This window comes from Maridesulfovibrio spiralis (SeqCode), from assembly GCF_048571135.1.
Taxonomy (GTDB): domain Bacteria; phylum Desulfobacterota; class Desulfovibrionia; order Desulfovibrionales; family Desulfovibrionaceae; genus Maridesulfovibrio; species Maridesulfovibrio spiralis.
Genome location: NZ_CP182344.1, coordinates 800861 through 858531, shown reverse-complemented (window position 1 = coordinate 858531; position 57671 = coordinate 800861). Strand labels below are relative to the sequence as shown.

Annotated in this window: 41 protein-coding genes and 2 tRNA genes (2 of these 43 running past the window's edge); 23 read left to right on the top strand and 20 right to left on the bottom strand. The window is 50.2% G+C overall.

The window, feature by feature from the left end:
- The 4 genes from ACNI29_RS03865 to mraZ all read right to left on the bottom strand — a co-directional run.
- A protein-coding gene (locus ACNI29_RS03865; RefSeq protein ID WP_419780873.1) for a penicillin-binding transpeptidase domain-containing protein crosses the window boundary here: on the bottom strand, positions 1-819 show its 5' portion. Its footprint begins 1128 nt before the window's first position; only the first 819 of its 1947 coding nucleotides appear in the window; its start codon is at positions 817-819; the stop codon falls past the left edge of the window.
- Positions 820-841: 22 nt separating this feature from the next.
- Entirely contained in the window at positions 842-1132 is a 291-nt protein-coding gene (locus ACNI29_RS03860; RefSeq protein WP_419780872.1) for a hypothetical protein, read from the bottom strand.
- A 6-nt stretch (positions 1133-1138) separates the two neighbouring features.
- A complete protein-coding gene (rsmH, locus tag ACNI29_RS03855) occupies positions 1139-2113 on the bottom strand; it encodes a 16S rRNA (cytosine(1402)-N(4))-methyltransferase RsmH (RefSeq protein WP_419782079.1) in 975 nt (324 codons plus the stop codon).
- A 137-nt stretch (positions 2114-2250) separates the two neighbouring features.
- On the bottom strand, positions 2251-2700 hold the full coding sequence (gene mraZ / locus ACNI29_RS03850) for a division/cell wall cluster transcriptional repressor MraZ (protein WP_419780871.1): 450 nt from the start codon (positions 2698-2700) through the stop codon (positions 2251-2253).
- Positions 2701-3131: 431 nt separating this feature from the next.
- Here mraZ and ACNI29_RS03845 point away from each other — a divergent pair, with 431 nt between their 5' ends.
- Positions 3132-4145, top strand: a complete 1014-nt coding sequence (locus ACNI29_RS03845) for an HD-GYP domain-containing protein (protein WP_419780870.1) — start codon at positions 3132-3134, stop codon at positions 4143-4145.
- A gap of 97 nt (positions 4146-4242) precedes the next feature.
- On the opposite strand, the gene ACNI29_RS03840 is transcribed toward ACNI29_RS03845, so the two are convergent.
- From ACNI29_RS03840 to rlmD, 4 genes are all read right to left on the bottom strand, one after another.
- The gene (locus ACNI29_RS03840) at positions 4243-4728 is read right to left on the bottom strand and encodes a CBS domain-containing protein (protein ID WP_419780869.1); all 486 of its coding nucleotides are present in this window, start codon (positions 4726-4728) and stop codon (positions 4243-4245) included.
- Positions 4729-4832: 104 nt separating this feature from the next.
- On the bottom strand, positions 4833-6077 hold the full coding sequence (locus ACNI29_RS03835) for an HD domain-containing protein (RefSeq protein ID WP_419780868.1): 1245 nt from the start codon (positions 6075-6077) through the stop codon (positions 4833-4835).
- 52 nt (positions 6078-6129) lie between these two features.
- Positions 6130-10062, bottom strand: coding sequence for a class I adenylate cyclase domain-containing protein (locus ACNI29_RS03830; RefSeq protein WP_419780867.1), 3933 nt, complete (start codon positions 10060-10062; stop codon positions 6130-6132).
- Positions 10063-10079: 17 nt separating this feature from the next.
- Complete coding sequence (gene rlmD, locus ACNI29_RS03825; protein WP_419780866.1) at positions 10080-11477, bottom strand: 23S rRNA (uracil(1939)-C(5))-methyltransferase RlmD; 1398 nt, start codon at positions 11475-11477, stop codon at positions 10080-10082.
- A gap of 39 nt (positions 11478-11516) precedes the next feature.
- Between rlmD and ACNI29_RS03820 the strand changes: the two genes are divergently transcribed.
- Entirely contained in the window at positions 11517-11825 is a 309-nt protein-coding gene (locus ACNI29_RS03820) for a hypothetical protein (protein ID WP_419780865.1), read from the top strand.
- 94 nt (positions 11826-11919) lie between these two features.
- Positions 11920-12651 carry a septal ring lytic transglycosylase RlpA family protein gene (locus tag ACNI29_RS03815; protein ID WP_419780864.1) on the top strand — a complete coding sequence of 244 codons (732 nt, stop codon included), beginning with the start codon at positions 11920-11922 and terminating at the stop codon, positions 12649-12651.
- 86 nt (positions 12652-12737) lie between these two features.
- Here the strand turns inward: ACNI29_RS03815 and ACNI29_RS03810 are convergent, their stop codons facing one another.
- Together ACNI29_RS03810 and ACNI29_RS03805 are read right to left on the bottom strand one after the other, a co-directional pair.
- Positions 12738-13238: an FxsA family protein gene (locus tag ACNI29_RS03810; RefSeq protein ID WP_419780863.1), complete on the bottom strand. Its 501-nt coding sequence runs from the start codon at positions 13236-13238 to the stop codon at positions 12738-12740.
- Between the two features lie 26 nt (positions 13239-13264).
- Positions 13265-13987: a sulfite exporter TauE/SafE family protein gene (locus tag ACNI29_RS03805; RefSeq protein ID WP_419780862.1), complete on the bottom strand. Its 723-nt coding sequence runs from the start codon at positions 13985-13987 to the stop codon at positions 13265-13267.
- Positions 13988-14017: 30 nt separating this feature from the next.
- Between ACNI29_RS03805 and ACNI29_RS03800 the strand changes: the two genes are divergently transcribed.
- The gene (locus ACNI29_RS03800; RefSeq protein WP_419780861.1) at positions 14018-14308 is read left to right on the top strand and encodes a hypothetical protein; all 291 of its coding nucleotides are present in this window, start codon (positions 14018-14020) and stop codon (positions 14306-14308) included.
- A gap of 5 nt (positions 14309-14313) precedes the next feature.
- Here the strand turns inward: ACNI29_RS03800 and ACNI29_RS03795 are convergent, their stop codons facing one another.
- The 3 genes from ACNI29_RS03795 to ACNI29_RS03785 form a co-directional block, all read right to left on the bottom strand.
- Positions 14314-15819 (bottom strand): 30S ribosomal protein S1, encoded by a 1506-nt coding sequence (locus ACNI29_RS03795; protein WP_419780860.1) that lies wholly within the window; start codon positions 15817-15819, stop codon positions 14314-14316.
- A 308-nt stretch (positions 15820-16127) separates the two neighbouring features.
- On the bottom strand, positions 16128-17258 hold the full coding sequence (locus tag ACNI29_RS03790) for a double-cubane-cluster-containing anaerobic reductase (RefSeq protein ID WP_419780859.1): 1131 nt from the start codon (positions 17256-17258) through the stop codon (positions 16128-16130).
- Between the two features lie 35 nt (positions 17259-17293).
- A complete protein-coding gene (locus tag ACNI29_RS03785) occupies positions 17294-18121 on the bottom strand; it encodes an acyl-CoA dehydratase activase (protein WP_419780858.1) in 828 nt (275 codons plus the stop codon).
- A 182-nt stretch (positions 18122-18303) separates the two neighbouring features.
- On the opposite strand from ACNI29_RS03785, the gene ACNI29_RS03780 reads away from it, so the two are divergent.
- Positions 18304-19875, top strand: a complete 1572-nt coding sequence (locus ACNI29_RS03780) for a SidJ-related pseudokinase (RefSeq protein WP_419780857.1) — start codon at positions 18304-18306, stop codon at positions 19873-19875.
- Here the strand turns inward: ACNI29_RS03780 and pbpC are convergent.
- Together pbpC and ACNI29_RS03770 are read right to left on the bottom strand one after the other, a co-directional pair.
- A complete protein-coding gene (gene pbpC, locus ACNI29_RS03775; protein WP_419780856.1) occupies positions 19872-22145 on the bottom strand; it encodes a penicillin-binding protein 1C in 2274 nt (757 codons plus the stop codon). The two genes, ACNI29_RS03780 and pbpC, sit on opposite strands and share 4 nt — an antisense overlap.
- A 149-nt stretch (positions 22146-22294) precedes the next feature.
- Positions 22295-27694 (bottom strand): alpha-2-macroglobulin family protein, encoded by a 5400-nt coding sequence (locus tag ACNI29_RS03770; RefSeq protein ID WP_419780855.1) that lies wholly within the window; start codon positions 27692-27694, stop codon positions 22295-22297.
- A 226-nt stretch (positions 27695-27920) separates the two neighbouring features.
- Here ACNI29_RS03770 and ACNI29_RS03765 point away from each other — a divergent pair, with 226 nt between their 5' ends.
- Positions 27921-28328 carry a Gfo/Idh/MocA family oxidoreductase gene (locus ACNI29_RS03765; RefSeq protein ID WP_419780854.1) on the top strand — a complete coding sequence of 136 codons (408 nt, stop codon included), beginning with the start codon at positions 27921-27923 and terminating at the stop codon, positions 28326-28328.
- Between the two features lie 10 nt (positions 28329-28338).
- Here the strand turns inward: ACNI29_RS03765 and ACNI29_RS03760 are convergent, their stop codons facing one another.
- The 5 genes from ACNI29_RS03760 to ACNI29_RS03740 all read right to left on the bottom strand — a co-directional run bounded on the left by ACNI29_RS03760 (position 28339) and on the right by ACNI29_RS03740 (position 34183).
- Positions 28339-30756, bottom strand: coding sequence for a cache domain-containing protein (locus ACNI29_RS03760; protein ID WP_419780853.1), 2418 nt, complete (start codon positions 30754-30756; stop codon positions 28339-28341).
- Between the two features lie 189 nt (positions 30757-30945).
- Positions 30946-31022: transfer RNA gene (locus ACNI29_RS03755), tRNA-Arg, on the bottom strand.
- 246 nt (positions 31023-31268) lie between these two features.
- Positions 31269-31345 (bottom strand) — tRNA-Arg (locus tag ACNI29_RS03750).
- A gap of 127 nt (positions 31346-31472) precedes the next feature.
- Positions 31473-33647, bottom strand: a complete 2175-nt coding sequence (locus ACNI29_RS03745) for an MFS transporter (protein ID WP_419780852.1) — start codon at positions 33645-33647, stop codon at positions 31473-31475.
- On the bottom strand, positions 33611-34183 hold the full coding sequence (locus ACNI29_RS03740; RefSeq protein ID WP_419780851.1) for a TetR/AcrR family transcriptional regulator: 573 nt from the start codon (positions 34181-34183) through the stop codon (positions 33611-33613). The genes ACNI29_RS03745 and ACNI29_RS03740 overlap by 37 nt, the downstream gene beginning before the upstream one ends.
- 1081 nt (positions 34184-35264) lie before the next feature.
- Between ACNI29_RS03740 and ACNI29_RS03735 the strand changes: the two genes are divergently transcribed.
- From ACNI29_RS03735 to ACNI29_RS03655, 17 genes are all read left to right on the top strand, one after another.
- Positions 35265-35912, top strand: a complete 648-nt coding sequence (locus tag ACNI29_RS03735; RefSeq protein WP_419780850.1) for a succinate dehydrogenase/fumarate reductase transmembrane subunit — start codon at positions 35265-35267, stop codon at positions 35910-35912.
- Positions 35913-35925: 13 nt separating this feature from the next.
- Complete coding sequence (locus tag ACNI29_RS03730; protein ID WP_419780849.1) at positions 35926-37779, top strand: fumarate reductase flavoprotein subunit; 1854 nt, start codon at positions 35926-35928, stop codon at positions 37777-37779.
- 20 nt (positions 37780-37799) lie between these two features.
- Positions 37800-38537: a fumarate reductase iron-sulfur subunit gene (locus ACNI29_RS03725; protein WP_419780848.1), complete on the top strand. Its 738-nt coding sequence runs from the start codon at positions 37800-37802 to the stop codon at positions 38535-38537.
- Positions 38538-38540: 3 nt separating this feature from the next.
- On the top strand, positions 38541-39380 hold the full coding sequence (locus tag ACNI29_RS03720) for a fumarate hydratase (protein ID WP_419780847.1): 840 nt from the start codon (positions 38541-38543) through the stop codon (positions 39378-39380).
- Positions 39380-39937 carry a Fe-S-containing hydro-lyase gene (locus tag ACNI29_RS03715; protein ID WP_419780846.1) on the top strand — a complete coding sequence of 186 codons (558 nt, stop codon included), beginning with the start codon at positions 39380-39382 and terminating at the stop codon, positions 39935-39937. The genes ACNI29_RS03720 and ACNI29_RS03715 overlap by 1 nt, the downstream gene beginning before the upstream one ends.
- Positions 39938-39976: 39 nt before the next feature.
- Positions 39977-41296 carry a malic enzyme-like NAD(P)-binding protein gene (locus ACNI29_RS03710; RefSeq protein ID WP_419780845.1) on the top strand — a complete coding sequence of 440 codons (1320 nt, stop codon included), beginning with the start codon at positions 39977-39979 and terminating at the stop codon, positions 41294-41296.
- 293 nt (positions 41297-41589) lie between these two features.
- On the top strand, positions 41590-43128 hold the full coding sequence (locus tag ACNI29_RS03705; RefSeq protein WP_419780844.1) for an SLC13 family permease: 1539 nt from the start codon (positions 41590-41592) through the stop codon (positions 43126-43128).
- 413 nt (positions 43129-43541) lie between these two features.
- Positions 43542-45656, top strand: a complete 2115-nt coding sequence (gene pta, locus ACNI29_RS03700; RefSeq protein WP_419780843.1) for a phosphate acetyltransferase — start codon at positions 43542-43544, stop codon at positions 45654-45656.
- A 246-nt stretch (positions 45657-45902) separates the two neighbouring features.
- Positions 45903-49427, top strand: coding sequence for a pyruvate:ferredoxin (flavodoxin) oxidoreductase (gene nifJ / locus ACNI29_RS03695; RefSeq protein WP_419780842.1), 3525 nt, complete (start codon positions 45903-45905; stop codon positions 49425-49427).
- Between the two features lie 154 nt (positions 49428-49581).
- The gene (locus tag ACNI29_RS03690; protein WP_419780841.1) at positions 49582-50286 is read left to right on the top strand and encodes a phosphoadenosine phosphosulfate reductase family protein; all 705 of its coding nucleotides are present in this window, start codon (positions 49582-49584) and stop codon (positions 50284-50286) included.
- A 148-nt stretch (positions 50287-50434) separates the two neighbouring features.
- Positions 50435-51145 carry a uracil-DNA glycosylase gene (locus tag ACNI29_RS03685; protein ID WP_419780840.1) on the top strand — a complete coding sequence of 237 codons (711 nt, stop codon included), beginning with the start codon at positions 50435-50437 and terminating at the stop codon, positions 51143-51145.
- A gap of 231 nt (positions 51146-51376) precedes the next feature.
- Entirely contained in the window at positions 51377-52453 is a 1077-nt protein-coding gene (gene ispG, locus ACNI29_RS03680; protein WP_419780839.1) for a flavodoxin-dependent (E)-4-hydroxy-3-methylbut-2-enyl-diphosphate synthase, read from the top strand.
- Complete coding sequence (locus ACNI29_RS03675; RefSeq protein ID WP_419780838.1) at positions 52454-54193, top strand: proline--tRNA ligase; 1740 nt, start codon at positions 52454-52456, stop codon at positions 54191-54193.
- Positions 54194-54375: 182 nt separating this feature from the next.
- Positions 54376-55755: an exodeoxyribonuclease VII large subunit gene (gene xseA, locus ACNI29_RS03670; RefSeq protein ID WP_419780837.1), complete on the top strand. Its 1380-nt coding sequence runs from the start codon at positions 54376-54378 to the stop codon at positions 55753-55755.
- 19 nt (positions 55756-55774) lie between these two features.
- Positions 55775-56674 (top strand): M23 family metallopeptidase, encoded by a 900-nt coding sequence (locus ACNI29_RS03665; protein WP_419780836.1) that lies wholly within the window; start codon positions 55775-55777, stop codon positions 56672-56674.
- A gap of 9 nt (positions 56675-56683) precedes the next feature.
- Positions 56684-56923 (top strand): exodeoxyribonuclease VII small subunit, encoded by a 240-nt coding sequence (locus ACNI29_RS03660; RefSeq protein ID WP_419780835.1) that lies wholly within the window; start codon positions 56684-56686, stop codon positions 56921-56923.
- On the top strand, positions 56913-57671 hold the 5' portion of the coding sequence (locus tag ACNI29_RS03655; protein ID WP_419780834.1) for a polyprenyl synthetase family protein. The gene runs 132 nt beyond the window's last position; only the first 759 of its 891 coding nucleotides appear in the window; the start codon lies at positions 56913-56915; the stop codon falls past the right edge of the window. The genes ACNI29_RS03660 and ACNI29_RS03655 overlap by 11 nt, the downstream gene beginning before the upstream one ends.

The following is a 57671-nucleotide window of genomic DNA, read 5'->3' as shown; positions in this document are numbered from 1 at the left end:
GAAAATATTGGGGTTGAAGCGCGGGCAGTTGGCAATTGCCAGAATATCTCCGCTGGCTACTTCAACAACTATGGCAGACCCCCACTTGCCGTTGTATTTCTTCACTGCTTCAGCCAGAGCGTTCTCTGTTACTGACTGCAGGTGTGAGTCAATAGTCAGGTGGATGTCTTTACCGCGCACGTCCATCTCACGGCCCATGGCGTCAAGGTAGAGCCTGCGTCCGGAAGCGTCGCGCTGCACAACGAACTGTGCCTTGCGGCCTGCAAGGCGGTCGTTAAATTTCTTTTCAAGTCCTTCAAGCCCTTTACCGTCAATACCGGAAAAGCCCAGCAACTGCCCCGCAAGGTAGTTGTTGGGATAGAGTCTGACGTATTCTGTGGTCAGGTATACGCCGGGTAGTTTGGCCTGCTTTATCTTTTGGGCAATGCGGTCATTAATCTGCCGCTTGATCCAGATAAAGTTGGACTTTTTCGAAAGTTTCTTTCTCAGCTTTGCCTGTGAAATGCCGAGAATCTTTGAAAGTTTATACGCTGTGCCACCCACATCGGTGACTTTAACGGGGCGGATGTACACGGAAGAAGCTTCGACACTGGTTGCCAGCAGGTTGCCTTTGCGGTCGAAGATGGAGCCGCGTTCTCCGCGTTCCAGTTCTGCCGCAAGGTGCTGCCGGGAGACCATGCGTGAAAGGTCGGCACCCTTGAACAGCTGCAGCCATGCCGCTCTACCCAAAAGGCCTGTCCAGACAAGGGCGAAAAGGACCATGACGAAGAGCAGCTTTGTTCTGCTCGCCTTCAGGCTTTCTTTTTTCCTTTTAGCCATTGTTTGGGCTCCCTGTTTACAACTATGGTTTCGCCTTGTTCGCGGGCCGTCTAATCTGTCCTTGCGAAGTAGGACCGAAACCGTATTTTTTTGCCAGCTCCCTCAACCTAATAGGTGAGAGGAGATTGTTTCTTTCAACTTCCAGTTTTGCAGCCAGAGCTTCCTGTTCATCGAGCCTTTTTTCCATGCGCCGCAAGTCGTATGCTTTGTCGACTCGCTCGATGTTCAGCCAGACCGAGACCAGCCCCAGTATCAGTGCTGATCCCATAGTCAGGGCCAGGGCCATGGCTATTCCCTTGGAATCACCTTTCATGGCCTTTTACCTGTCCTCCCCGGTCCTTTCGGCTACGCGGAGTTTTGCGCTTCGGCTGCGGGGGTTGACCTTCATTTCCTCCTCGGTGGGGAGGACCGGTTTTCTGGTCAGCACATGCATCCGTTTGACCTTTCCGCAGGTGCACATGGGCTGCATGGGCGGGCAGTCACAGCTTTGTGACTGGGATTTGAAGGTCTTTTTCACGATGCGGTCTTCCAAAGAGTGGAAGGAAATGATCGCGACCCTTGCGCCGGGGCTGAGCCGTTCCGGAATCCGGTCAAGGAAGTTTTTCAGTTCTTCCAGTTCCGAGTTCACGGCAATGCGCAGTCCCTGAAAGGTTTTTGTCGCCGGATGGGTCCGGGACAAGGCCCTGCGTTTGGCCGGGTAAGCTTTCTCGACAATGGAGGCCAGCTGCAGGGTGGTGGTGATTTTTTCTTCTTCCCGGGCTGCAATGATCGCCTTGGTGATCTTGGAAGCCAGCGGTTCTTCGCCGTACAGTTTTAAAATCCTGTTCAGATCGGAATAAGAACCCTTGTTAACAATGGAAGAAGCCGGAGGCATTCCGCCTGCCGGGTCCATGCGCATATCAAGCGGTCCATCCTTGATGAAACTGAATCCGCGCTCGGCATGATCCAGATGCAGGGAAGAAACACCGAGGTCCAGAACAACGCCGTCCACGGTATCCCAGCCCAGTTCATTCAGAGCCGCCTCAAACTTACTGAAAGCAAGGTGAAACCTATGGGCTTTATCGCCAAAAGGGGCCAGCCGTTCGCCTGCCAGTTCAAGAGCCTGTTCATCGCGGTCAAGACCGGCCAGTTCGGCTCCTTCGCCTGCTGCTTTGAGAATTGCGCTGGAGTGTCCGGCCATGCCGAGAGTCCCGTCAAGGTAGCGGCCACCGGGTTTGGGAGCCAGCCATTCAATGACTTCGTTCAGCAGGACGGAAGTGTGGACCTGTTCAGGTATTAATTTCTTGCTTTCCATAATTTCCTGATTCAAAACGTTTTGTCGGTTTTAGAGCCGTACTCGGGGGGGAGTCGGTGTAAACCGTGGCGGTTTTGAAAATCAAGTTTTAAAAATCTAAAAATGCGTGTGTCTGTGGGACGGAAAAGCGAAATCGGCTAGAAGGGGAGTTCAACTCCGCATTCAGCCAATTCGTCTGATACATCATCAAAATCCTGTTCAAGCAGTGCTTCGTATTCACGCTTGTCCCAGATCTCGAATCTGTCGCCGACTCCGGCAAGGACTACGTCCTTGTCCAGCTTGCCGCTTTTCCGCAGATAGGAAGGAATGGTGATTCGACCTTGTTTATCAAGGTGAACTTCTTCGGAACCTGAAATGATTATTCGGATGAAATTTCTGAGTTTCCGGCTGGGGCTCTTGATGCTGGTGAGCTTTTCTTCAAGTACGTCCCAATCCGGTGGTGTGAATCCGACTATGTTTCCTTCGAAAATAGTCAGCGTCACGCAGCCTTCCGGGGAATCAGAATAGACTTGATCCCGGTACTCCGGCGTAAGCATCAGTCTGCCTTTGGCATCCATGCTTCTATGTGCGTGACCTCTAAACTTCATTTTTCTACCACTCAATCACACAGATTTACCACCAATTCCCCCCGTCTCACCACCTGTGTGTGAAAATGGTGAAAAAGTCAAGACCCCTCAACAAAATAAAAGGGTCGAAAACAGGCTGTTTTCAATGCCTGAAGCCGATTTTGACTCCTCTAAAAGCTTATATATACAGCCCTTAGAAAGAATTAATAAAACGGGGAAAAAAGTTTATATTTTTTTTAAAAATAATAGATAAAAATCGTAACGTGTCAGACACAGGCTTCACGAACAGGGCTATGAATGCTATAGGGCAAGTGAAATCCATGATTCGCATCTATTTTCGCAGGCGAAATCCCTACTGCGCGGTTTTGAGGTGGGAAAATTTTAAATGCGGATATGTTTTATTAAACACAAGTAATTTCAGCTGTTTATAAGTTGTGGGGTAAGGTTGAGATATGCATGCAAAAGGTAGAATGGATGTTCCAGATGGCTTGAACGAGGAATATTACCAGATCAGTCCAGATATTCTCCTGAGTTTCAATAAGTTCAGACCACCATTGGATATTTTCATGTTCAAGGAAGATGTTGCCCGCATCTCTGCTTTTTATAAAGTGGGTGGGAGACTGAGCAAGGAGCAGATAGAACAGTTGGCCGGGATGGTTAAAGAGGGGCTGATCTTCGTTTCCCGCAAGGACCATCCGGTATATGTAAAGCATATTGCCTACCAGCTAGATCTTGTCCTTATCGACCGTAACCTTAAAGAGAGCGAAATAGCTGATATTTTTATTGAAGCGCTGACCATGCGTATGAGTGAATTTCTTGATCAGCCCGTGGCTGCAGTTATGGATAAACTGTGGGCCGATCTGATGGTACTGACAGAATACCTTTGGAACGATCCCTTTCGTATCAAAGCCCTCACCAAGAGGTTGCACAAGGAACATACCCTCGGGCAACATAGTGTAAACTGTGGTGTGCTGGGCCTTATGATGTATATTCGCATGAAAGGGGATGGGATTGCCAAAGGGGACATTACCAGAACCCATTTCAACAGGCTTGCCGCCGGTTTTTTTCTACACGATCTGGGTATGAGTAAAATTCCTTTGTTCATTCGTGAGAAGCCCAAGCCGTTGACTACAGATGAGCGGCAGAAGATTGATAAGCACTCCATGCTCGGCTATGAAATGCTTACCAAGCTTGACCTTAGATACAAGGAAATAGAGGCTTGTGTAGTTGAGCACCACGAAAGGTTGAACGGCAAGGGATATCCTCAGAAAAAATCCGGACGGGATATATCCCAACTGGGCCGGATCATGGCTGCAGTTGATTCCTACTGTGCCATGATCACCAAGCGTCCCTTTGCCGAAGCCATTGACCCGCTCAAAGCAGCTGCGGCAATTTCTCAGGATAAGGGCTACGACCCGGAAGTGACCAAGAACATCCAAGCCTGGGCTTTGACCTTGAAGAAATAGCATTTACCCATAGCAAAATTAAACAGCCCTGTTTCCGGGAAAGGAAACAGGGCTGTTTTTATATGACAGCGAAATAAAGTGGCGAAGCCTTCACATATTAAAACTGCTGAACCAGATCGCGGGTAACTTCACGGTAAACCTCGTTCAAGAGAACAACGCCGATGATGTTCCCGCCTTCCTGAACCAGTGCCCAGGTGCGTTTCTTTTTGCGGAAAATTTCCAGAACTACGAGCATGGGGTCGGTAGGTTTGAGGATGGCTACATCCTCTTCGATATACTCATCAAGAGCTTCGGAAACGCAGGCAGTTCCGGCGCGTTTAAAGGCCCGGTCCCAATCGGCTTCTTCGGTCAGGCTCAGGTCTTCATCCTTGAGTACCAATTCTTCCACCGCCTTGAGCATGGTCCAGATGGAAACAACCCCGCGGAGGGAGCCGTTTTTCTTTTTCACTACCACAACGTGGTTGTCCGGGGTTTCCTTCATGCTGTCGCGCAGTGTGCGTACTGCTTCGGCAAGGCTTGCGGAATCCTCAATGGTGGAAAAATCTTCATTCATTATATCCCATGCACGTTTTCTCAGCAGCATCGAAATCTCCTTCTGGACTTATCTGTGGTTAGCGGTTGAACAAGTTCAGCTTGTAATCGTTCACATTGTTTAAACCATATTTCGCGTTTTCACGCAAAGGTGGATTATTCAAAGTCAGCCAGCAGCGGCCCTACATGAATTCCGGCGACCATCGGATTCTCCATGTAACTCTGGCTGATCCGCCAGTATGCCTGATGCAGATGCGGTGAGGTTATACCGTTCTGCATGGCGTTGTAGGCTTCCATAAAAGCGGCCAGATGGTCGCAAAGTTTGAGCAGTTCTCCATCTTTTGGGTCATAGGAATCATCATTGTAGCGGGCATCAAGTTCGTCAGTGGTAATCTTTTTGGCAAATCCTCCGACAAGGGCGGCGGCGTCGAATTCAGATCCGGTATCCACACCGAGAAAATATCCCAGCCGATCAGCTATCTTTCCGTATCCGTTTTTTTTGAGTGGATCCATGATCCTTCTCTCCATTTCCTGTTCTTCATATTCGCGGATAAGTTCGCCGATGGTGGGATCTGATTTTTTGACCGGGGAAATGATGTCGCGGGTCAGGAGTTCAGGGATGTCGTGAAAGAGTCCGGAGAAAAAGTTGTTTTGTCTTCGGGCTGGGCAGGCCCCTTTTTCAAGGCTGAAAAACCATGCAAATGTTGCGACAATGAAGACGTGTCCGAGTACTGACGTTTCGGGAACGCGCGGGGTCTGGGACCAGCGGGTCTGGAACCGTAGACGTCCGCATAAATCTGCAAAACGTCCGAGCGCGGTTGATTCGGAATGAAGCAGTTCGTTTACCCCGGAAAGGTTGGAATAGCTTTCCAGACGGTCGATGAAACTCTGTTCGATCCCGGCAAGTTCTTCGTCCATCTGGTTGAGGTGCTTGAGGAGCTTGAACTCGGAGTAGCTGGCGTACATATGCGAGGCATCAAGCAGTTGCCGCGCGAGTGACGTTTCGTCGGGATTGAGGTGGTATTCTGTCAGCCGTTCCCAGAAATCCCTGCCTAGCGGCATGAGTCTGGGGCGTAATTGTTTAAGAACCCATTTGGATAGTTTGCGGTAATGTTCGGGATTTTCTTTAATTCGGTAGAAAACAGGCGGTTTGATGTCGGTAATGACCATACGGAACAGGTATTCGAAGATACCGCCCTCAACAATTTCGTCTCCCAGTCTGATTCGTTCGCGTTGGTCCAGCTGATCCTGATTGAGAACAAAGAGAATCCAAGTGGCGATCATTTTATGGGCCTGCTTGTCTACCTCCACCATTTCCATGGGCCGGAGTTTGTCATTCCACCTTTTCATGAACGAACCGGAAAAAATTAATTGCAGCAGGCTTTTTCTAATAATCGGCATTTCAGTCCATCCTCTTTGGCGGGAATATAAATCCGGTTATGGTTGAACGTGCTTAATGACCAAATCCGACCGGAATCTTTAGGAAAGGGCATTCGGCATGCAAGGGCAGGAACTGGCCTAATACTACTTCTCCTTCGTAAAGCGATTCCATGTCATCTTTCAGGTATTGCTCCGGGGTCTCAATCAGCTTGCGGTTAACTTTCAGCGGTTTGCAGAAAACTTCACCCCAGTTTGTGCTGTATACAAAGTGCACTTCCTGAACTTTTTTGGTTTCCGGCGGGACACAGAGATTAACGATGAAGAACCCTTTTATAATGCGTTCCGCGTTGAGTGTTTCTTCGATGCGTACATTAAAAGTTTCTTTCTGCGGAAAGAAAATCATCAGGTCCTGAATTAGTTTTTTCACTTCCCGTTCACGCAAGGGGCCGGAATTGATGTCCGTCTTGACCTGCATTTCCTGACCATACAGTCCGTTCAGGGCCAGCCAGACCAGCATGAAATTGAGGTCTTTTCCCGACTCGATTTTTGTCACGATATTTCTGGCCCCGGATTCGTCCGGGTATTCGCCTTGAATCTGCCATAAGTTTCCTGCTTCAGAGCGGGAAATGATTATGGTTTTGAAAAAATGTGTTCTGGGTCCGGGCAGGGAAAGACGTAATATCTTGGCCTTACGCTTGGCAAAAGCCGCAAAGATAACCCTGCCGAGACGGGTCAGGTCCTCGGGGGTGATTGCCACTCCGGGGAATTTATCCTGTTCTCCGCGTACTTTCATGTAGGTGTTGATCATGAACTGGTTGATCTGTCTTCCCAACTCTGCCACGGAACTGAAGTCGGTGAGACTGCTGAAATCTTTGACCATGTCTTGCGGGGTATTTTCGGAAAGACTGGAATTAAATTCCATCAGTTCAATATCTTCAGTCCTGGATATATGATCCCCAGCAGCTTTTTCGCCCACCAGCCCGCATTTCAGGCGTAGGGCCATGGCTGTCAGCCAAGAGTGATCTGCCTGATCGCGTTTGGCATAAAAAACAGCCAGCTCTTGATATAGAAGCATGTATGGGTCTGTGCGGAGGATTGAACGGGTTCCGTGCTGGACGTTCTTTTTAAATTTTTCGCAGAGCAGAGAATATTTGCTGTCTGAGGTGTAAAGCTCCAGTAATCCGAATTTCATGATCGCTTTGAACGGGCTTTTGATCCCTTTAACAATCTGCCAGAGGGAGGCTCCGAAAAATTCTTCCATCGGAATACTCGGCACATTGCCGAGATCAACGCAGAATCCTTTTCCTTTGAGCAGCATTACTCTTTTTTTGCAGGTCTCGTAGGCTTTGGTTTCAGCTTCCGGAGGTGTGAACCACCACAATGGAGGTTTTCCGGCCAGCAGAAGGGCGGTACGATAAAATTCTTCTTTAAGAATTGCACTCTGGGCAGAACCGGAACTTTCTTCGTCACTTAATCCAAATTGGTTGTTGCGTACCTCTCGGACATCCATGGTGAAGAAATGGACTTCCAGACCGAACTCACCGAGAGCCCACTCTTCGATTTTTTGCAGTTTTCCAATCAGGTTTTCCCGTCTATCAGGAGCTGTTCCCCTGAAATCACAACAGACCCAGCAGTCAAGGTCTGAGTCTGGGGTCTGGGCAATCGTTCCCGTGCTGCCGATGGACATGAATGCTTCAATGGGGATGGCCCCTATTCCGCTCTCTTCATATTTTAATTCAGGAAAAAATTCATCCAGAAGGTCAGCGGTCTGCGGGGTTATTTCATAGCTGCTGATTCTTGATCCGGTGCTGACGCTATCCATGCCTGTTTTAATTTCAAAAACATTTGTATGCAGCAAGGCGGGGAGTATCTGTAAGAATTTTCGTCCGCGCTCATTGATTTTTGCCGCAGCCCAATCCAGCCTGCGCTTGTTGTTTTCAGTGAACTGGGCTTGATTGTGCTCAATGTCTTTGAGTACAAACCAGCGTTTGATTGCCTTATAAAGTACTCCCCGTCCATATTCATCAATCTTACCGAACCCGGCAGAACGTTTTTTAAGGTTCTCCCTTTTTTGCAACCGTGAAGTAAAAGATCGGCTCATGGCTTTGAGCAATTCCGGCGAGTCGGTTCTCACATTCATTGCTTCACAATATCTGGTGCTGCAGTCATCAAAGTTTGAGCCGGTTACGAGAGAGTCTTTAAATAGGCTGGTATTGAAGTTAGATAAGCAGAAGTCAGAGCCTTTGATTGTTCCCTTGTAGAAATATGTTTCACGGAAATCACAGATTTCGAACAGGCTGGTCAAAAATCTGGTGCGGCAAAAATATGCACCGGGAGTAGCAACAGCCTTGAAACGGCAGTTCTTGAAATCACTCAGGAAAGTGATTGCGGAGTCAAAGTGGGAGTTCTGGAATTTGCAGTCTTTTAAAGTGCAATCGTAGAAATTGCTTCCATTCAGGGAGCAGTTTTTGAAAGTGCAGTTCGTGAATTTGCTTTCCAGAAAAACAGCATCAGCAAGTGAACAGGCATTGAAAGTACATCCTTTAAAGGAGCATTCTTCCATGAAAGAATCCCGCAGTTCACAGGCTTCAAAGGTACAATTCTGAAATGTCAGCCCCTGTGAAATGCTCTTCCATTTGTTGAGTTTGTGCAGTCTTTGATTAGTGATCTGCCCGTCAGTAAAGATGTCAGGCAGGCCGTCGGATTGGATTTCCTGTTTACCGAAAATTCTTTTGAATCCTGTGCTCTCGGGTTCCTTCTTCTCGATGTTCAGGACAATCGGGCCGCCGGATTTAATGAAATCAACACCGGGAACATTTTTGCCTTCAACTATTTCCGGTCTTGGGGGTTCATTAAATGCTTCGGTTTCTATTATTTGAGCCAGCATCGGCTTTAGACTGCCAGTTTTGTTGCTGCGCGACTGTTTAAGCACGTTGCTGAGGATGTTTCCAAAGCATTGCGGATCTTCTTCGCTGATGGTGGAGAAGAGGACAGAAAGTACCGGAATATGGAATGTTTCGGAAATGCCTTTCATGAATTTGGCAAAGCCGTCACTGCTGAGTAGAGGGACCCTGTTTATCAACTCGGCCCTTAATTTAGGAGCTTCATTGAAAAGCTGGATGAATATGCGTGCGCGTTTACTGCCCCCGAATTTGGCCACGATATCCATACCCGCCTTTGCCAACGGCAGGGAAGGAGATTTGGCTAGCGGCAGGATCTCTTTAAGCAGCTCATCATCGATTTCATCAGCAAGTCTTTCAACTGCCCGCAGGACCTTCTCCATAATGATCGGGTCCATTGTTTTCAGATGGAAAGAAATATCATTGATGATTTCTTTGTCCGGGTAGGGAGGCATTGTTTCTGTGCAGAATGATATTTCTTCAAGGCTTTCCGGGCTGTGTAGTTTTTTTCGGCAGTTTTTGCCGAAGTTCCCGGTCATAAACTTTTCCAGCGATTGCAGGGACAGCTCACCCTTACGGGTTCCGTTGCTGCGGAAGAAATCCATTGACTCGCTCATACTCAGATCAGAAATCCTATCCAGCTGCGATTGTGCATACTTGATCCGTTCAGGAATCTCTCCGGGATTCACTGCCAGCATGCGGTCGGCGATAGCGATGGCGGTCTTGTCTTGCTGCGCGGCAAACCACTCCTTGACCCGTGAAAAGGGTAGGGAACGGTGGCACAGGATGAGGGCGGCCAGATTTCGGCCGCATATCCCCATCATAGCCAGATAGTCGAGACAGATGGCAGCTGTGCTGTCAGATTCATCCTGTTTATAGGAACTTATGCTGCTGTCATCGGCTTCTTTCGCAATAGCTTTTACAGCCATAGCATGAAGAAGTACTCCGTATTTTACAGCTTCAAGTCCTTGTGGGGAATTCTCTGGCCTGCTGAATTTACCCTCCAGTTTATAGCGCAACTCAGCCAGTTGGCGTTCTTCCGGAGGGTAGATGGTCAACCTGCGCAATTCCTCAAGCAGGGTATCATGTTTTTCTGTCTCAGCCATGTAATATTCTGACCTGTTTAGACTGTTTTCGTCAACAGAGCGACGGATTCCACGTGCGACGTATGTGGGAACATATCCACTGCAGCAAAGCGTTCCAGTTTGTAAGTTCCATCCATTTTTGCAACATCACGGGCAAGAGTCGATGGGTTGCAGGAAATGTAGAGAATTTTGGACGGTGCAAGTTCAATGAGCTTCTGCAGGGACGGATCGGGAACCCCGGAGCGGGGTGGGTCAACTATGACCATGTCCGGGCGGGGCAGATTGTCGGGCAGACCCTTTGCCGAGGCAAGGTTACCGACGATGTAGCTGGTGTTTTCCAGTCCGTTAAGTTCGGCGTTTTCCTTTGCGGAGCGTACAGATTCTTCGGAAACTTCGATTCCGATCATCTTGTCCACATCCTTTGCCATGAACATGCCGATACCGCCGGAGCCGCAGAAAAGGTCCCAGACGACATCATCAGCTTTGGGGTCGGCAAGCTCCACGCTTTTGCGGTAGAGCACTTCCGCGCCCTTGGAGTTGGTCTGGAAAAAAGCATTGGGAGTGATCCGGTATTTGACTTCTGCACCGTCGGCACGGGTCAGAGTCTCGGTAATATATTTCTGTCCGGTCAGCGAGATAAGGCGCTCTCCGGTTGCAATATCAGCACGCCCTTTGCGGGTGGAGTGCGCAAAACTTTTCAGCTGAGGAAGGTGATTGGAAAGAAGCTCTGCCAGTCCCTTGATGGTGTGGTGGGATTTGGCCGGTTCTGTGAGCAGGTGAATCATCATTTCGCCGCTGTTGTGGGAGTAGCGGACCACCAGTTTGCGCCAGTAACCGCCCCGGTTGTGGCGGTAGCTTCCGATTCCGGTACGGGCGCAGTAGTCGCGGACCAGAGCCGGAATGTCTGCACACTGTTCCGGGAGTAGGGGACAGCTATGGATATTCAACACATCGGTTTCCGAACCGCGCCGCTTAAAGCCCAGTTTTAGTGAGTCGCCAATGCCGTGAAAGGAAAATTCCATCTTGTTTCGGTATCCGTATTCCAAAGGAGAAGGCTGGGCTTCAGTGCCCATGCCCGGAGTCTCTTCGGCAATTTTGCCAATCCGCTGTAGGGTTTCAGATACCTGACGCCCTTTCCAATAGGCTTGGGCTTCATATTTGATGTCCTGATGCAGACAGCCGCCGCAGGATCCAAAATATTTACAGGCGGGAGTCTGTTCGTCTTCCACGTGGTCGACAATCTCGGTACGTCTGGCTTCGGCAAAACGCTTTTTGAGCTTGGTAATTTCACAGCGCACAGTCTGTCCCGGTACAACTCCTTCAACAAAAAGGGTCAGCCCTTCATAGCGGCCGATACCTTTCCCTCCGAAGGCCAGTGATTCGATTTTAGTTTCAACTATATCGCCCTTGTTGATGGGCTTGTTTTCATTAGGCATGTTTGACAGTTCTCCTTTGGCCGCTGTACGCTCAGTTTTATGATTGATAAAGCTACAGCACTTGAATCGGTTTTGAGGAAGTTAAAAAAGCTTCCCGTGGGGCATTGCATAGACCTGCGCACTTACAAACGCAACCGTTCCCTGCTAATTTTGCACGATCAGGAGCAGGAATACATTATTTACGAAGACGGTTATGAAACAATAGAGCATCGGGCCGCCCTGAAAGGGATGAAGAAGCTTTTGAAGACTCTCTTCAAGAGGGAGTTTCCCCGTAGCAACAAAATTCGCATGTACGAGCTTGGCGAATATAATGAGGAAAAGCATCGTCGCGAAATGAAAAAGCTGTAAAGGCTCTCTTTATATGAATGTCGAAAAGCTTGCCACCACCCCGAAATCTGCATAAAGGTAACATGCATTGTACTAAATTAGGCAGGAGAGATAAATGATCAAAAATATTTTCTTAATGCAGCTTTTGCTGCTGGTTTTTACTGCTCCATCCTTTGCTCAGAACGGGACTCAGGATAAGACTGAAGAAGCGGTTGCTGCACAAGAGACAATTGTTATTCCTGCGGATTACCGTGAAGAAGGCATTGCTTCATGGTACGGTGAAAAATTTCAGGGCAAGCTTACCGCCAGCGGTGAGCCTTATGACATGGAAAAAATGACAGCTGCCCACAATTACCTGCCGCTGGGGGTGAAAGTCTCAGTCACCAATCTCAGCAATAAAAAAAGAGTTGCCGTAATCATTAATGATCGTGGCCCCTTTGTTCCTGACCGTATTCTTGATCTCTCCCGTGCCGCAGCGCAGGAGTTGGACTTCATTGATTCCGGCAAGACCAAGGTACTCATAGAACCCTATCGCCCTGAACCTGAGCCGGAACCGGAACCAGCAGCCGTTCCCGCCCCTGTTACAGCGCATAAAAAACTCTACGGTGCTTTTTATATTCAGGCTGGCGCATACAAGGTTAAAGACAATGCGGACCGGCTGATCGAAAGGTTGAACAAGGCCGGGTTCCATAACACCCGCATTGTTCGGGTTGTTACTGACAGTGCCCAGATTTTCAAGGTCCAGTTGGGCATGTATAAGACCTTAGCCAATGCCCGCAAAGCGCATATGTCTCTTGGCAAAGGTTTCCCGGGGACTTTTGTTCTGGCAGATGTGATTCAGGATTAGTATCTAATTAGACATCTAAAGAATGAAGAAAGCCCCGTAGCATGCACATGTCATGCTGCGGGGCTCTTTTTTATTGATATCCGCAGTTACTGCAGCGGCTTGTCGTCTTTCTTATCTTCTACTTCAACATCAATGATATCATGGTCGATGCGCCTTTTGGGCTGCTCCTGATTGGTCCAGGCTGTGAATTCAGAGTTGTGATGGACCACGTGGATGTTGGGGTTGTTTTTCATGTTTTCAAACTGGGTTCTGAGCATGCGTTTGAAGTAACCTCTGGTGACAGGAAAAAGGATAAGCAGACCGAAAAAATCGGTCATGAATCCGGGGGTCAGCAGGACAAGTCCGGCAAGAAAAATCAATACCGCATCGAGGATGTCCTCGGCGGGCATGATGCCTTTGTTCAAGTTCTCCTGAACCTTTTGCATGGTTGCAACACCTTGTGATTTGGCAAGTGCAGCTCCGGCAAAGGCGGTCAACAGGCAAAGGACGATGGCATTGAGGGTCCCGATTTTGGAACCGATCTGTACCAGAATGTAGAGATCGATCAGGGGAATAAGGACAAAACCCAGAAAAATCTTAGCGAACATTTAATCTCCCGTGCTTATTTTCATAGTTAGACGTTCTGAAATATAAGCATCAATCCCATGATGACAAGCAGTACCATTACGATTCTGCGGTAGAAATCTTCAGACAGCAGCCCGGAAATCATTCCGCCCGCTAAAGTTCCCATGACAATGGGCAGAGTTGAGGCCATAAACAGTTTGAAAATATATATGGTGGTCAGTCCGCTTAAGAGATGTCCTGCGGCTGCCATTATGCCCGAAGCCATAAAGAAGGCTACCAGTGTTGCTTTGAAGCTGTCTTTGTCCCAGCCGCGAAGGGAGGAGTAAATAATAGTGGGCGGGCCGCCTGCACTGACTGCTGCGTGAATTGCTCCGGTGAGGAAGCCGGACAGATAACCCCATCGGTCGCTTATGTGCAGCTTGATTGGTCTGGCAAGCAGGGAATATGCTGCAAAACCGCTAATAAGCACTCCCAACAGTAAGCGAATGTAGTCCCCGTTTACTTCTTTCAGTACAACTGTACCGAAAATTGAACCGGGCACACTCCCGATCAACAGCGGAAGTATTTTGGCTTTGTCCAGACTTTTGCGCAATTTGTAGGTCATATTCAGGTTGATGAACATGGCGCAGAGTGTACATACAGGTACGGCGATTTTGATATCTACAACGTAGGTCAGAAGGGGCATGGCTATTAGGGCACAGCCGAATCCGGTTAAGCCCTGCATGAGTCCGGCGATAAAGAAAATTGCGGGTACTAGAACAAACGGAGACATTATGAACCTTTTTACTGCCAGATGTGCAGGATGTTGAAGGAAAAATCAGATTTTGCGCAGTGTCAGCAGAGTTATGTTGTCGGGGAGGAGTTCTTCGGCAATTGTTTCAGCTTTTCTGACTCTGCAAATGATATCGATATTGGATCGCTGGTCAGTCCGGACTTCCACTTTAACAGTCTTACCGGATTGGAGAGTCTGAAGGTGGAAACTCACCTTCTTGAAACCGGATCAGCAATCCTGCCAGCATTTGATAGCGTTGTTGTTATTCATAGTGCAACGAAAAAAGGGCCGGATATTCCTAGAAGAATATCCGGCCCTTAAAGTAATTACTTTTTGTTTTTCATGGCTTCCTGCAGCTTGTCGCCAAGCAGGCCGCCGAAACCGCCGGAGCCACCGGAAGTGGTGGTTTTGGGAGCGGATCTGCGGGGAGCAGACTTTTTAGGAGCGGACTTGGTGTATTCTTTCCAGTCGCTGTCTCCGTCAGCTTTCTTTGCGTCGCCTGCAGTGAGAGTAACCTTGCGGTCTGAGGTGTTGATCTCTTCGATGGAGATGGTCACCTTGTCGCCGGGCTTGAGAGCTTCCAGTTCGGCCTGTTTGCCGGAACGGGTGATGCGGGACATGGGCAGCAGCCCGGTGATGCCGGGAGCGAGGTTGATGAAGATACCGAATTCTGCACGGTTCTCCACGGTTCCTTCAACTTCCTGACCGACTTTGAAGGTGTCTTCCATTTCCACCCAGGGATCACCGGCAGCGTCTTTCATGGACAGACCGATACGGCGTTTAACCGGATCAATGTCTTTAACCATGACAGCAACTTCCTGACCGGGGGAAACTTCGTCTTCCGGCTTGTGAACGCGCTTGGTGTAGCTCATTTCGGACACGTGAACCAGACCTTCGATGCCGGGTGCGATTTCAACGAAAGCACCGAAGTCGGCACAGCGGACTACAGTACCGGTGATTTTGTCTCCGGCTTTGAACTGATCGCCAATTTCATCCCAGGGATCAGCCTGAAGCTGCTTGAGGGAAAGCCCGATCTTGAGGCCTTTACCGTCTTTGCGCGGCTCCATGGAAAGGATGCGGACGGTTACTTCATCACCGGGCTGGACGATATCTTCCGGCTTAGCGGAACGTGACCAGCTAAGTTCGGACACGTGAACCATGCCTTCTACGCCGGGGGTGAGTTCTACAAATGCTCCGAAAGGCATAAGTTTGGTAACTTTACCTTCGAGAACAGCGTCGGGCTGTACATCCTGCATAAACTGTTCGCGGGCTTTTTCCTGTTCCTGTTCGAGAAGAACTCTTCTGGAAACAACGATGTTGCGACCGTTTTCTTCGAACTTGATGACCTGAAAATTGTGGGTACTGCCAACGAAAGCTTCAGCATCTTCAACAAAGGAAGTGTCGATCTGGCTTACCGGACAGAATACTTTGCGGTGCATCATTTTAACTCTGAAGCCGCCTTTGCAGGTCTCTGCAACCTTGCCTTCAACCGGGACTTTGTTCTCGTATGCTTCACGCAGCATATTGAGACCGCCCGCGCCGGACATGGCTTTGGAAAGGACGATTTCATTGTTGTTCATGGAGATTACGTAGAGTTCTACAGTATCTCCGTCCTTGACGGTCAGCTCGCCTTCTTCGGTCAGCTCATCACGGTCGACAACTCCGTCCACTTTGGACCCGGTGTCAACAAAGACGGAATCTTTGGTGATGGAAATGACAGTTCCTTTGACCAGATCCCCAACCTGAAGGTTGTCGTTGGATTCGGACTGGAAGGCTTCAAACAGTTCGGCAAAGTTTTCTTCGCCATTGGTTTCCAAGTTTTTCTCGGACATGCTCTGATTTCTCCTGAAAGGGCAAATTGATCCCGGCAAGGTAGGTTTTTTATAGTGCCGTGGACAATGGGAACCTAACGGGAAAAGGCATAATTTTCAAACGATTTATTCATATATTTTTTATTGCACCATTCAGTGGATGGCAGCGCCCGGTGCTTCTGCTAAATCCGGCTCTTCAGGAATAGTGGGTTCCATGTCGGCTGCATCTTTTAAAAAGCTGACAATATATGGGGTAGTTATCGAGTGATCTAAAAAAAGGTGGTTGGAGTTACTTCCAACCACCCTGTCCCTTTGATGCGTTTTTTGGGCTAGCCGACCATTTCCAGGAATGCTTCAATGCGAACACGCAACTGCTCAGTATCAGCGTCGGAATAGTCGGTTTCGATGTGCAGGTAAGGCAATTTTTTGTCGTCCTGTACAAATTTACGGATATTCTCCGCCTCAACGTTATATGTGTGGCAAGCCTGCCATGTAAGATCTACTAAGGCATCTGCGGCGAAATCATTAATCATGGTGTTCAGGAGATCAATTCGGCCGGGGTTGGGAGACATGATTGAGCATGGTGTGGCAAGATATTTTTCTGCTAAAGCTGTGATAGGAGCCTTGTCAGTAGCCACCTGCATGGTCTTTTTATAGCCGGTACAATTTTCAAAGGCCACGACAACTCCGCCTGCCTCTTCAATAAGCTGGCAAACCTTGTGAGATCCCAGCCCCATAGGAACACCGGAAATGATGACGCGGGGGCCTTGTCTGGTTTCTTCCTTCGGTGCGTTGCTTACTTCATCGACGATTGCTTCAAGGTGTTCAACAGATTCTTCTTTGGAGGCAAAGAAGCCTGATTTGAAAACAATTTCAAGCATCTTCATGCCGGAAATAGGTGCAGGAGACTGCTGGTTCAGGTCCATCAATCCTTTGAGAGCGGCAGCTTCCCTGTTGGTGAGCTGAATGGCTTCGCTAAGCATGTCATCAGTTATTTTGATTCCGCACTCCTGCTCGACCCGTTCCTTGAAACGTACTACCTCACCTTCCCAGAATGGTCCGGTCACATCCAATTTTTGATTGTGCGGCAGATACATCAGGTGCAGCGGTTTAATTTCGGCCATCTGTTCAAACATCTTCTTTTTGCCATCGCATGTTGAGTCTGCAACAATGAGGTCAGCCGCTTTGAAATAAGGACAGGTGTCTTCGACGGCGAAGCCGAAGCTTGATTTAATCAGAGGACAGAGGTTGCGAGGCAGCGTTTTCTCAGCAGCGGGAATGGGGTCATTTCGGGTTCCGCACAGGCCGACCACAATTCCTCCTGCCGCCAAGGCAATCTCAACAGGGGAGTATAGACAGTAAAATCCGAAGACTTTCTGTCCGTTCTCTTTGGCATTGGCAACTTCCAAAGGATTTTTTTCAGCTTTTGTAGTCAGTTTATCAATGGATGCGTAGCTCATGTAGTCCCCTTCTTAGGTAAAAGATTTATGGTCCGTTATCTGGTCGCAATCAGAGCAGCCCCGATGGCTCCTGCGAATGGAGCAAGAGGCGGGGCGGTTAGTTCAACATTGAGGGCTTTTGAAAAACACTTGGCTAATTCTGCATTCCTCGCAGTTCCCCCGGTAAAGGCTATGGTTGGAGTTAAAGGGATTCGTCCAGCGAGGCTGGTCAAACGTTTTGAAATGGATACCACTATCCCTGCAGCCAAATCTTCACGGGAAGTACCGGATGCTGTCAGGCCGATCACTTCTGACTCAGCGAAGACGGCGCACATACTTGAAATGGGAGCCGGTGTTCCCGATGAGGCAAGCACCCCAAAGTCATCGAGGTCTATACCCAGCGCCGTCGCCATATTGGAAATAAAGCGTCCCGTACCCGCAGCGCATTTATCGTTCATGAGAAAATCACGAACGTTGCCTTGGTCATCAAGGGCAATCAGTTTGGAATCCTGCCCGCCGATATCCAGCACTGTCATGGCAGCGGGCACCAGATATTTTGCTCCAAGCGCATGACAGGATATTTCCGTTACCTGTTTATCAGCGGCGGCCATTTTTCGGCCATAGCCAGTGGCTACAGTCCGGTTTATCAATGCGCCGGATATGTTCAACTGAGAGAGGGCATCTTCCAGTGCTCCCTTGGCTGCTTCTTTAGGGGCCCATCCGGTGGCCCTTTCGGCAACAGCTAATACTTCTTTGGTTGCACCATTTATAATGGCAGCTTTGGTTGCTGTTGAACCAATATCCAGCCCTGCAAAATAAACTGCAGTGTTTGCAGATGAGTCATCCGTTTGTTTTCGGTCAATTGTTTCATCTATCGTGCGCATTTAGCCTCCCAATTTGACAATCAGATCTACCTTTACATCACGTCTTCCGACGTCTCCAATCAAAAGAATAGATGCAAAGGTTCTTTACTTATCGGGCTTGCCGATGCCCAGGTGTTTGCGCGCTGGCTTAATTGCCGGCTTTAATATAACTCTCCACCAAGAGAATAAATGAGAGGAATAAATTGAAAAAATCGGATGCAAACTTCTACGCCGACGGCCTGACTCCGGGGCGCGAATTCAGTGCTGTATATATGGATATGCGCAACCTGCGCTCTCTGCTGCAAAAGAAACCGGAATTCGCGGACCATCAAATTGTCCACGCGGTCTGGGATGTGATTATGGAGCAGCGTTACAGCTCGCAGCGCATGTCGCAGTTGCTTTACCGGGAATGCGCCAAAGCTCTTGCGGCTGTCGGCTACGGCTGCCCGGACTGTGAAGTTTCACACTCGGCGTTGCAATTGCAGGTTCAGGCCGCTTCCAGTTGTAAAAAATATGCATCCATCGAAGCTTCCGGCGGTCTTGGAGCACTGCCTTTTAGTATTGCGCTTCCTGAATCTCCTGATGATTTTTCCGGATTTGCGCCCAGCGTAAAATGGGAAACCCTGCTTAAAAATGCAGAAGTTGTCGGTGAACCTGTTTTTTCCGGGCGCAGCGCGGTTATGCAGGCCGAGGGCGAGGATCGTATCTTTGCCATCAAGATTCTGCGCAAGGGTGAAGATCCGCAGGGGTTGCATCTTGAAGGGCGATGGATGGAAAGGCTTTGTGCGGAAAGCGGCCCGGAAGATGTGCGCTTTGACTGTCCGCAGCCGTATACCATCGGCGGGCATGTTGTTTTCCGGCTGGAAGGTCTGCCGGGTTCCGCACCTGATAATTTGCACCCGGAACTTTACGCCATGGCCTACCATGCCCACAGCGACTACTTTATCTATCCGAATGATGACCGCGAAGAGAAGCGCAGTTCCCCCGAAGACATGCTTGAAATTATGGGACGTAATTCCTTCCTGCTCGGGCAGCTTGCCGGGCGGGGAATTGTGCATGATGCGCCCATCCCTCTTTTCCATAACCGGGTTCAGGCCACCCGCCGTACAGATGAGGGTGTCTATGAATGGCGCAGGTTCGGCAGGCTGGACCGCTGGCTAGATTCCTGCCGCTATCCAAATTTCGGACGTTCCGGGCTGCGGGATTTTGAGCACCTGCAGGTCATGAAGCCGGGGCGTGATCCTTTCTACCGGGCCATCGGTTCTCATTTCATGTCCATCCTGCTGGTGCTGGGAAGCTGGTTCCGGGCGCAGGAACCACAGCTCTGCGGACTTGATGCAGACAAGGAACCCATCGATGCCCGTCGCTTATTTGATCCCGTTTTTTTTGAACAGGCAGTGAAGCATTGCTTTGATCTGTATTACTTAGGGTTCACCGGAAAAGAATTTCACAATGAAATAAACCTGCACATTCCGGAACTGGTGCAGGACATGATTAATGAGATGGGCGTGGACCGCCACATGTTCGAGTTTATGCGCGTGGTGGATCAGGAATTGCTGGAAGATGATGAGTTTCGTAAATACCTCATCAAATGCGGTATGGAACCGGATAAGGCTTACTCTCTTGAGAAGAACAAGGAAGATATCCCCCTGACTACCGGGCCGCATCTCGGTGACTTTAACAGCACCATATCATTGCCGGAAATTATTGAATGGTCGGCTATGGCTGCCGGGTGCTGCATTGCTTCACGGGCGCTGGGGGACAGGTGGGGCTAGCGCACCTCAAACTCCAGCGCGTCTACCCGCCCCAACTCATCACTTACTGAAATTCTGTGTTTTCCGGCGTTTATTTCTGTGAACAGCTTTTCATTAAATTTGCCTCTGGCTACCAGACGGCCATCCAGAAACCAGTGCAGGGTTCCGCTGTCCGGGCCGGCTTCGGCTTTCAGGGCTATCTGCTGAAATTTCAGCGGGGTGTCCTTGCGCAGCAGGTAGGGCGTGCCGGATGCCGGGGAGATTATCTTCGGCGCAACTCCGGCGGGGATAAGTCCGCAGTCCGGTGCCAGCGGGGGCAGGTGCGGGACTTCGAGATTGTTCTCCGCGCGCCAGCGGGCCAGTTTAGCCGGGATAGTACGGATGATTTTTGTTTTGATCCCTTTGCGCCCAAGGCATTCGCCTGAAATGCGGTAGCCGCTCTTCCCGTCCACGAAAATCTGGCGGCATTCTTCGCAGGGGTGGAGCCGTGTTTTGCCTGAGAGGGTACGGATATCTGTGCGTTCAGTGCAGAAAGGTCCGGGCAGCTGGCGGCTGTGGGCGCAGACTTCCACTTCGCTTATACCTGAACCTTCGGGCGGCTTGGGCAGTTTACCTCCCGGTGCAGCCAGCCGGAGCAGGTCAAAAAGCAGCGGTCCTGCATGCACTGCACCTGAAATTCCCTTGCGCGGCCTGCCGTCAGGGTTTCCCACCCAGACTCCGATGGCATAATCGCCGGAAATACCGACCGCCCAGGCGTCCCGGTGTCCGAAGGATGTTCCGGTTTTCCATGCCGCTTCAGGCATATCGCGGGTCAGCATCCATGTTTCATTCATTTCCGGCCTAGTGACTGATGAAAGCATTTCAAGCACCAGCCATGATGCCTGCGGTGATAAAATTTCTTTCTCTACGTTAGCCTTGCCGGAAATTGCACTGAAGGTTTTGAATCTGCCTCTGTCTGCAAGCGTTGCGTACAAGTTGGTCAGCTCGGTCAGTTTGATTTCACAGCCTCCAAGGGCGAGCGGCAGACCGTATTCCATAGGCTTTTTATCAAGGGTGCTGATACCGCCTTTCTGGAGCCGGTCGATGAATTCCGCAACTCCGGTTTCGGCAAGGGTTGTGACCGCCGGAATATTCAGGGATTTTGCCAAAGCCTGCCGCACTGTCACCTGACCGTGGTAGATGCGGTCATAGTTTTCCGGTGAGTATCCCGCATAATCAACCGGAATATCGTAAACAAATGTATCCGGGACCAGCTTGCCCTGATCGAAGGCCAGTCCGTAGATGAAAGGCTTGAGGGTTGAGCCGGGGGAACGCTTGGTGTTTGCGAGGTTGATGGCCCCGCCGAATCCTTTCTCAAAAAAGTCAGCCGAACCGACCAGAGCACGAATTTCCCGGCTGGGAATATGGATGATCACGCAGGCTGCGTTATCGATGTCGTCCCCGCGCAGGCGGGTGACGTGGGTCTTGAGCATTTCCTGTGCTGCCTGTTGCAAGTCGGAATCGAGGGTGGTCTTAGTTTCAGGAACACGCCCGTTTCTCTCCAGAACCATGCGGCAGAAATGGGGTGCGCCCAGCGGGACAGCTTTTATCGAATCCGGCAGTGGCAGCTTCATATTGCGTTCAATCTCATCCTGCGGGAAAACTCCTTTCTTTGCCAGCTGATGCATAACCCGGTCACGACCTTCTTTGGCCTGCCTGGGATTACGCAGGGGATCATAAAAAACAGGACCACGGGGAATGGTGGTCAGCAGAGCGGATTCCCCAAGTGACAAATTGTCCACTCCATGCCCGAAATAAAAATGCGAAGCCGCAGCAACGCCGACGATGTTTCCGCCGTAGGGCAGCATGTTCAGGTAGATTTCCAACAGTTCATCATTTGAATGATGCAGTTTGAGCTGCAAGGCCCGGAAAGCCTCAATGGTTTTTGATCCCAGCGTGCGTTTTTTCGGTTCAGCCATACGCGCAATCTGCATGGGGATGGTCGAGGCCCCGGAAACGACCCGCCCGGCTGCTATGTTGGCGATCGCCGCACGGACGATTGAAATAGGATTGATTCCCGGATGATATTCAAACCACTGGTCTTCGGAGGCGAGCAGAGTCTTTTTAAGCACGGGTGAGATTTTTTCAAAATCCGCGTGCATGCGCCTTGCCCCGTCCGGGGGCAGAAAAATGCGCAGCACTTTGCCTTCCCGGTCATTTACAACCGAGGCAACCGGAGGATGCAGCTTATCATCAGGAAAGGGGAAAAGCAGATCAAGCGCAAAAAAAGACGCGATGAAAAAGAGAGTCATAACCCCAAATATTAAAAATACTCTCTTTTTCATCGCAAATTTAATTAACCGATAATTCAACTAAAAGGTTTTGGGATTCTTAAACCCTTTTGCAAAAGGGTTTAAGGCCCCCGGCAGGGCGCCACGCGATGCCGCCGGAGGCATATAAACTATTTAATAATCATTTTACCCAGCGCAGTGGCTGCGGATTTTTCAGGATCATACATCCCTTCAACCTGCACCGGGGGCACTTTGAATTCCCCACGGGTGACAGCGCGCAGCAGGGTGACATTTTCGATTTCACCTTTGGCGGGAATAGCTGAGAAAACCAGAACGCGGTCATCGCGGATATCAACATGATCCGGGCGCACGTTGCCCTTGGATAACCACGGCAGATCTTCGCGGGTGGCGAGTTTGGTGTTTTCCGGTTCCAGCCCTGAGGGTAGCAGACAACTTATCACCGTATTGGGAACGGGCTTGCCGCTGGAGCTGACCACGGTGCGCATGGCTAACAGCTGGCCCTGCTTGATGGAATTGATGTCGAGCGGCTCACCGTCACGGGTCAGGAATTCTCGCTTGATTTCAAGACCGTTGGAATAAGGCTTCCAGCTTTCCACGGTGGGGACAGCCCTGCTGTTAACGGACCAGATGAATGTGCCTTCTTCAGGAACGGCATCCAGCTCAATGGAAAGAGGAGCATCACCCTGTACTGTTACCTGTGCGGTTCCGTCTGCTTTGAAAGCGGCCAGTTCCTTTCCTCGGGACATGATCTTTCCGGAAGGATGCGGCGCAGACTTGGTCCGGGCAAAGAAACTGCCCAGCGCGAGGAATCCCAGCGCATTGTCCTGAGTTACGTAGCGTCCGTTGTCAGCCATAAGATTGTAAAGCTTGGTTGCAAGCTGCGGGATGGCGTCATCCTTGTGGTCTGCTTCCATGCGCACCAGCAGCTCAAGGGCAAGGTCGCGGATTTCGGAGCTGAAAAGCTGATCCTTGTCCTTTCCTTTAACCGGAGCGGGCTTGGCGGAGATTAGTTCCCGATATGCAGCCATATCGCCGGAAGCGGCAAACGCTCCGGCCAGCAGGGTCAGGGACAGTTTGTCCATGTCCGCAGCCTTGCGCTCGCGCAGATAGTTCATGGGGCCGTGCATTACTTTGCCGGAACGGGCCAGCACATACTGGGCGTAGCAGGGCAGACGGTATGAATAACCTTCACGGATGGTGTCGGCATAGTTGCTGGCAGCGTAGCGTTTGGCCCGGTTCAGGAGCATGCTGTCGACCTGATAACCGGAGATGGCGGCCTGTTGCAGGAAATGGAGCACGTAGATGGATACCCACGGCTCGGAACGATGACCGCCGGGCCACATGGCAAAACCGCCGTCGGAAGTCTGCATCATGGACAACCTGCTGAGCGCGGACTGAACCATGTACTGCGGCGATTCTTTTTCAAACGATTGCGGTGAAAGCTCCCGGGCCAGTTCCGGGAACTTCAGCAGCGGGAATGCCTGCGATACGGTCTGCTCAGCACATCCGTATGGATAGTGCAGCAGGTAATCCAGTTGCCCGGCAAGCCTGATCATGGGCTGGTTGCCTATGGTCAGGGTGCGTTCGGCTGTGGCAACGCGCATTCCGGCAAGGTCAGCGGGAAGTGAGGTGACTTTATCTTTGATGAAACCGGACTTCGATGAACGCTGCACAGGCAGGGCCGCGCGGATGTTCAGGTCGATTTCGGTTCTGGCAATTTCATTGTTCCCTTCAGCAGAGAATTTGAAGGTCGCCGGGCCAAGGTCCGCTCCGGTCCTGGTTTCGAATAGGGCGGTCTTCTGCCTGCCTTGCGGTACTGCAAAGTCTTTCATCTGCAGATCCTGTTGCAAGGAGCCGCTGGCGGCTATGGATATGTTGAATTTACCGTCATTGGGGGTGTCATTGCGCACGCTGACGGGCACGGAGAATGTTTCCTCCGGGGCCAGAAAGCGGGGCAGGGTCGGGGTGACCATGAGCGGTGAGCGCACGGTCATGATTTTTGAAGTTGATCCGAATTTTCTGCCGTCGCTGACCACTGCCATGATGCGCAACGCGCCGCTGAATTCAGGGATTTCGGCATTGAATACGGCCTTGCCGTTCTTGTCCGCAGTGATGATACCGGACCAGAAGGTAACAGGCTTAACCCTGCGGATGGCGGAGCTTCCGGCGAACTGTTTCATCATGGCCAGTTCCATGCCACCACCGGCGACAGCTTTGTTGATCGGTCCGGCATCAGGCATAAGCAGCCCGAAGGTGTCCGACCAACGTACACCGAGAGCGCGCTTGGCGTAGAAGTAATCAAACGGGCTGGGAGTCTTCTGACCGGAAAGACGCAGGATGCCTTCATCTACAGCGGCGATGGTCAGTTTCGCTCCGGGTTTGGTCTGTATCTGCAGGGCCACGGTCCGCTCGGGACGGGTGGTTTCCGGGCAGGTGATGTCGATATCTAACCTGTTGCTTTCGCGGTCCACGAAAAGCGGAACCGCGCCGACAGCACGTGCGCTGGAACCTGCTTCAAGCTTGTTCACAGAGCGGATCAGGGTGGCGGTCACGTATGCGTTGGTACTGATTCCTTTCTGAACCGGAACCTTAACTGTGGCTGTGTTGCCTTCCACTTCAAGGGTCTTGGTCCAGCGGATGGAATCATCTTCAATGGCGATCAGCATTTTCCCGGCAAAGGGGGTGCGGATCTGGTATTCAGCCATGTCGCCGGGTTTGTAATCCCCTTTGCGGGTGGGGATGATTTCAAGGCGGGCCGGATTCTCCAAGGCCCAGGGGGAATAACCCCAGCCGCCGCAGAAAAAGTCGGCCTGAGCGGAAACACCGGATTCAGGATCACTGAGGATCACCCGGTAGCTGCCGAATTCCGGCGGTGTGACCGTGAATGAACCTGCGGAGGAATCGGAGGAAATCTCGCGGGTCTCCAGCAACTGCGGATCTCGCTCGGTAACATATTTATATGAACCGGAGGGAGTGGCCCGCACGATGGTCTGCCAGCGGTCCCGGTAAAGCTTCATGAGCAGCTTTCCGGTCGTGGTTTTTTCACCTTGCGGGGTCAGGGTGACGTAATCAAGTTTTACGGATTCCCCTTGATCGTAGCCCTGCTTGGTCAGCTTTTTGAGTCCGGGGTAGAACTTTGAAATGAAAACCGGGTCGGTTTTGGTCGCAGTAACACCACGTCCTCCGGTCTCACTGACCCGTGCGGTCATGCGGGCCTGAATGGCGGATTCGGATTTGATGGATGCAGGAATGGGAGCTTTGAAAGAAAACTTACCGCTCGCGTCCAGTTTAGCATCGGTTTTCAGGATCTCGCGGGCCTTGAAAGAGCTTGCGTCTGTGTTGAAGCGGTAATTTTCATAACCATCGGGGTTGAACTGTGCAGGTTCGAGCATAACCCGTGCATTGACCGGAAGGTCTTCTGCCGGGGGGCCGAACAGGTAGCGGCCTTCCACTTCGAAATTAAGATCCTGACCGATGGAGGCGGGCTTGGCGGTGATAATCTCCGCGCTGATGCGGTCGGGCATAAAATCTTCCACGGAATAGCGGAAGTTGCCGATACGCTCTTTACCAGCCAGCAGCTTGATATTGAATTGTCCGGTGGGCGAATAATCTGGGATGGCTCTTTTGAATTCAACCATGCCCTGATCGTCGGTATGCACCGTGCGACGGAAAAGTTCCCGGCCACGCTGGTCGGAGTAGACCAGAATAACGGGCATTTTCGTAGGAGCCTGCAACTTGCGGTCTCGGACTACGGCTATCCCTTTGACGGTCTCGCCGGGACGGTAGAGATTGCGCTCACCGTAAGTGAACGCGGTCAACCCTTTGGGGGACAAACGCTGTCCGGCGATGTCAAGCCCGGAGCGATCGGTGCTGAAACGGTCCATGAGCATGAAGGTCATGTCGTTTTTGCGGCTGATAATTGCCATGTATGGACGGCCGAGGTCCTTTTGCATGTCTTTATTTTTAAGGACCAGCATACCGCGTGAGTTAGTGGTTCCGGAAGCCACGATCTGGTTGCGGTTGCTGATCAGCTGCACCTTGGCATCGACTACAGGCTTGAGGTCGGCAAGGGAGGATATCCAAAACAGGGTCTCATCGTCGCCCTGCTTAGCTACCACACCGAGGTCGGTGATCATTACCCAGCGTTGCTCTCCGCGGCCTTTGCCGGGAATTGTGGCTGCAATGCGGTAAAGGCCTTTGCCGCCTTCGGCAATAAAGCTTTTTACAGACAGCGGGGTGGTCTTTTGCTCATTTTTTTTGCCTGAGGTTTTGATCTTGCCGGAAAAAATACGGTTACCCAGTGCAGCTGAAATGCCGCCTCCGTAAGTATTGGGATCAAAGGCCATGTATCCGTAATGGGTAAAGAGCGAGAAAAGGTTGTTGGGAAAGACCCGGTCCACGGTGACGTTTACTTCGCGGGTGTTGACGGTTTTGATCCCGAGGGTTTGATAACCTGATTCGGAGAGAAACATGCCTGCTGATGAGAAATCAGCACTGGGTTCGATATCCGGGATAGCGATACTCTCGGTGACTGCTTCTTCAAGCAGGGCGCCGTCAGCTGCGGTTAGACCTTTTTTAAGGGTGATGGCGTACTTTGTACCCGGCTTGAACGGTCCGGAAAGGATGAGTTTTTTGCCGGATGCCGCAGCAGAAACATTGATTGCGGGTTTGATGCTCAGCATTTCAAGACCCTGTGACGGGATGACCGGGCTGGAGAAGCTCAGCTCGACCCTTGCGCCGGAAAGGTTGCTTGCTGCTTTGTAGCCGGAATATTTCAGCACGGGATCGAAAACAATTTCGATTTTCTTTTCATAATCCTTGCCCAGAACCATAGCTCCGGGGCCATCGGGCAGGTCTTTCTTTATTCTAAGGACGTATGTTTTAGCTGTGGTTTCTTTTTCAATCGGGGAGCTGACAAAGCGTTGATAATAGTCATCGTAACGGGTGGTGATGCTTAAGGGGATATCTTGTCCATCTGGTCCGCTGAGGGAAAGGTTCTTCAGGGTGTTTTCGGGGGTGACGTAATTACTGAAGTTTATATGGCCTTCAATGCGTACTTTGCGTCCCTGTCCGGCGACAGGTTCGGTGCGCAGGCTGATCTCATTGACTCCGAAGCTCCCGGTCTGCACGTGGAAAGTAGAGTCTCCACTTAAGACCTGTCCGTTAAGCAGAAAATTTTCCGGCTTAAGCTCGATGGCAAAGCGGGTATTGCCCTTGAAAGCAGGATCGGCAGTAAAGCGCAGGGCAAAGGGGTTGATCCAGCGCCATTCTCCTTTCACTTCCGGGGTGATGGTCGCCGGAGCTTTTTTCAGGGCAAGGGAAGGTGCTTCCGGGCCTATAGGCATGTCAAAGGCCAGCAGGAGCTGGGAATAGCCCTGACTGTCGAGGCTGACGTCGGTGACTTTAACGCCTTCCCCGGAATTCATCCTTGCGGAAATTGAGTCGTGTTTGGTTTTGAGCAGGCCGGCCGCCTGAATGATGCAGAGCATGAGCAGCAGGGCGATAATGATATTTTTCTTGTCTTTGAACGGGGTCGGTCCTCTGTCCATGTTGGAAACCTCTTTTTTATATAAACTATTAAAAATTACGTTTTGTTAATTGGTTGATGATGCCATTTTTTTGCTGCGCAGTCATCGTTCAAAATATGCTGTCTCCCGACAATAACATGGTTATTATTGTTTTGTCCGGGTGTTTGCCTGTTTTCTTGCTTATGTTATAATTGTGTTACTAATGAGTGGCCTGAGTGAATATCAAGTGAGTCTAAAAGGAGCACGAATGGAAAATCACAATGTTGCGATAATCGGTTTGGGAAGAATTGGTACGGCTTTTTTGCGGAAAGCAATGTCTGACGACTGTGTGATGAAAGTTAAAGCTGTTTGTGAAATGTGTGGTACTCCGGGGCGTAAGCTGGCAGAAGAAAAGGGAATTCCTATAGTTGATTTAAGTGATGTCGTCGAGCTTGGGTTAGGGGTAGAGGTTATTTTTGATCTTACCGGAGACAATAATGTGTCCCGGATTTTAAGGGAAAAACTTTGCAACAGCGGTAACACATACACTGATGTTGCTTCGCAACGGCTGACCCGGCTGGTCTGGACACTGATCGCGGGTGATGAATACCTTCCTGATCTTGGCAAGAGCAAAAGTCAAATTTATGCTGACATGATGCTGGAAGGAAAGCGCTAACCTTTCGGCATCAGGTCAGTATCGGCAAGGATATGGTGAATCTGGTCCCTTCGCCGGGGGTGGAGTCTGCCGTGATGGTTCCTCCATGGTTCTGGGTAACAATAAAATATGACACGGAAAGCCCCAGTCCGGTTCCCATATCCACACTTTTTGTTGAATAAAATGGCTCAAAAATTCTTTTGAGCTTCTCTTCTTCCATGCCCGGACCGTTATCTTCAATTTCTATGCGGACTAAATTTTCATCCGACGATGTTCTGATTGTTATCGTCGGAATCTTGTGGATATTCTTTTCTTCTGAAATAGCCTGCGCTGCGTTTTTGATCAGATTAAGTATAACCTGACTGATCTCCATTTCTGTGAAATTGAACGCGGGTGATGAGTTGAAATCGCGCACGATATTGATTTTTTTGAAGTCATATTTTTTCTTGATATCATAATCGTTCCCCGCCAGTGAGATGGCAGTTTCAATAACCGGTTCAATGGTTCCCGAGGATTTGGCAGAATTGTTTCTGCGGCTGAAGTCGAGCATGGATTTTACAATTGCTGCTGCTCTTGTTCCAGCTTCCTGAATGCTGCGCAGGTATTCTGTAATCCCGCGCTTATCCATGTAGTTGCGCAGGTTGTTAAGGTCTATGTTGCACTTCTCCGCGACAGGCAGGTTGCTTTTGAGAGTAGGGGATGTGCGCCGGATAATATTCTGGGTGACCTGCATGATGATTCCCAGCGGATTATTGATCTCATGGGCCATACCTGCGGCAAGCCCACCCACAGACATCATTTTTTCAGTCTGGACCATGGTTTTTTGCATCCTGCGTCTTTCGGTAATATCGCGCATAACAATAAGCAGTTTTTTCTGACCTCCAATGGAGGCCATCCTTGCCAGATTGTCAGTCCAGAATGGTTCCCCTGTGCTTTTTTTTACCATCCATTCAAAGTGGACGGATTTTCCGGAAAGGGCTTTGTTGAACAGCTCCGCTGCGTACTTGTTATCATAGGGAGCACTGTTAAAACTGATGGTTTCGGCGCTCATCCCTATGGCATCGCTTCTCTTCATGGCGAAGAAATCAAGAAATGCCTGATTCACATCGGTAAATGTGCGTTTCTGTACATCCAAAACGCCGATAGCATCCTTGGTGGAGTTAAAAATCTCCCGGTAAGTTATTTCCGATTTGAGTAATTCCCTTTTTGCTGATTCCCGGCTGTCGATCATGCTGTTGGCCAATTCAGCCATGACATCAAATTCGCTGAAACTTATTTTCGAGCGGTCAATTTTAGTGTTTTCTTCAGTCCCTTTGCGGAAAAAGCTGTCAAAGTAATTGAAATTGTCCGCTAGCATGCCTTCAAATTTACCTGAAATAAAAATGCTGCTCAAAGAAATCAGAACAATAAGAACACCCATTCCTCCAGCCTGAAGTATTAGTGCTTCCCATAATTCATTCTTTCGCTCCGCAAGCTTGAGCTCAAGTTTGCCTATATCAATGCCGTAGGCCACAAACCAGCCCCATTGAGGGATAGCGGAGCTGTAGCTCATTTTTTTATAGGACTTTAAGTTTTGGCTATAGGTTGGGGTCTTGTATGTTACAAAACCTCCGCCGTTTTTGGCAGCCCGGATCAGGGCTGTAGTTATGAATATCCCGTCTGAGTTTTTGAGGTTAAGTATGTTTCTACCTCTTGATGGACCGAGCAGAGACTCTCCGTTGATAGTGCCGATGGTGACTTTGTTATCCTGCTGATGAATTTTTGCCAGTCGGAGTAAAATCTCATTCTGGGTTTTAGTGATTACTGTGGACTCGTAAACACCTATACCGATGATCCATTTTAGAGGTTTAAAAAGTTTGATGTATGAAACTTTCTGCAGCAGGGTTCTTTTGTCTCCGGGGCGGGGCCATGTGTATTCGATGTATCCTTCTTTTTTCTTACCAACGATTTTTATCATGTCTTGAACCAGAAACTTGTTATCCTGTGTCTTGAGGTTCAGAACATCTTTTTGTTCCAAGCTCGGCATTCCGGGATTTAAGATAGCCTTCCCGTCCATGGACACGATGAAAATATATGAATCGGAGAAATCGAAGATTAATGAGCGCAGTGTTTCTTTGATGAGTTCCTGCACTTCTGCAGGAGGTAAGGAGTTTTTGTACTTATCATAAAGGTGGGTCGCCAGATTGTGCGCTTCTGTTACCGCCGATTTGATGTTTTTGATGCTGGTACGCTGATTGTTGCGCTGGGTGAATTCAATAGAATGTTTTATGCGGGTGACTTCCTTGATCAGCTGATCTTCAACGCCGGCGAATATGGCAGCTTCAGCTTCTATGATTTCCTCCTGATAATCGGAAATCATGAAATAAACAGTCAGCCCCCCGAAGATAACAATAGTAGAGAAGCATAGGGCGAGGGTATACCGGGATAGGGTTGAGACAATACTTTTCATATGCATACCGTGGTGTTTTAACTCTTAAAAAAGGGATCGAGAGTGCAGTCATCACTTTAGAGCATACCATTCCGGTGGGATGGGAACAAGGCAGGATTGTCTTCTGGGCAGTAAAAACAGGCTGTTTTCAGAGGAAGGCATTAAAAAAGGGTTACGATCATTTGATCGTAACCCTTTGACTTATCGAAGTGGCGCGCCTGAGAGGATTCGAACCTCTGACCTACGGATTCGTAGTCCGGCACTCTATCCAGCTGAGCTACAGGCGCGCGTCGAGAAGAAGTGTTTATGTGTATTTGCCAGAACCGTCAAGCATAAATTTTAAAAAAAATAAAAAAAGTTGTTTTGCCTTGTTTCTTGAGAATGGAATTCAAAACTTTTTACTTTGATTCAGAATTTGGTTTTACTTGAAAATAAATTTCAAATTCTAAAGGACAGTTCCAGGTCAAATCAAATAGTGCTGTAATGAAAAAAGGGTCACGATTTTTAGATCGTAACCCTTTGTATTTACTTAGTGGCGCGCCTGAGAGGATTCGAACCTCTGACCTACGGATTCGTAGTCCGGCACTCTATCCAGCTGAGCTACAGGCGCGCGTTGAAAAGGGTTCTATGGAGAAACCCTCTCAAGGTCAAGCGTTATTTTAAAACAAATTGTGTTTTTTGTGAATTAAATAGTGCGAATGTTGCTATTTTTAGCCCTAAGTATTTGTATTAAATGATTAATTGTGTAAAATGAGTTTCGGAAAATTCTTTGTGCTCACAATAGACATATCGGGAAGAATCCACATGGCTGAGCAATCCGGGAAATGCTTTTCCATGAATTCATTCCCTTTTTTCGGTCCCATGATGAAAACGGTGGTTGCCAGAGCGTCTGCTGTCTCCGCATCTGGGGCCACAGTGGTAGTCGCGATGCTCTCAGCAGATGATTGCAGCAGGGCGGGGTCAAAGATGTGATGTTTTCTTGTTTTATCATCTTTGGATATTGGGGTGATGAACTGATAATAATCACCCGATCCGCAGACTGCTCTATTTTTAACCATGATATGCCCGATGATTCCGTCGCCGCGGGGATTGCGGATTCCGATGGACCATTCTCTGTCGCCGAAGACCATGAAGTCACCACCTGCTTCAACCATGGCGGTGTTGATGCCGGAGTCTTTCAGATAGTCGACAGCGGCATCAATGATCGTTCCTTTGGCCAGTCCTCCCAGATCGATAGCCATTCCTTTTTTGGGAAGAAATACTTTCTTCTGTTCAGGATTGATTTTCAGCAGACGGAAGTTGACCAGCTCTTTGTGGTCGGCAAAGCGGCTTTTATCCAGTGCGTAGTAAAACGGTGTAGTCGTAATGGCGCCGATGGTGATGTCAAAACTTCCGTCTGACTTAGCACTGATTTCGAGTCCTCGTTTAATTGTCTGCAGAGCCTTGTCTGAGATGTGTATTGCCTTCTTGCCCGCCGCATGATTAAGCCTGCCGATAGAACCACGCTTGTTGCGGTGGTCGAGGTCCTTTTGCAGATGGTGCATTATGGATACAGCTTTCTGGGCGGTTTTCTGGGGGGGGGAATCTGTTTCCGGGATAGTAAGGTTCACCACTGTGCCCATGGCCACATCACTGTAGCGGAAAAAATCGTTATGCTTCTCCCTGCGAAGATTATGGGGAATGATCAGCAGTAATGTGATGCTGGTAATTGCTGCGACGGTAAGCGCGCTTTTTGTGTAACCCTTGCCGCGCATCCCTTCATATATAAGAATGACGGTTGCCATCGCTCCGGCAATGGCGGTCAGTTTAAATGGCGTGCCGATCTGCCCGCTGTTGCTGACCATGAAGCCGCAGAACAGCGGTCCGGCTATGAAGCCGAGGTTGGCGGCCATATTGGCGTATCCTAATGTTTTGCCTTTGGCACAACCCAGTTCCGAGCAGACTGCCATTGAGGCGGGCATGGATACAGCCGCACCGATCCCGGAAAGTATGCCGCTGAAAAGAAAGCCGGGTGCTGTGGAGCATCCCCCTAATATATATAGAGCGAGTGCGCTGGTAAGCATCCCGGCGGATGTAGTAAGGCGGCGGTCGAACCCTGCCATAAATCTTCCGGAAATGGGAAGCAGCAGCACGGTTGTCAGGCTGGGGATGCAGAAAAACATAGCCGTGCTTCCCGGGCTGAGCTGCAGGGACGATGTGAGGAGTACCGGATAGAAGGCAATTAAACTGCCGATGCCCATGCCGCGACCGAAAAGTGCAGTCATGATGCTGATGAAATGTCGTGGCCGCTGTGAGGTTTGGGTGTCAGTCGTCTCCTCGCTGCTGCGGGTGGGGAGATGACGAGCGCAGAGTGTAAAAATTATGAAAGCCAGTCCCATGAAAGCAGACATTGTTCCGAGTACGGGCAGGTAATCCTTATCTATATATAATAGGCCGCCCAGCAACGGTCCGAGCAGGAATGATGAATTCATCACCGCTGAAAGCATGGCGAACCTTGAGGATAGCCTGTTTCCATCCATGGTGGCCCCGATAGCGGCCATGCTGACTGTTCGGACAGTCCCGGCGCAGAGGCCGAGGATAAATTGGATTATATAGAGCGTCTCAATGGACGGGTGCAACAGGTAGAGCAGGGGAAGCAGAATTGCCGCTCCACAGGCGAACAGCAGTGGTTTCGCGCTGCCATAGCGGTCGGCAAAATTACCGGAGAGGGGGGCAATGAGCAGTTTTGCGAGGAAATATCCGGCAAATCCGCTTCCCAGCCACATGCCGCCGGCTTTTTCGTCAAGATTCATCAGCGGCAGGGTGAAGATGAATACACCGGTCCCCATGGAAGCGGCAAAGACCGCCCCCATCAGTAGGGTTATATTGAGTCGGGTCAGTTTTTGGCTAAGCTTCGAGTTATGAATTGGCATGCTTCTTTGAAAAGATTGTCAATCTGGAAAGGGGTTAAAAATTCTGTGCGCACTGCCCCGACGATATGTCCGTAAACCAGATAAGAAGTTTGCGGCAGGGGAACATCGAGCACGGAACCGTCTTCTATTCCCTGCTGGATATAGTCATCAATGCGGTCGATGAGTCTTTTGAATTTATCTGCAATGTGTGTGCGGTCAAGGTGGGGGTATTCATCGCTGAAGGGAGAGCTGCGCAGCAGGGTCGGGAATGTTGTCCGGTGGCTATCAGTGAAATCAAAATATGCCTGCACGAAAATTCCAAGTGCTTCAAGCCCGTTATTACCTTCGCTGGCCTTGTCGGTGAGTACTCCCAGCATCTGGTCGATGAGTTCCCCGCCTGCTTCAAGAAAGAGGTTGTCCTTGTTTCCATAGTAGTGCGAAACCAATCCTGAAGCCACTCCGGCATGGTCGGCAACCATTTTCAGTGTTGTGGCAGTGTAGCCGTGTTCTCCGAATTGTTCTTGTGCGGCCAGCAGGATTCTTTCTTTTTTGGTCATAGGAGCTCCGATGTTGGGCTGTCACAGGTACAGGGAAGTTCTCAGATGCGCCTCAGCAGACGGATTCAGGGAACTGTTATCCAATGTAACGCAAGCATGTTTTTGGGGTCCGTACAAATATTTATACAGGACCTTTGCAGAAGCTGGGTTCTGACTTCCATATTTTTCATTAGTACTCAATAGAAAAATTAACAAGGTTGAATGTTAATAACTTTATTACTTTTTTTGGAATATTTTCAGGTGTTTTTACGTAATATGGATTGCTTATTTTAGTTGCCTTGCAATAAGAGGTTAAATTACAGTACCTTGATACAAGTGTTATGTTTTGTGAATTTGTAATACTTTCGCGTAAGTGCAAAATTTCACGAAGTTGTCAACAAAATTTTCAAAATTGATTGACCAGCCAATTAAGGGGTGTTAGAAGAGTTACAACTAGAAGACGAAGTGGTCTATTCCAACATAAAGGCCACATATTTGACAGTGTGAGTTTAAGGTTTTGGTTCTGGTTTAATAGAAATCTCCCCGAAGGGAATGGCTTCAGTTTTTTTCTTCGGGTGCCGGGGGATAAATGCCAGTCGTAAGTCAAAACATTTCCGCAAGAAACGGGGTGGGACCTGTTTTTTCGGTTTCAGGAGAAAGCTGTATCATGGATCATTCAGGTTCATGGGGCCGGTCTTGTTTCCTGATCTTGCATTGTTTCCTGTCTTTTCTTCTTTCGAACTCATCTGCCGCACCTGTTCCCGTGTTCTCCGGGATAGATAACGGTCCGGCTTCCATAGTCCCTTTCGCTACATACGACCACACAAACAGCCCGTTTTCGCTTGCGGAAACGGATAATTCCGTGTGCTTTTTGCACAATTTCCTTGATCCATTTTCAAAAATATTCCCCATTAAGGGGATTATGCCTTTTAAGCCGGGTATTTAGCTCGGCGTCCGGGGTGCTCCGGACGGTTTTCAGGAAGTGGAGCTGCCGGGTTTTTCGCGGCGGCATTTCAGTGCCACTGTTAATACGATCAGGTGCTGATGGGGTTAGGTTGGTAATCCATTAATTCGGGAGAAATCCCGTCAAAGGAGGATGGTTATGGCTGTAGACGTAGGTATGCACGTGGCGCGTCCGGGCAAGAGGGATGCGGTCCTCGACTGGTTGCAGATGCTTACCGGGGCCGGACTTGTGGCTTTTATGTGGTGTCACATGATTCTGGTTTCATCGGTTGTTATTTCACCGAAAATCATGAATGCCATTGCACATTTTTTCGAAGCCACGTATATGGCTCAGGTCGGTGGTCCTTTGATTTTCTTAACTTTTTTGCTACATTTCGCGCTGGCGGCCAGAAAGATACCTTTCCGTGCGGAAGGACAGGCGACCATATTGCAGCATGCACAGATGCTTAAGCATCGTGACACCTGGCTTTGGGTTGTTCAGGCCGTGACCGCAATGGTTATCCTTGTGATGGGTGCCATCCATATGTGGGTTGTGCTCAATGATCTTCCTATTACTGCCGCAAAGTCGGCGGCCCGTGTTGCTGAAGGCGGATGGATGCTCTTCTATCTGGTCCTTCTGCCTTGCGTTGAGCTTCATGTCAGCGTGGGCTTCTACCGCATCGGCGTCAAATGGGGATTTATCAGGACCGAGAACCGGAAGCAGGCTAAGAAGCTTGAATCCATTCTCTTCGCGACCTTCATGGTCATCGGCATCATCACCCTGATCAGGTTCATCACTTTAAGTTAAACGGGGTTCTTAAATGCAAACATATTACTCTGATCTCCTTGTTATCGGCGCTGGGCTCGCGGGCGAGCGCGTGGCTGTGGAGGCGGCCCAGGAAGGTTTTGATGTAATCTGTCTCTCAATTGTCCCGGCACGCCGATCTCATTCATCGGCAGCACAGGGCGGCATGCAGGCCGCACTGGGGAACTGTGCCAAGGGCGAGGGAGACAATGTAGACGTCCACTTCGGCGATACTGTTCGCGGTTCCGACTGGGGCTGTGACCAGGAAGTGGCCCGTCTCTTCGCTGACGCGGCTCCTATTGAAATGCGTCGTCTTGCACACTGGGGTGTGCCCTGGAACCGCGTTGTTCCCGGTAAATCCTTCTATTTCAAAGGTGGCGAGAAATTTGAAAAAGAAGAAAAAGAAGAGAAACGCGGCCTGATTACCGCACGTTCCTTCGGTGGTACTGCTAAATGGCGTACCTGCTACACTTCTGACGGAACCGGACATGCGGTCATGTGTACCATGGATAACCGTTGTGCCGAGCTTGGAATTGATGTTTTTGACCGCAAGGAAGCAATCTCCCTCATTCATGACGGCGATAAATGCACCGGTGCGGTTGTCCGTTGCCTGCGAACTGGCGAGCTGGAAGTTTTCCTTTCCAAGGCCACTGCCATTTGTACAGGCGGTTTCGGACGTATCTATAAGGCAACAACAAACGCAGTCATCTGTGACGGCGGCGGGCACATAATCGCCCACGATACCGGAGTTGTCCCTATCGGTAACCCGGAAGCAATCCAGTTCCATCCCACCGGAATCGTTCCTACCGATATTCTGGTAACTGAAGGTTGCCGTGGCGATGGCGGAACCCTGCTCGACGTCAACGAAGAGCGGTTTATGAACATCTATGAACCGGAAAAGGCCGAGCTGGCCTCCCGTGACGTTGTTTCCCGCTGGATGACCCATCACATGCGTCAGGGCAAGGGCGTTAAGTCCGCTTATGGCGAACACCTTTGGCTGGATATCCGTCACCTCGGTGACCAGCACATTTCCACTAAACTGCGTGAAGTTGATGAAATCTGTCATCACTTCCTCAATGTTGATCCCCGTAAACAGCTTATCCCGGTCCGTCCGACCCAGCACTACACCATGGCCGGTGTTCGTACCAATAAAGACGGTGCGGTCTACGGCATGAAGGGACTCTTCTCTGCAGGGGAAGCTGCATGCTGGGATATGCACGGCTTCAACCGTCTCGGCGGTAACTCTCTTGCTGAAACAGTTGTTGCCGGTGGTATCATCGGGTCCAAGATTGTCGAGTTCCTTAAAGGATACGAGACAGATTTCAAGACTTCTGTTGTTGCAGACGCAGTGCGTAAGCAGCAGGATCGTATTGAGAATCTGCGCAGAGGGACCAACGGCAAGGAAAATGTCTACAAGGTTCGTGAAGAAATGCAGGACGCCCTCATGGAAGGTTGTTTTGTATTCAGAAACGATGCCGGACTTAAAAAATGTATTGAAACCCTTCAGGGTACTCTTGATAAAGCCCGTAAGGTCGGCCTTGTTTCTGACGGACTGGGCGCCAACCATGAACTGGCTGCGGCCCTTAAAATCGAAGGTCAGGTCAAACTGGGCTTGTGTATCGCAAAGGCTGCGTTGGAACGTACTGAAAGCCGTGGTTCCCATAACCGTGAGGACTACACTGCTCGTAATGATAAGGAATGGCTGAACAGAACTCTGGCTTATTGGCGCGAAGGAGCGGATATGCCGGAGCTCAAGTACGAAGAAGCTACCCCCGGATATGAAATTCCTCCGGGAGACCGTGGTTACGGCGGCGGTTCCATCATCGAAGCCGACAAGGCCGAGATTGAAGCCAAAATGATCAAGAAATAACCCCTGACAAGGATATTAAAATGAGCAGACAACTCGAATTTGATATATTCCGCTACAATCCTCAGGATAAGGGGTCGGTTCCGCACATGCAGACCTTTGTGCTGGATGAAACCGAGAACATGACCCTGTTCATCGCGCTGAACCGTCTGCGCGAAGAACAGGACCCCGGCCTGATTTTTGACTTCTGCTGCCGCGCTGGTATCTGTGGCGCCTGCGCCATGGTCGTCAACGGCAAGCCTCGCCTGGCCTGTCAGACCAAGACCGTGGACCTGCCGGCACAGATTACCCTGCTGCCCCTGCCGGTATACAAATTGATCGGCGACCTTTCCGTTGATACCGGTATCTGGTTCCGTGAAATGTACCAGTCTACTGAATCATGGATTCATACCAACAAAACCTTTGATCCAAATGCAATTGAAGAGCGCATGGAGAACGAGGTTGCCGAGCAGATTTACGAACTGGAACGCTGCATTGAATGCGGTTGCTGTGTTGCTGCCTGCGGTACTGCCCGCCTGCGTGACGACTTCCTAGGTGCTGCTGCGCTTAACCGCGTTGCCCGCTTCGTTGTCGACCCCCGCGACCAGCGTACTGACCGCGATTACTTTGAGATTATCGGTAATGATGAAGGTATCTTCGGTTGCATGGGCCTGCTCGGCTGCGAAGATGTCTGCCCCAAGAATCTGCCGCTGCAGAACCAGCTCGGTTTCCTGCGCCGCAAGATGGGTATCACCGCAATCAAGGAAATATTCAGGAAGTAACCTATGCGTACCATTAAAGCTGAACAGGTTATCGATGCTGTGGCGAAAATGTGCGTGAGCGCAAACCGCTACCTGCCCGAAGACGTGAAAAAACGTTTTAACGAATGCGCCGCCGCCGAGGATTCCCCGGCAGCCAAGGAAGTTTTTCGCCAGATTAAGGAAAACTGGGAACTGGCTGCAGAATCCGGCCTGCCTCTCTGTCAGGACACCGGACTGGCCGTATTCATCGTTGAAATGGGTGAAGACGTTCGCGTGGAAGGCATGAACATCCGCGAAGCCATCAACGAAGGCACCCGCAAGGGTTATGATGAAGGGTTCCTGCGCAAGTCCGCGTGTGATCCCCTGACCCGTGCCAATACCAAGGATAACACTCCCGCCATTATCCATTTTGATATCGTCCCCGGTGACAAGATCAAAATTACCTTTATGGCCAAGGGAGGCGGTTCCGAGAATATGAGCCGCGTGACCATGCTTGCCCCCGCACAGGGCTGGGAAGGCATAAAGAAATTCGTCATCGAACGCGTAGCTGAAGCCGGACCCAACCCCTGCCCCCCGACCATGGTCGGAATCGGCGTTGGCGGAACTTTTGAATATTCCGCGCTGTTGGCTAAAAAGTCCCTGATGCGCAAAGTTGGCGAGCCTCATCCCGATCCGGAAATCGGCAAGATGGAAGCCGAACTCATGGAAGAGATCAACAAGCTCGGCATCGGCCCCATGGGACTGGGCGGCAAGACTACTGTATTTGATGTGAAAATCGAAATGCGCCCCTGCCATATTGCGTCCCTGCCGCTGGCGGTGAACATCCAGTGCCATTCTTCAAGGCACGAGGAGGTTGTGCTCTAATGGCTGAATACAAGCTGAATACTCCGCTGACTGATGAAGATCTGGTCCAGCTCAAGGCCGGGGATGTTGTCAAACTGACCGGAACCATTTATACCGCGCGCGATGCTGCCCATAAAAGACTTTGCGACCTGCTCGACGAAGGCAAGGAACTTCCTTTCGACCTGAAAGGTTCAGTTGTCTACTACGTCGGCCCCAGTCCGGCTCCTCCGGGTAGGCCCATCGGTTCTGCCGGTCCGACCACCAGCTACCGTATGGACACTTACGCACCCCGCCTGCACAGCCTCGGCCAGAAGGCCAGCATCGGCAAAGGGAAGCGTAATGATGAGGTCAAGCAGGCCCTGAAAGATTATAAAGCTGTTTATTTCGGAGCAACCGGTGGTGCTGGTGCTCTGCTTTCCATGTGCATCAAGGAAGCGAAAGTTATCGCCTTTGATGAACTTGGTCCCGAAGCCATCCGGGAATTGACTGTTGAGGATTTTCCTCTGCTGGTCATCAATGATTCCCACGGTGGCGAATTGTACGCCGTCCCCGATCGTAAGGCGGCTGGTCTCGAGTAAACGTCGGAATTTGCAACCGACTAATTAAGGAGAATACTTATGGCTCTTTTCACTAAACAGGAAGCTCTCGATTATCATTCCAAAGGTAGAAGAGGTAAAGTGGAAGTCGTTCCCGTAAAACCTTGCAATACCCAGAAAGACCTTTCCATGGCTTACAGCCCCGGTGTTGCCGAATCCTGCAAGGAAATCGCCGAAGATAAGGAGAAATCCTATCTCTACACCGGTCGCGGAAACCTTGTTGCGGTTGTTTCCAACGGTACTGCTGTTCTGGGTCTCGGTAATATCGGTCCTGAAGCGGGTAAGCCGGTTATGGAAGGTAAGGGCGTTCTCTTCAAGGTTTTCGCAGACGTTGACGTTTACGACATCAACCTTGACGTTACTGATCCTGATGAGCTTTGTAATATCGTAAAAGCCCTTGAGCCTACCTTCGGTGGTATCAACCTCGAAGATATCAAGGCTCCTGAATGCTTCTACATTGAAGAGAAGCTTAAAAAAGAAATGAATATCCCGGTCTTCCACGATGACCAGCATGGTACCGCGATTATTTCCGGTGCAGGCTTGATCAACGCTGCTGAAATCACCGGTAAGAAAATCGAAGATATGCGTCTGGTCGTTTCCGGCGCAGGTGCTGCGGCTATCGCTTGCACCAACTTCTATATGGCTCTGGGTATCAAGCGTGAAAATGTTGCCATGTTCGACTCTCGTGGTCACATTAACAAGAGTCGTGAAGGTCTGAATGAGCAGAAGCTTCAGTTTGCAACTGACAAGGAATATAAAGACCTTGCAGACGCAATGGATGGTGCTGACCTCTTCCTCGGTCTTTCCGTAAAGGGAATGGTAACCAAGGAAATGGTTAAATCCATGGCTGATTCTCCGATCATCTTCGCATGCGCGAACCCCGATCCTGAAATCTCCTATACTGATGCCAAGGAAGCCCGCCCTGACGCAATCATGGGTACCGGACGTTCTGATTTCCCTAACCAGGTTAACAACGTTCTTGGTTTTCCCTTTATCTTCCGCGGTGCACTTGATGTAAACGCAAGTGCCATCAATGAAGAAATGAAGATTGCTGCAGCAACAGCTCTTGCAGCTCTGGCAAAAGAACCGGCTCCGGATTACGTCTGCGAAGCTTATGGTGTGGATAAGCTTGAATTCGGCATTGATTACATTATTCCCAAACCGCTCGACCTGCGTCTGATCGAATGGGAATCCGCTGCTGTTGCACAGGCTGCTATGGATACCGGTGTTGCACGTAAGAAAATCGACATTGAAGAATACAAGAAAGAACTGCGCGAACGTCTGGCTGCTTCCAGAGAACGTGTTGGAGACTTCATCAAATCCTACAATCTCGATTTCTAATTTTGATGCGCTTGGCGCTTTGAAAAATGAATTGATTTTGCCTCCGGCGGCTTAAATATTTTTATTAGGCTTCGTCGGCTATAGTCGGCAACATCGTTGAATTAAGTGAATTATCCCCTCCCGGTCTTTCCGGGCCGGGAGGGTACAAAACTGGTGGTGAGGTCCTGTATGTAAAGTCTCGGCAGTCTGTCCGGATTCTGGCAGAATGGTATGAACTGCGCTGACAACCCGCATAGCGGGGCGGTAATATCCTTTTTTCCGGTATGGCCTGCCATAAGCTCAAGTGAGGGACTATGAGCGATCAACAAGATAGTGGTAACGGTCGTAGAATCGGTTTTTTTGTAGGACCGATAGTTTTTCTTCTCATGTTAATAATGCCCGCCCCTTCAGGAATGGAACCTGCGGCATGGAAGGTGGCGGCGGTAACTGCCCTGATGGCAATCTGGTGGATTACCGAAGCAATCCCCATTCCCGCAACTTCCCTGATGCCTATCGCACTCTTTCCGCTTTTGGGTGTAATGAAATCCAAAGCGGCATGTGCCCCTTATGCAAACCATCTCATCTACCTGTTCATGGGCGGATTTTTTCTGGCTGTGACCATGGAAAGATGGAACCTGCACCGACGTATTGCCCTGCACACCATTAAAACCGTTGGTACCAGTCCGAACCGGATGATCCTCGGTTTTATGATTGCTACCGGTTTTCTTTCCATGTGGGTTTCCAACACCGCAACAACCATGATGATGGTTCCTATCGGTCTTGCTGTTATCCAGCAAGCAACCGGTTTTGATTCCAAGACATTGCGGGCCTGTGCTCATGCCGGACCTGAATCGAACTTCGGTAAATGTCTGATGCTCGGTATCGCCTATGCTGCTTCCATGGGTGGTGTCGGTACTATCATCGGTACTCCTCCGAACACAGTTATGGTCGGTATGGTTGATAAAATGTACGGCGTACAGATCGGCTTCGGCCAGTGGATGTTGTACGGTGTTCCTCTTGCCACATTCATGATTGGTGTTTCCTGGTGGATTCTGACTAAGGTTCTGTTCCCGTCCAAAGGTCTGGAACTTGCCGGTGGTGAAGCCATTATCGATAAAGAAATCGCTGCTCTTGGACCTATGTCCAAAGAAGAAAAATATATCGTTATTGTCGGTTGTTTCGTAGCGGCTTTCTGGTTGTCTCGCGGCTTTCTGAAGAAAATGGTCTTCGTTAAAGAACTCTGGCCCAACTTCGGCTTTGTTCATGATGCAACTATCGGTATCCTCGGTGCTTTGATTCTTTTTGCTATCCCCACAAACTTCAAGAAAGGTGAATTCCTGCTGGATTGGAAAACCGCAGTTAAGATTCCCTGGGATGTAATCCTGCTCTTCGGTGGTGGTCTGGCTATCGCTAACGGTTTTTCCAAAACCGGTCTGGCAACTTTTATCGCATCCAGACTGACCATGCTGGACGGTCTGAGCATCCTTGCTTTCGTAGCCATCGTGGTTCTGATTACCATCTTCCTGACTGAAATCACTTCCAACACCGCCACCGCGACTCTGCTCGTACCCATCATGGGTAGTGCTGCAATCGCCATGGGCGTTCACCCCTTTGCTACCATCGTTGGTGCCTGTGTGGCAGCATCCTTTGCTTTCATGCTCCCGGTTGCTACCCCTCCCAACGCGGTTGTATTCGGCTCCGGCTGTGTGACCATCAAACAGATGGCCTCGGCAGGTTTCTGGCTGAATATGATCGGCGCGGTTTTGATCACCATCTCCGTGGTCTACCTGCTGCCGGTGCTTTGGGGCATTGATTTAACTGTGCTCCCCGACTGGGCAGTTATGCCTAAGTAATACTCCCTATAGTTTCCGGGCGCTTGGCCACGCCCGGAAACTTATTTCTTAACAACAATTAAAATCTGAATTTATTATAAAATTTTTCTGCAATCGTGTGATTGCGGGTTCCATCTTTGCGTCCGAAAAACGGACCTGGAGACACCGGATGTTCCGCAAACATCCCCCCGGCAGGGCTACTATCTGTTCGTCTCTTTAGTGCTGCAAGTCGCATTGCAGCACAGGATTCAAGGCAGCATGGCGGACCTCATCAGCACCTCCCCTTTAGTTGCCGCTGCCGGGTGTCTCCAAACTATTGGGCCTACAGGGTTCCATTGAAGTCGTTCTTTTTTCCGTGACCTCATTGACGTGATTAAAAATAAAAGATTTGGTATTGCTAGATTCCCACGCAGTAACTGAATTCAGGAGAAAGAATGTCAAAGAGCTTGTACATTGCGGCAACAGAGGCCCGGAGCGGAAAATCAGCCATCGTCCTGGGGGTGATGCAGCTGCTTCTGACTCATCTGCGCAAAGTGGCTGTTTTTAGACCTATCATTCACGATAATTTTCGGGACCGGGACCACGATATCGATCTTATCCTGCGTCATTTTAAACTCCCGCAGGAGTATGAAACCACCTATGCCTACACACAGAGTGAGGCGACGCGCCTGCTCAACGACGGCAAGCATTCTCTGCTGATGGAAAATATCCTTGAGCGTTTCAAGGATCTGGAGGGGAATTACGATTTCGTACTCTGCGAAGGTACGGACTACCTTGGCGGCGAAGCTGCTGTGGAATTTGAAATCAACCTTGATGTAGCTAGTAACCTCGGCTGCCCGGTGTTGGCGGTGCTCAATGCCATGGACAGTTACGAAGATGAAATCTGCGATCTCGCCAACCGTACCGTAGCCATGTTCGAGGAGAAAGGACTTGATGTCATTTCGGTGATGATCAACCGGGCCTCCAAGGAGTTTTCACCGGATCTTGCCGAGCGGTTGCGCGGCTGCCTGAAGAGCGAGAGCAGCCCGTTGGTTTATGTCCTGCCGGATGATAAACGTCTGGGTAATCCGACCATGAATGATGTCGTCAAATGGCTGGGCTGTAATGTGCTTTACGGGCGCGACCGTCTGGATACTCCCATTGACAACTACGTGGTCGCAGCCATGCAGATTGAGAATTTCCTGAAATATGTCAATGACGGCAGCCTGATTATTACTCCCGGCGACAGGTCGGATATAATACTTGCCAGCCTTTCCTCGCGACTTTCAGATTCATATCCCAATGTCTCAGGAATTTTACTCACCGGGGGCATTCGCCCGGCCATGACCGTTCATCACTTAATTGAAGGATGGAAAGGTGTTCCGTTGCCTATTCTGGTTGCGCCGGGGCATACTTATAAAACAGCCCAGATCTTGCGCGGGCTGCATGGTAAAATTGATCCCGAGAATCAGGCCAAGGTGCTTTCGGCAATGGGGCTTTTTGAAACCTGTGTGGATTCTCATGAATTGCAGGAAAAACTGGTTTCCAGCCGCTCCTCCCGAATTACTCCGTATATGTTTGAACATACCCTGTTGCACAAGGCTCGTGAGGATAAGCAGCATATCGTCCTGCCTGAAGGTAAGGAAGAGCGTATCCTGCGTGCGGCGGATATCCTGCGCCGCCGTGATGTTGTGAACCTGACCCTGCTCGGCAATGAGGAGGAAGTGCGCAATACTGCTTCTGCCATCGGAATCAGCCTGAATGGTATTAATGTTGTTGATCCTGTTAAATCGGAACATTTTGACCGTTTTGTTGAGGTGTATTTCGAGCTGCGTAAACACAAATGTATCGTGAAGGATGACGCCCGTGACCGTATGAGCGATCCTACTTATTTCGGAACCATGATGGTCTACACCGGGGTCGCCGACGGCATGGTTTCCGGTTCCATCACCACCACCGCCCAGACCATCCGCCCGGCTTTTGAGTTCATCAAGACCAAGCCCGGATTTTCCATTGTATCCAGTGTCTTCCTTATGTGCCAGAACGACCGGGTTATGGCTTACGGAGATTGTGCGGTGAACCCCAATCCCAATGCGCAGGAGCTGGCTGAAATCGCTATAAGCTCCGCACATACAGCTGAGATTTTCGGTATTGAGCCGCGAGTGGCTATGCTTTCCTATTCTACAGGGGAGTCCGGCAAAGGGCTGTCTGTGGATAAAGTTAAGGAAGCGACCAGATTGGTGCGCGATATGGCCCCTGAAATTGCGGTGGAAGGGCCGCTGCAGTTTGATGCCGCAGTAGATAAGGATGTTGCCGCCGAACTTATGCCGGACAGCGAAGTTGCCGGACAGGCTACAGTACTCATCTTCCCTGACCTGAACACCGGGAACAACACCTACAAGGCCGTACAGCGTTCGCAGCCGGAATCTGTTGCTATCGGGCCAGTTCTGCAGGGGTTGAAAAAACCGGTCAATGACCTGAGCCGCGGCTGCACCGTGCGTGATGTTGTCAACACTGTGGCGATTACAGCTATTCAGGCAATCGCGCAGAAGGCACAGGAAAATAAGTGATTTCTGTAAGAAGATAATTTGAAATTATCTTTATTTTAACTGAACACGCTTCCAAGAATTATATCCGTTTTGCATCCGAATGTAATTCTTGGAAGCATTTTTTTTATGAGGCAGTTTGAACGGGTGATCAATTTTTTGCATAATTTAGCCTTGAAGCTGTCAAATACGGGTAGGCAACGCGTAGGGTAGTGTGGTACACTTTTCGGCGCACGCCTTCCCAACCATAAAGACACGGAGATTTTAAGAATGGCAAAAAAAATGAAAACCATGGATGGCAACCAGGCTGCTTCATATGTAGCTTACGCTATGTGCGAAACTGCCGCCATCTATCCCATTACCCCTTCTTCCCCCATGGCCGAACTGGCTGACGAGTGGGCTGTTCAGGGTGTGAAAAATATTTTCGACACCACCATGGAAGTTCGCGAGCTTCAGTCTGAAGCAGGTGCTGCAGGAGCACTGCACGGTGCACTTGCCGCAGGTAACCTTTCCTGCACCTTTACGGCATCGCAGGGTCTTCTGTTGATGATCCCCAACATGTATAAGATTGCGGGTGAACTGCTGCCCACCGTCTTTCATGTTTCCGCCCGTGCCCTTGCCGGGCAGGCTCTTTCTATTTTCGGTGACCACCAGGACGTAATGGCCTGTCGTCAGACCGGATTTGCAATGCTGGCTTCCAACTCCGTACAGGAAGCACTCGACCTCGCCCTTGTTTCCCATCTGGCGACTGTTGAATCCAGTATTCCTTTCGTACACTTTTTCGACGGGTTCAGAACTTCCCACGAAGTCCAGAAGATTGAGCTGATCGACTATGAAGAAATGGCTGCTGCCCTGAACTGGGATAAAGTCCGTGACTTCCGAGATCGTGCTTTGAACCCTGAACATCCGCATACACGCGGTACTGCACAGAACCCGGACATCTATTTCCAGGCCACTGAAGCTATCAACCCCTACCGCGACGCTGTTCCCGGTTATGTTGAAGATGCCATGGCCAAGGTCAAGGAAATCACCGGCCGTGAATACAAACTTTTCGATTACGTGGGTGACCCTGAAGCTGAGGACATCATCGTTGCAATGGGTTCCGGTTGTGAAGCAATCGAAGAAACCATTGAGAAGCTTGTTGCTGAAGGTCAGAAAGTCGGTCTGGTAAAAGTTCGCCTTTTCCGTCCTTTCTCCATCGAGCACCTTGGTCGCGCAATCCCTGCAACCTGCCAGCAGATTACCGTTCTGGATCGTACCAAAGAAGGCGGCGCAATCGGCGATCCCCTGTACCTCGATGTCTGCACAGCTCTGAAAGAAATGAATATCGACCTGCCCGTTTACGCAGGACGTTACGGCCTCGGTTCCAAGGAATTCACTCCTGCAATGATCAAGGCTATCTACGACAACATGAAGTCTCTGGCTCCCAGACATCACTTCACCGTAGGTATCAACGACGATGTTACCCGTCTCTCCCTTGAAGTAGGTGAAAGTATCGATACCACCCCTGAAGGAACTGTTCAGTGTAAGTTCTGGGGACTCGGTTCCGACGGTACTGTCGGCGCTAACAAGCAGGCCATTAAAATTATCGGTGACAAAACCGACATGTACGCACAGGGGTACTTTGCTTACGACTCCAAGAAGTCCGGCGGTATCACCGTATCCCATCTGCGTTTCGGTAAAAGTCCGATCAAGTCCACCTATCTTGTTGAAATTGCAGACTTTATTGCTTGCCACAACCCCAGTTACGTAAAGCTTTATGATCTGCTGGACGGTATCCGTGAAGGCGGTACTTTCCTGCTGAACACCAGCATGGGGCTTGAAGAGCTGGAAGCTGAACTTCCCGCAAAACTGCGTCGCAAGATTGCACAGAACAATCTCAAGTTCTATGTTATCGACGGTGTTAAGATTGCCGGTGAAGTAGGGCTTGGCGGCCGCATCAACATGGTTATGCAGACCGCTTTCTTCAAGCTGGCAAACGTTATTCCTTTTGAAGATGCAGTTAAGTATCTCAAAGAATCCATCCAGAGCGCTTACGGCAAGAAAGGCGAGAAAATCGTCAACATGAACAACGCTGCAGTTGATCAGGCCGAAGCGAATCTGATTGAAATTAAATATCCTGAAAGCTGGGCCACTGCTGAAGATGAAGAAGCTATCGAGTCTCTCGAGCCTGAATTCATCACCGATGTAGTCAAGCCCATTCTTGCCCAGAAGGGTGATGACCTTCCGGTCAGTGCTTTCTCTCCTGACGGACGTTTCCCCATGGGTACTTCCCGTTTTGAAAAACGCGGTGTTGCAATCATGGTTCCCGAATGGATCATGGACAACTGCATCCAGTGCAACCAGTGTTCTTTTGTCTGCCCGCACAGTGCCCTGCGCCCCGTTCTCGTAGATGAAGAAGAAATGAAGATTGCACCTGAGTCCTTTGAAACCATGGACGCCAAAGGCAAAGGCATGGAAGGATTCAAGTACCGTATGCAGGTGAACACCCTTGATTGTCAGGGTTGTGGAAACTGCGCCGATATCTGCCCGGCCAAGGAAAAAGCCCTGGTCATGAAGCCTCTGGCAACCCAGACCGAAAAAGAAGTTCCCAACTACGACTTCTCTGAAATCGTATCCTTCAAGGATCGCATCCTGCCCCGCACCAGCGTAAAGGGCAGCCAGTTCCAGCAGTCCCTGATGGAATTCTCCGGCGCATGTGCCGGTTGCGGTGAAACTCCTTACGTTAAAGTGCTTACCCAGCTCTTCGGCGAACGCATGATTATTGCCAACGCCACCGGTTGTTCCTCCATCTGGGGCGCATCCGCACCTTCCACTCCTTACTGCGAGAACCTCGAAGGTCACGGTCCTGCATGGGGTAACTCCCTGTTCGAAGATGCCGCTGAATACGGATTCGGTATGGAAATGGCTATTTCCAACCGTCGTGACCGTCTGAAGCAGCAGATGGAACAGGCTCTTGAGCTGGACATCACAGACGAACTTAAAGCAGCACTTAAAGGCTGGATTGAAAACAAGGATGACGCTGCCAAGTCCCTTGAATTCGGCGACCAGCTGCGTGAACTCCTTGCTGTTGAAGCTGACCACTACGAACTGCTCCTCGAAATCGAAGAGCAGGAAGACATCTTCACCAAGAAGTCCGTATGGTGCTTCGGCGGTGACGGTTGGGCCTACGATATCGGTTTCGGCGGTGTTGACCACGTTCTCGCTTCCGGTAAGGACATCAACATTCTCGTTATGGATACCGAAGTTTACTCCAATACCGGTGGTCAGGCTTCCAAAGCAACTCCGCTCGGTTCTATTGCCAAGTTCGCAGCAGCAGGTAAACACACTTCCAAGAAAGATCTTGGCCGCATGATGATGAGCTATGGCTACGTTTACGTTGCCTCCATCTCCATGGGCGCAAACAAGAATCAGGTCATGAAAGCATTCATGGAAGCTGAAGCCTACCCCGGACCTTCCCTGATCATTGCTTACGCACCGTGCATCAACCAGGGTATCCGCAAGGGTATGGGTAAAACCCAGCTCGAAGGTAAGCTCGCTGTTGAATCCGGTTACTGGCCGCTTTACCGCTTTGACCCCCGTCGCGAAGAAAACGGTGAGAATCCGCTGGTTGTTGAATACAAAGAACCTGACGGAACCCTGCAGGAATTCCTCTCCGGCGAAAACCGCTATGCAATGCTTGAGCGCATGATGCCTGAAGCATCCAAGACCATGCGTGCCGGCATCGAAAAGGATTGTCGCCAGCGTTACAAGCTCCTCAAACAGCTGGCTGAAATCGACTACAAAATCGACTAGTCTGCTTAAGGAACTGTTTGAACAAAACGAGGCCCCCGCATTTTAAAGTGCGGGGGCCTTTTGTTTTTCACGGCCTTTTTATTATTGTCGGCTCCGACTTGCAAAAAGCCCCGTTTCAGGCAACAAGGGAACCACTTTGAACGAAGGAGCCGTTTTGACAGAAATAAACGAATCATCACCTTTGGACGCTAAAATCGCCCATAGCGCAGGGCTTATGTCCGGCATGTTGGAAATGTATCCTCCGGAGTACATTTATGTTGCTTGGACCGGGGGTAAGGACTCCACCGTGGTGCTGGCCCTGTGGCGGGAAGTGCTCAGGAACAAGGGCAAGGAAGCTTCGCTGGTTCTGGCTCCGCAGGCTGTGTCCATCGATACCGGGGTGAAATTTTCTGAAGTCATGGGCTTCCGGGACCGCATTGCCATGCAGTGGGATGTTGACGTAAAGGTAATCCGACCAAACGTTGATATCGCAAGTTATCCTGTTGCCGAGGACCCGGTTGCGTGTTGCGCCGAACTCAAGATCAAGCCACTGCAGAAGGCTATCGAAGATTTTGAAATAGATTTGCTGATCACCGGAATCCGCCGAGATGAACATCCCAGCCGGGCCGGGCGCAAATATATGGAAGTGCGCGATGACCCGGACCATACCCTGCTTAATCCGATCCTTGAATGGACGGAGATGGATATCTGGTCGTTCATTACCATGCATCAGATTCCGCATTGTGAACTCTACGATCAAGGTTATCGCTCACTCGGCTGCCGGCCCTGCACCAGCAAAGGCGAAAGCTCCGAACGTGAAGGCCGTAATTCGGAAAAAGAACGCAATCTGGAACAGCTTACTTCCATGGGATATTTTTAAGGATATGCCTCCGGCGGCCAGAGAAACTTTTTGGAAAAAGTTTCTCTGGACTCTTCAAAAACTTTTATTAGGGTTTCGCCGTGATGTTTTTCAGGCCGTTCTGTTTTGATTAGGAGAACGGATTTTTTAATATAAAGAGAGTTTTATTATGAGAGTTAATTTTTGTTTATCAAGTTATGATGTCCATGACTCTTGGCGTGGATTTTTTACCCTTCCCAGAATGATGGAACTGGACCGCATCAGCTCATCCATCGGTAATGATTTTACCCCCAATGCAGATAAAGTACTGCGTTTTTGCCAGACTGACCTTTTAAAGATGAAGGTGATCGTTCTCGGGCAGGACCCCTATCCTCAGATGGGTGTTGCGACAGGGCGTGCTTTTGAAGTGGGCGATATCAAAACATGGTCAGAACTGAAGCGTAATGCTTCTTTGGTTAATATTCTTAAGCTGTTGCATAAAAATTACCTGCAGGCTGAAGATGTTGAAGGTATCGCCAAGATCAGGACAGATATCGAATCCGGTAAATTTCCGGTTCTGCCCCCGAAAAAACTTTTCGGTCATCTTGAAGAAGAGGGCGTGCTTTTCTTGAATACCGCTCTGACCTGCCAGATTGATAATTCGGGCAGTCATACAGATATCTGGCGTGATTTCAGCAGTGCACTTCTGCAGTTCACCGCCCAGAAGAATCCTTCCGCAAAGTGGATGCTCTGGGGTAAGGATGCACAGGAATTCGCAGCATTCGTACCTGAAGAGCAGAAAAAGACCAGTTACCATCCGCGCCTGTTCAACAAAACTCCAGGTTCATTTCTTGGGGAAAATCATTTCGCTGATTGCCCGGAAATTAATTGGGTGAAATAGAAAATTAACTCTACCGCGGTTTTTAGTACGCAAAATCCTGATAATAACGAGCGCGAAGCGCAAATAGAAGGTTTTGGGATACTAAAACTCTTTTGCAAAAGGGTTTTAGCCTCCGGAGGGACCCGCGGTAGTGCCGCCGGAGGCAAGCCTTGGCTATCGGACCGATATATACTATGCTACCGCGCACGTTATTTTTGAATTAGCTGCCAAACTGAATACATCAGGTGAAAAATGATCAATAGAAAAAAGACCCGTGAGCTGTTCATCGGGGATGTGGGTATTGGCGGGGACAATCCGATCAGGGTTCAGTCCATGTGCAATACCGACACCCGTGATGCTCTTTCCACCCGTGCGCAGATTGATGCTCTGGCAGAGGCCGGATGCGAGATTGTACGCGTTGCCGTGCCGGACGAAGAGGCCGCCAAGGCCCTGTCGCAGATCCGTAAAGGTTCTCCGGTTCCTCTGGTTGCCGATATCCATTTTGATTATCGTCTGGCTCTTGCGGCGATGGAAGCCGGTATCGATGCCCTGCGCATCAACCCCGGTAACATCGGCGGTGAGGATAAGGTCGATTCCGTGGTTGCAGCAGCCAAGGAGCGCAATGTCCCGATCCGTATCGGCGTGAACGGCGGTTCTCTGGATAAATCCCTGCTTGCCAAGTATGGCGGTCCGACCCCGGAAGCGATGGTTGAAAGTGCTCTGGAGCACGTGGCTCTGCTGGAAAAGAGAAATTTCTATAACACCAAGATTTCACTCAAATCTTCATCGGTGCTGAACACCATTGCCGCTTACAAGCTGCTTTCCGAGAAAGTTGATTATCCCCAGCATGTCGGCATAACCGAGGCCGGGACTCTGGTTCGCGGCGCGGTGAAATCTTCCGTGGGACTGGGCATCCTGTTCTGGGAAGGACTGGGTGACACCATGCGTGTTTCGCTGACCCATGATCCGGTGGCGGAAGTCGGCGTTGCATGGGAAATCCTGCGTTCACTGGGGCTGCGTGAGCGTGGTCCCGAGATTGTTTCCTGCCCGACATGCGGACGTACTGAGATTGAACTTATCGATCTGGCCCAGAAGGTTGAAGAGAACCTGCGCGGCGTGAAGGAAAGCTTCACCGTTGCGGTCATGGGCTGCGTGGTAAACGGTCCCGGAGAAGCCCGTGAAGCTGATATCGGCATTGCCGGGGGCCGGGGGCTGGGCATCATTTTTCGCAAGGGCGAAGTCATCCGTAAAGTCAAGGGTGACGAGAACCTGCTGCCTGAATTTATGAAAGAAATTGAAATATTCCTGAAAGAAAAGAGAGGACAATAAATGCGTTTAAGCCGTTTCTATATTCCCACTTTGAAAGAAGATCCTTCCGAAGCGGAAGTAGTCTCCCACAAACTGCTCATGCGTGCTGGTATGATCCGCAAGCTGACCAGCGGTATCTACAACTACCTGCCGCTGGGCCTTAAATCCGTGAACAAGGTTGCCGCTATCGTTCGTGAAGAAATGAACCGTGCGGGGGCATTGGAAGTGCTCATGCCCATGGTTCAGCCCGGTGACCTCTGGCAGGAGACCGGACGTTGGGATTACTACGGCAAGGAACTGCTGCGCGTTAAAGACCGCCACGGCCGTGACTACTGCCTTGGACCTACCCACGAAGAAGTTATTACTGACCTCGTGCGCGGTGAAGTAAAATCCTACAAGCAGCTTCCGCTGAACCTCTACCAGATTCAGACCAAATTCCGTGATGAAATCCGCCCCCGCTTCGGCCTGATGCGCGGTCGTGAGTTCATCATGAAAGATGCTTACTCTTTTGATAAAGACGAAGCCGGTGCAGAAGAATCCTATCGCGGCATGTTTGAAGCTTACAAAAAAGCTTTCTCCCGCATCGGGCTGAACTTCCGCCCCGTACAGGCTGACTCCGGTGCTATCGGCGGTGATTTTTCTCACGAATTTCATGTGCTTGCCGATACCGGTGAAGATACCATCGCAGTCTGCAAAGACGAAAAGTGCGGTTACGCAGCCAACCTTGAAAAGGCAAAGGTTGCAGCTCCCGCCGGAGAATCCATGCTCAACGCGGATTGCCCCGCTATCGAAGAAGTCGATACCCCGGGTAAGCACACCGTCGAAGAAGTCTGCGAATTCCTCGGCGTAAGTCAGGATAAGCTGGTTAAGACTCTGCTGTTCACTGTTGACGGTGAGCCTGTTGCTGCTCTTGTTCGCGGTGATCGTGAACTGAACGACGTCAAGCTGCGCAACCTCGTCGGCGGTAACGAAATCGAAATGGCAAGCGAGGAGCAGGTCAAGGAATGGACCGGCGCACCTGTGGGATTTGCCGGACCTGTAGGCATCAAGGTTGAGCGCATCTTCGCCGACCACGAACTGCTTGCCGCTACTGATTGGATTGCCGGTGCAAACAAGGGCGATACCCACATCAAACACCTTTCCCTCGGCCGTGACTGCAAGATCGAGCAGTTCGCAGACCTGCGTGTGATCACCGAAGCTGATCCCTGCCCAGAGTGCGGCGCAGCTATCGAGTTCACCAAGGGTATTGAAGTTGGACACGTTTTCAAACTCGGTTCCAAATACTCCAAGGCTATGGAAGCAACCTTCCTTGATGAAAACGGCAAGACCCAGCCTATGGTTATGGGTTGTTACGGTATCGGCGTTTCCCGTATTGTTGCTTCCGCCATTGAGCAGAACAACGACGAGAACGGTGCTATCTTCCCGCCGACCATCGCACCTTTCGAACTCTGCGTAATTTCCCTCGGTGGCAAGGACGCGGCAGTCAATGAAAAGGCCGAAGAGCTTTATAGCGAACTGATGGAAATGGGCATCGACGTTGCTTATGACGATCGTAAAGAACGTCCGGGCGTAAAATTCGCTGATGCAGACCTGATCGGTTACCCCATGCAGCTGGTTATCGGCGGCAAGGGCCTCAAAAACGGTATTGTGGAAGCCAAGAACCGCAAGACCGGCGAAAAAATCGAACTTCCCCTCGAAGGTTTCACCGAAGCTTTCAAAACATGGCGTGCCGAAATCTGGCAGTCATGGGGACTTTCTTAAGAATACCTCTGGCGGCTGGGGAAGGAGAACTTTTGCAAAAGTTTTCCTTCCCCAGACCCCATCCTTTCAAAACCTTTTATCGGGCTTCGCGTTGCAGCTTGATAAAGCGATAAATTGATATATCAAACGGCGTAGCCTTACTAAAACGTTTAAGGCCCCCGGCAGGGTCGCCGAAGGCATGTATGAAAATATTCTCAGTAACTGACATCACCCGTGCCGTTAAGGATGTTCTGGAAACGGAATTCCCTTTTATCTGGGTGCGGGGTCAGGTTACAAATTTAGCCCGGCCTGCATCCGGGCATATTTATTTTACGCTCACTGACGGCGATGCGGGTCTTTCTGTGGTCTGGTTCAAAGGTAACCAGCGCGTTGGCAGCGGAGCCGGCGAAGAAACAATCAATCCGCTTACCGGGGAGATTGAATCAGGCGGTCCGCTTAAGCTTGAAGACGGCATGGAGATTCTCTGTGCCGGACATATGAATGTTTATCCGCCACGCGGCGTGTACCAGCTTGTAGCCGAACTGGTGCAGGAGCAGGGCGTCGGTGATCTGAAGCTGGCCTTTGAGGCCATGAAGCGCAAGCTGGCTGAGAAAGGTTACTTTGACGATGACCGGAAAATGGAAATACCCCGTTCCCCGAAACGGGTGGCGGTTGTTACCGCTCCCACCGGTGCGGCGGTGCGGGATTTCCTGAAAATCGCTGAAGCACGCGGAACCGGGGCCGAAATACGGATTTATCCTACCCTTGTGCAGGGCGACATTGCACCGGGGCAGATCGCGCAGGCTCTTGATGCCGTGGGTGATGACGGCTGGGCCGAGGTAACCGTGCTCATTCGTGGCGGCGGATCACTTGAAGACCTTTGGGCCTTTAATACCGAGCAGGTGGCGGACGCGCTGTTCCGTTCCACTGTTCCGGTGGTTTGCGGAGTGGGGCATGAGGTAGATGTTTCAATTGCCGATTATGTTGCCGATAAGCGGGTGGCGACACCAAGTCATGCGGCGCAGGAACTCTGGCCCCGGCGCGAGATTCTTATGCAGAGCGTGGATGAACTGGATACTGCTCTGACACGAAGCTTTGATAATTTTTTAAATCAGCGTGAATCACGTCTGGAAACTTTGCAGAAAGGGCTGAGCTGGCTTTCCCCGGCGCAGCGCATTGAACGGTTGCTGTATTCTTTTGATGAGGAAGGGGAGCGGTTGAACCGTTCGGCAGCGAAGTTTGTTGATGCTAAGTGCGATAGCGTTGATATTTTTTCTCGGCGTTTGTCCTTTGCTTTCGGTGAAGACAGGATAGCGCGCATGGAGCATGAACTTGCCGGGCAGAAAAGCAGGCTTGAGCGTGCTGCGGATATTTTTCTTAAAGATAAATGGTCTGAATTTGAAAATGCGTCCACCTCATTGCGCATGCTGGACCCGGAAAGTCCGTTGGAGCGGGGGTATTCACTCGTAACAGTTGAAAAGAGCGGTACATTCCTGCGCAGTCCTGCTGAAGTTGCAGACGGTGACGCCATTAGGGTGAGGGTGAAATCCGGTGAGGTCCGGGCAAGGGTTACATCTGAATAAACTGTGGAGATTATTGAAAATGAACCGATATAGGCAATTCCGAATAGCTTTTCTGACCCTGTTGATACTTCTGGTCTGCGCTTCCAGCGCACTGGCCTCAGTTTTTTTGGCCTACCCCAAAAAAGTCGGTCTCGGTGAGCCGTTTATGGTCCGGGTCACCTCCGATAAGCCGCTTGAATCAGTTGAGATTAAGTGGAAGGGCAAAAGCGTTAATCCTGAGGTAAGGAATTGGAAAGGGCGTTCTGTCGCGCTGGCGATGTTCGGTACTGATGTTCTTTTTGATAAACCTGGCCGGGACAAGCTGGTAATTAAAACAGTATCCGGGGGCAAAGAGAAAAAGTTCGGGCGTACGGTCAAGGTCCATAAAAAGAAATACAAAATTCAACGGCTGACTCTGCCCAAGAAAATGGTTACCCCGCCTCAGAAAGTCTACGACAAGATCGCGCAGGACCGTAAAGAGGTTAAAGTTGCCAAGGAAACCATGAGCGCGGACCGCAAGTGGTATGTTCCTTTCGACCGCCCAACAAAGGGTTCGCAGTCCAGCCCTTATGGTGCACAGCGTATCCTGAACGGTAAACCCAAGAATCCGCACCGGGGGCTTGATTTCCGGGGTGCTAAAGGAACTTCCGTAAAGGCCATGGCCGACGGTAAAGTTGTTCTGGTCGGTAGTCACTACTACGCCGGAAATTCTATTTATGTGGATCACGGCAACGGAGTGGTCACTATGTATTTCCATCTTTCCCGGATAGATGTTAAGGAAGGCGACATGGTTGAACGTGGGCAGCTTCTCGGCGGCATCGGTTCAACCGGAAGGGTGACCGGTCCTCACCTGCACATGAGTGTATCTGTGCAGGGCAAACTGGTGGACCCCAATTACGTAATGTACAAAACAACCGATCAACTTCTCGGTATTAAATAATTTCTTTACATGGCAAAAAATAAAACATTTGAAGAGCGTCTGGACCGCTTGAAGGCGATTGTTGCAGCCCTTGAAAAGGGAGACCTGCCCCTTGAGGATGGCGTTGCTCTTTTTAAAGAAGGGCAGGCTCTTTCCAAGGAATGCGCAACACAGTTGGAAAAGGCCCGGAACGAAGTGAAAATAGTTACTGACGGCGAAGTAGAAAGCTTTGACGTTGATACAGAAGAGGATATAGCGGATGACAGTTAAAGAAAAACTCGCAGTGCATGCTGCGGATGTTGAAAAATATCTGGGTGAATGTCTTAAGGATATGGGGATTCCTGAAAACCTTCTGGAATCCATGGAATACAGCCTGATGGCCGGAGGCAAGCGCCTTCGTCCGGTGCTGGTGCTGGTCTGGGCCAAGATGCTCGGCGTAAGCAAAGAAGCAGTTATGCCCTTTGCTGCCAGCCTTGAGATGATCCATACCTATTCGCTGATCCATGACGATCTTCCGGCCATGGACGACGACGATCTGCGTCGCGGCAAGCCTTCAAACCACAAGCAGTTTGACGAAGCAACCGCCATTCTGGCCGGGGACGGACTGCTCACTGAAGCTTTCGGTTTCATGGCCAAGGCAGATGCTCCCGCCGAGCACGTGATTGAAGCTATCGCGCTTATGGCTAAATCAGCAGGCTGCGCAGGCATGGTCGGCGGACAGGTTGTGGATATGAGCTACACAGGCCGTGAAGGAGTGACTCTCGACGAACTCAAGATCATGCATTCCATGAAAACAGGAGCTCTTATTCTTTCTGCTTGTAAATCAGGCGCAATTCTGGCTAAAGGAGCAGAGGCGACAGAAGATGATGTCAGAAGGGCTGAGGAATACGGAAGGCTCATCGGCGTAGCATTTCAGATCGTAGATGATGTTCTGGATGTTGTCGGTGACGAAGCCACTCTTGGTAAGCCTGTCGGTAGTGACATTGAGCAGGGTAAATCCACTTACCCCAGTCTGATC

Excerpts from the sequence above, each read along its gene's own strand:
- ACNI29_RS03860 (WP_419780872.1), bottom strand. The coding sequence starts at position 1,132 with ATGAAAGGTGATTCCAAGGGAATAGCCATGGCCCTGGCCCTGACTATG.
- rsmH (WP_419782079.1), bottom strand. The coding sequence starts at position 2,113 with ATGGAAAGCAAGAAATTAATACCTGAACAGGTCCACACTTCCGTCCTG.
- mraZ (WP_419780871.1), bottom strand. The coding sequence starts at position 2,700 with ATGAAGTTTAGAGGTCACGCACATAGAAGCATGGATGCCAAAGGCAGA.
- ACNI29_RS03845 (WP_419780870.1), top strand. The coding sequence starts at position 3,132 with ATGCATGCAAAAGGTAGAATGGATGTTCCAGATGGCTTGAACGAGGAA.
- ACNI29_RS03840 (WP_419780869.1), bottom strand. The coding sequence starts at position 4,728 with ATGCTGCTGAGAAAACGTGCATGGGATATAATGAATGAAGATTTTTCC.
- ACNI29_RS03835 (WP_419780868.1), bottom strand. The coding sequence starts at position 6,077 with ATGCCGATTATTAGAAAAAGCCTGCTGCAATTAATTTTTTCCGGTTCG.
- ACNI29_RS03830 (WP_419780867.1), bottom strand. The coding sequence starts at position 10,062 with ATGGCTGAGACAGAAAAACATGATACCCTGCTTGAGGAATTGCGCAGG.
- rlmD (WP_419780866.1), bottom strand. The coding sequence starts at position 11,477 with ATGCCTAATGAAAACAAGCCCATCAACAAGGGCGATATAGTTGAAACT.
- ACNI29_RS03820 (WP_419780865.1), top strand. The coding sequence starts at position 11,517 with ATGATTGATAAAGCTACAGCACTTGAATCGGTTTTGAGGAAGTTAAAA.
- ACNI29_RS03815 (WP_419780864.1), top strand. The coding sequence starts at position 11,920 with ATGATCAAAAATATTTTCTTAATGCAGCTTTTGCTGCTGGTTTTTACT.
- ACNI29_RS03810 (WP_419780863.1), bottom strand. The coding sequence starts at position 13,238 with ATGTTCGCTAAGATTTTTCTGGGTTTTGTCCTTATTCCCCTGATCGAT.
- ACNI29_RS03805 (WP_419780862.1), bottom strand. The coding sequence starts at position 13,987 with ATGTCTCCGTTTGTTCTAGTACCCGCAATTTTCTTTATCGCCGGACTC.
- ACNI29_RS03800 (WP_419780861.1), top strand. The coding sequence starts at position 14,018 with ATGTTGAAGGAAAAATCAGATTTTGCGCAGTGTCAGCAGAGTTATGTT.
- ACNI29_RS03795 (WP_419780860.1), bottom strand. The coding sequence starts at position 15,819 with ATGTCCGAGAAAAACTTGGAAACCAATGGCGAAGAAAACTTTGCCGAA.
- ACNI29_RS03790 (WP_419780859.1), bottom strand. The coding sequence starts at position 17,258 with ATGAGCTACGCATCCATTGATAAACTGACTACAAAAGCTGAAAAAAAT.
- ACNI29_RS03785 (WP_419780858.1), bottom strand. The coding sequence starts at position 18,121 with ATGCGCACGATAGATGAAACAATTGACCGAAAACAAACGGATGACTCA.
- pbpC (WP_419780856.1), bottom strand. The coding sequence starts at position 22,145 with ATGACTCTCTTTTTCATCGCGTCTTTTTTTGCGCTTGATCTGCTTTTC.
- ACNI29_RS03770 (WP_419780855.1), bottom strand. The coding sequence starts at position 27,694 with ATGGACAGAGGACCGACCCCGTTCAAAGACAAGAAAAATATCATTATC.
- ACNI29_RS03765 (WP_419780854.1), top strand. The coding sequence starts at position 27,921 with ATGGAAAATCACAATGTTGCGATAATCGGTTTGGGAAGAATTGGTACG.
- ACNI29_RS03760 (WP_419780853.1), bottom strand. The coding sequence starts at position 30,756 with ATGAAAAGTATTGTCTCAACCCTATCCCGGTATACCCTCGCCCTATGC.
- ACNI29_RS03745 (WP_419780852.1), bottom strand. The coding sequence starts at position 33,647 with ATGCCAATTCATAACTCGAAGCTTAGCCAAAAACTGACCCGACTCAAT.
- ACNI29_RS03740 (WP_419780851.1), bottom strand. The coding sequence starts at position 34,183 with ATGACCAAAAAAGAAAGAATCCTGCTGGCCGCACAAGAACAATTCGGA.
- ACNI29_RS03735 (WP_419780850.1), top strand. The coding sequence starts at position 35,265 with ATGGCTGTAGACGTAGGTATGCACGTGGCGCGTCCGGGCAAGAGGGAT.
- ACNI29_RS03730 (WP_419780849.1), top strand. The coding sequence starts at position 35,926 with ATGCAAACATATTACTCTGATCTCCTTGTTATCGGCGCTGGGCTCGCG.
- ACNI29_RS03725 (WP_419780848.1), top strand. The coding sequence starts at position 37,800 with ATGAGCAGACAACTCGAATTTGATATATTCCGCTACAATCCTCAGGAT.
- ACNI29_RS03720 (WP_419780847.1), top strand. The coding sequence starts at position 38,541 with ATGCGTACCATTAAAGCTGAACAGGTTATCGATGCTGTGGCGAAAATG.
- ACNI29_RS03715 (WP_419780846.1), top strand. The coding sequence starts at position 39,380 with ATGGCTGAATACAAGCTGAATACTCCGCTGACTGATGAAGATCTGGTC.
- ACNI29_RS03710 (WP_419780845.1), top strand. The coding sequence starts at position 39,977 with ATGGCTCTTTTCACTAAACAGGAAGCTCTCGATTATCATTCCAAAGGT.
- ACNI29_RS03705 (WP_419780844.1), top strand. The coding sequence starts at position 41,590 with ATGAGCGATCAACAAGATAGTGGTAACGGTCGTAGAATCGGTTTTTTT.
- pta (WP_419780843.1), top strand. The coding sequence starts at position 43,542 with ATGTCAAAGAGCTTGTACATTGCGGCAACAGAGGCCCGGAGCGGAAAA.
- nifJ (WP_419780842.1), top strand. The coding sequence starts at position 45,903 with ATGGCAAAAAAAATGAAAACCATGGATGGCAACCAGGCTGCTTCATAT.
- ACNI29_RS03685 (WP_419780840.1), top strand. The coding sequence starts at position 50,435 with ATGAGAGTTAATTTTTGTTTATCAAGTTATGATGTCCATGACTCTTGG.
- ispG (WP_419780839.1), top strand. The coding sequence starts at position 51,377 with ATGATCAATAGAAAAAAGACCCGTGAGCTGTTCATCGGGGATGTGGGT.
- ACNI29_RS03675 (WP_419780838.1), top strand. The coding sequence starts at position 52,454 with ATGCGTTTAAGCCGTTTCTATATTCCCACTTTGAAAGAAGATCCTTCC.
- xseA (WP_419780837.1), top strand. The coding sequence starts at position 54,376 with ATGAAAATATTCTCAGTAACTGACATCACCCGTGCCGTTAAGGATGTT.
- ACNI29_RS03665 (WP_419780836.1), top strand. The coding sequence starts at position 55,775 with ATGAACCGATATAGGCAATTCCGAATAGCTTTTCTGACCCTGTTGATA.
- ACNI29_RS03660 (WP_419780835.1), top strand. The coding sequence starts at position 56,684 with ATGGCAAAAAATAAAACATTTGAAGAGCGTCTGGACCGCTTGAAGGCG.